Origin of the sequence: Marinomonas ostreistagni, from assembly GCF_016888445.1 — a bacterium.
In the GTDB taxonomy this organism is placed as follows: domain Bacteria; phylum Pseudomonadota; class Gammaproteobacteria; order Pseudomonadales; family Marinomonadaceae; genus Marinomonas; species Marinomonas ostreistagni.
On record NZ_JAFEKF010000002.1, the window covers coordinates 575,073 to 632,743 of the forward strand.

General features: G+C 47.1%; 47 protein-coding genes and 1 pseudogene (2 of these 48 cut by a window edge). 36 read left to right on the top strand and 12 right to left on the bottom strand.

Going from position 1 to position 57,671, the window contains the following annotated elements; translation table 11 throughout:
- From glmS to JQX58_RS08245, 26 genes and pseudogenes are all read left to right on the top strand, one after another.
- Positions 1-1,432: the 3' portion of a glutamine--fructose-6-phosphate transaminase (isomerizing) gene (gene glmS / locus JQX58_RS08125; protein ID WP_204146336.1), read on the top strand. Its footprint begins 398 nt before the window's first position; the window shows 1,432 of its 1,830 coding nt (coding positions 399-1,830); its start codon lies off the left edge, out of view; it ends in the stop codon at positions 1,430-1,432.
- Positions 1,433-1,733: 301 nt separating this feature from the next.
- Positions 1,734-2,405 (top strand): annotated as a pseudogene (locus JQX58_RS15605) (ESPR domain-containing protein); the annotation flags it as partial.
- Between the two features lie 264 nt (positions 2,406-2,669).
- Entirely contained in the window at positions 2,670-4,145 is a 1,476-nt protein-coding gene (locus JQX58_RS15300; protein WP_239090220.1) for an autotransporter outer membrane beta-barrel domain-containing protein, read from the top strand.
- Between the two features lie 64 nt (positions 4,146-4,209).
- Complete coding sequence (locus JQX58_RS08135; RefSeq protein WP_204146338.1) at positions 4,210-5,037, top strand: alpha/beta hydrolase; 828 nt, start codon at positions 4,210-4,212, stop codon at positions 5,035-5,037.
- Between the two features lie 154 nt (positions 5,038-5,191).
- Positions 5,192-5,341, top strand: a complete 150-nt coding sequence (locus tag JQX58_RS08140) for a hypothetical protein (protein ID WP_204146339.1) — start codon at positions 5,192-5,194, stop codon at positions 5,339-5,341.
- Entirely contained in the window at positions 5,335-5,697 is a 363-nt protein-coding gene (locus JQX58_RS08145) for a MarR family EPS-associated transcriptional regulator (RefSeq protein ID WP_204146340.1), read from the top strand. Before JQX58_RS08140 ends, JQX58_RS08145 begins: the two co-directional genes overlap by 7 nt.
- A complete protein-coding gene (locus JQX58_RS08150; protein ID WP_204146341.1) occupies positions 5,694-6,686 on the top strand; it encodes an NAD-dependent epimerase in 993 nt (330 codons plus the stop codon). Before JQX58_RS08145 ends, JQX58_RS08150 begins: the two co-directional genes overlap by 4 nt.
- Positions 6,687-6,714: 28 nt before the next feature.
- Entirely contained in the window at positions 6,715-7,881 is a 1,167-nt protein-coding gene (locus JQX58_RS08155; protein ID WP_204146662.1) for a nucleotide sugar dehydrogenase, read from the top strand.
- Positions 7,882-7,890: 9 nt separating this feature from the next.
- Positions 7,891-9,081: a UDP-N-acetylglucosamine 4,6-dehydratase gene (locus JQX58_RS08160; RefSeq protein ID WP_204146342.1), complete on the top strand. Its 1,191-nt coding sequence runs from the start codon at positions 7,891-7,893 to the stop codon at positions 9,079-9,081.
- Between the two features lie 12 nt (positions 9,082-9,093).
- Positions 9,094-10,266, top strand: coding sequence for a LegC family aminotransferase (locus tag JQX58_RS08165; protein ID WP_204146343.1), 1,173 nt, complete (start codon positions 9,094-9,096; stop codon positions 10,264-10,266).
- A complete protein-coding gene (locus JQX58_RS08170; RefSeq protein WP_204146344.1) occupies positions 10,256-11,098 on the top strand; it encodes a 3-hydroxyacyl-CoA dehydrogenase NAD-binding domain-containing protein in 843 nt (280 codons plus the stop codon). The genes JQX58_RS08165 and JQX58_RS08170 overlap by 11 nt, the downstream gene beginning before the upstream one ends.
- Positions 11,037-11,924 carry a GNAT family N-acetyltransferase gene (locus tag JQX58_RS08175; RefSeq protein ID WP_204146345.1) on the top strand — a complete coding sequence of 296 codons (888 nt, stop codon included), beginning with the start codon at positions 11,037-11,039 and terminating at the stop codon, positions 11,922-11,924. The genes JQX58_RS08170 and JQX58_RS08175 overlap by 62 nt, the downstream gene beginning before the upstream one ends.
- Positions 11,924-13,078 (top strand): UDP-N-acetylglucosamine 2-epimerase, encoded by a 1,155-nt coding sequence (gene neuC / locus JQX58_RS08180; RefSeq protein ID WP_204146346.1) that lies wholly within the window; start codon positions 11,924-11,926, stop codon positions 13,076-13,078. Before JQX58_RS08175 ends, neuC begins: the two co-directional genes overlap by 1 nt.
- Positions 13,068-13,745: a PIG-L deacetylase family protein gene (locus JQX58_RS08185; RefSeq protein ID WP_204146347.1), complete on the top strand. Its 678-nt coding sequence runs from the start codon at positions 13,068-13,070 to the stop codon at positions 13,743-13,745. The genes neuC and JQX58_RS08185 overlap by 11 nt, the downstream gene beginning before the upstream one ends.
- Entirely contained in the window at positions 13,742-14,815 is a 1,074-nt protein-coding gene (neuB, locus tag JQX58_RS08190) for an N-acetylneuraminate synthase (protein WP_204146348.1), read from the top strand. Before JQX58_RS08185 ends, neuB begins: the two co-directional genes overlap by 4 nt.
- Positions 14,808-15,470 carry a NeuD/PglB/VioB family sugar acetyltransferase gene (locus JQX58_RS08195; RefSeq protein ID WP_204146349.1) on the top strand — a complete coding sequence of 221 codons (663 nt, stop codon included), beginning with the start codon at positions 14,808-14,810 and terminating at the stop codon, positions 15,468-15,470. The genes neuB and JQX58_RS08195 overlap by 8 nt, the downstream gene beginning before the upstream one ends.
- Positions 15,471-15,472: 2 nt before the next feature.
- A complete protein-coding gene (locus JQX58_RS08200; RefSeq protein WP_204146350.1) occupies positions 15,473-16,531 on the top strand; it encodes a nucleotidyltransferase family protein in 1,059 nt (352 codons plus the stop codon).
- Positions 16,532-16,534: 3 nt separating this feature from the next.
- Positions 16,535-17,221, top strand: a complete 687-nt coding sequence (locus JQX58_RS08205; RefSeq protein ID WP_204146351.1) for an acylneuraminate cytidylyltransferase family protein — start codon at positions 16,535-16,537, stop codon at positions 17,219-17,221.
- A gap of 12 nt (positions 17,222-17,233) precedes the next feature.
- Positions 17,234-18,142: a hypothetical protein gene (locus tag JQX58_RS08210; RefSeq protein WP_204146352.1), complete on the top strand. Its 909-nt coding sequence runs from the start codon at positions 17,234-17,236 to the stop codon at positions 18,140-18,142.
- Positions 18,143-18,167: 25 nt separating this feature from the next.
- A complete protein-coding gene (locus JQX58_RS08215) occupies positions 18,168-18,944 on the top strand; it encodes a phytanoyl-CoA dioxygenase family protein (protein ID WP_204146353.1) in 777 nt (258 codons plus the stop codon).
- A 2-nt stretch (positions 18,945-18,946) separates the two neighbouring features.
- Entirely contained in the window at positions 18,947-19,420 is a 474-nt protein-coding gene (locus JQX58_RS08220; RefSeq protein ID WP_204146354.1) for an acyltransferase, read from the top strand.
- Entirely contained in the window at positions 19,417-20,595 is a 1,179-nt protein-coding gene (locus JQX58_RS08225; RefSeq protein WP_204146355.1) for a lipopolysaccharide biosynthesis protein, read from the top strand. Before JQX58_RS08220 ends, JQX58_RS08225 begins: the two co-directional genes overlap by 4 nt.
- Entirely contained in the window at positions 20,592-21,797 is a 1,206-nt protein-coding gene (locus tag JQX58_RS08230; RefSeq protein ID WP_204146356.1) for an O-antigen ligase family protein, read from the top strand. Before JQX58_RS08225 ends, JQX58_RS08230 begins: the two co-directional genes overlap by 4 nt.
- 6 nt (positions 21,798-21,803) lie before the next feature.
- A complete protein-coding gene (locus tag JQX58_RS08235; RefSeq protein ID WP_204146357.1) occupies positions 21,804-22,958 on the top strand; it encodes a glycosyltransferase in 1,155 nt (384 codons plus the stop codon).
- A gap of 3 nt (positions 22,959-22,961) precedes the next feature.
- On the top strand, positions 22,962-23,738 hold the full coding sequence (locus JQX58_RS08240; protein ID WP_204146358.1) for a glycosyltransferase family 2 protein: 777 nt from the start codon (positions 22,962-22,964) through the stop codon (positions 23,736-23,738).
- A gap of 60 nt (positions 23,739-23,798) precedes the next feature.
- On the top strand, positions 23,799-25,124 hold the full coding sequence (locus tag JQX58_RS08245; RefSeq protein WP_204146359.1) for an exopolysaccharide biosynthesis polyprenyl glycosylphosphotransferase: 1,326 nt from the start codon (positions 23,799-23,801) through the stop codon (positions 25,122-25,124).
- Between the two features lie 129 nt (positions 25,125-25,253).
- Here JQX58_RS08245 and JQX58_RS08250 read toward each other — a convergent pair whose 3' ends face one another.
- The 4 genes from JQX58_RS08250 to JQX58_RS08265 form a co-directional block, all read right to left on the bottom strand.
- Complete coding sequence (locus JQX58_RS08250) at positions 25,254-26,273, bottom strand: phospholipase effector Tle1 domain-containing protein (protein ID WP_204146360.1); 1,020 nt, start codon at positions 26,271-26,273, stop codon at positions 25,254-25,256.
- 594 nt (positions 26,274-26,867) lie between these two features.
- Entirely contained in the window at positions 26,868-28,010 is a 1,143-nt protein-coding gene (locus tag JQX58_RS08255) for a glycosyltransferase (protein ID WP_204146361.1), read from the bottom strand.
- A complete protein-coding gene (locus JQX58_RS08260; protein ID WP_204146362.1) occupies positions 27,998-29,320 on the bottom strand; it encodes an O-antigen ligase family protein in 1,323 nt (440 codons plus the stop codon). Before JQX58_RS08260 ends, JQX58_RS08255 begins: the two co-directional genes overlap by 13 nt.
- A gap of 280 nt (positions 29,321-29,600) precedes the next feature.
- Positions 29,601-30,050 (bottom strand): (R)-mandelonitrile lyase, encoded by a 450-nt coding sequence (locus tag JQX58_RS08265; RefSeq protein WP_204146363.1) that lies wholly within the window; start codon positions 30,048-30,050, stop codon positions 29,601-29,603.
- A gap of 271 nt (positions 30,051-30,321) precedes the next feature.
- Between JQX58_RS08265 and JQX58_RS08270 the strand changes: the two genes are divergently transcribed.
- Both JQX58_RS08270 and JQX58_RS15530 read left to right on the top strand, forming a co-directional pair.
- The gene (locus JQX58_RS08270) at positions 30,322-31,140 is read left to right on the top strand and encodes an OmpA family protein (protein WP_204146364.1); all 819 of its coding nucleotides are present in this window, start codon (positions 30,322-30,324) and stop codon (positions 31,138-31,140) included.
- Between the two features lie 181 nt (positions 31,141-31,321).
- A complete protein-coding gene (locus tag JQX58_RS15530) occupies positions 31,322-32,308 on the top strand; it encodes a peptidoglycan-binding protein (protein ID WP_204146365.1) in 987 nt (328 codons plus the stop codon).
- Between the two features lie 173 nt (positions 32,309-32,481).
- On the opposite strand, the gene JQX58_RS08280 is transcribed toward JQX58_RS15530, so the two are convergent.
- The gene (locus JQX58_RS08280) at positions 32,482-33,171 is read right to left on the bottom strand and encodes an FKBP-type peptidyl-prolyl cis-trans isomerase (protein ID WP_204146366.1); all 690 of its coding nucleotides are present in this window, start codon (positions 33,169-33,171) and stop codon (positions 32,482-32,484) included.
- Between the two features lie 386 nt (positions 33,172-33,557).
- Here JQX58_RS08280 and JQX58_RS08285 point away from each other — a divergent pair, with 386 nt between their 5' ends.
- The 5 genes from JQX58_RS08285 to ppk1 all read left to right on the top strand — a co-directional run bounded on the left by JQX58_RS08285 (position 33,558) and on the right by ppk1 (position 43,112).
- The gene (locus tag JQX58_RS08285) at positions 33,558-35,606 is read left to right on the top strand and encodes an EAL domain-containing protein (protein WP_204146367.1); all 2,049 of its coding nucleotides are present in this window, start codon (positions 33,558-33,560) and stop codon (positions 35,604-35,606) included.
- A 297-nt stretch (positions 35,607-35,903) separates the two neighbouring features.
- Positions 35,904-36,773 (top strand): Hsp33 family molecular chaperone HslO, encoded by an 870-nt coding sequence (hslO, locus tag JQX58_RS08290; RefSeq protein ID WP_204146368.1) that lies wholly within the window; start codon positions 35,904-35,906, stop codon positions 36,771-36,773.
- A 338-nt stretch (positions 36,774-37,111) separates the two neighbouring features.
- A complete protein-coding gene (locus JQX58_RS08295) occupies positions 37,112-39,040 on the top strand; it encodes an ABC-F family ATP-binding cassette domain-containing protein (protein WP_204146369.1) in 1,929 nt (642 codons plus the stop codon).
- 707 nt (positions 39,041-39,747) lie between these two features.
- Positions 39,748-40,737 (top strand): porphobilinogen synthase, encoded by a 990-nt coding sequence (hemB, locus tag JQX58_RS08300; RefSeq protein WP_204146370.1) that lies wholly within the window; start codon positions 39,748-39,750, stop codon positions 40,735-40,737.
- Positions 40,738-40,856: 119 nt separating this feature from the next.
- Positions 40,857-43,112: a polyphosphate kinase 1 gene (ppk1, locus tag JQX58_RS08305; RefSeq protein WP_204146371.1), complete on the top strand. Its 2,256-nt coding sequence runs from the start codon at positions 40,857-40,859 to the stop codon at positions 43,110-43,112.
- Between the two features lie 70 nt (positions 43,113-43,182).
- Here the strand turns inward: ppk1 and JQX58_RS08310 are convergent, their stop codons facing one another.
- From JQX58_RS08310 to rho, 6 genes are all read right to left on the bottom strand, one after another.
- Positions 43,183-45,978 (bottom strand): M16 family metallopeptidase, encoded by a 2,796-nt coding sequence (locus JQX58_RS08310; protein WP_204146372.1) that lies wholly within the window; start codon positions 45,976-45,978, stop codon positions 43,183-43,185.
- A 60-nt stretch (positions 45,979-46,038) separates the two neighbouring features.
- Entirely contained in the window at positions 46,039-48,771 is a 2,733-nt protein-coding gene (locus JQX58_RS08315) for a TonB-dependent receptor plug domain-containing protein (protein ID WP_204146373.1), read from the bottom strand.
- A 78-nt stretch (positions 48,772-48,849) separates the two neighbouring features.
- Positions 48,850-49,797: a DUF4880 domain-containing protein gene (locus JQX58_RS08320; RefSeq protein ID WP_204146374.1), complete on the bottom strand. Its 948-nt coding sequence runs from the start codon at positions 49,795-49,797 to the stop codon at positions 48,850-48,852.
- Entirely contained in the window at positions 49,784-50,305 is a 522-nt protein-coding gene (locus JQX58_RS08325; protein ID WP_204146375.1) for a sigma-70 family RNA polymerase sigma factor, read from the bottom strand. The genes JQX58_RS08320 and JQX58_RS08325 overlap by 14 nt, the downstream gene beginning before the upstream one ends.
- Before the next feature lie 68 nt (positions 50,306-50,373).
- Positions 50,374-51,090, bottom strand: a complete 717-nt coding sequence (locus JQX58_RS15445; RefSeq protein ID WP_204146376.1) for a ferredoxin reductase domain-containing protein — start codon at positions 51,088-51,090, stop codon at positions 50,374-50,376.
- Positions 51,091-51,266: 176 nt separating this feature from the next.
- The gene (gene rho / locus JQX58_RS08335) at positions 51,267-52,532 is read right to left on the bottom strand and encodes a transcription termination factor Rho (protein ID WP_204146377.1); all 1,266 of its coding nucleotides are present in this window, start codon (positions 52,530-52,532) and stop codon (positions 51,267-51,269) included.
- Positions 52,533-52,986: 454 nt separating this feature from the next.
- Between rho and ppx the strand changes: the two genes are divergently transcribed.
- The 3 genes from ppx (at position 52,987) to JQX58_RS08350 (ending at position 56,845) form a co-directional block, all read left to right on the top strand.
- Positions 52,987-54,507: an exopolyphosphatase gene (ppx, locus tag JQX58_RS08340; RefSeq protein ID WP_204146378.1), complete on the top strand. Its 1,521-nt coding sequence runs from the start codon at positions 52,987-52,989 to the stop codon at positions 54,505-54,507.
- 509 nt (positions 54,508-55,016) lie between these two features.
- Positions 55,017-56,513 (top strand): malate dehydrogenase (quinone), encoded by a 1,497-nt coding sequence (gene mqo / locus JQX58_RS08345; protein WP_204146379.1) that lies wholly within the window; start codon positions 55,017-55,019, stop codon positions 56,511-56,513.
- Between the two features lie 71 nt (positions 56,514-56,584).
- Positions 56,585-56,845 carry a YfcL family protein gene (locus JQX58_RS08350; protein WP_204146380.1) on the top strand — a complete coding sequence of 87 codons (261 nt, stop codon included), beginning with the start codon at positions 56,585-56,587 and terminating at the stop codon, positions 56,843-56,845.
- Positions 56,846-57,221: 376 nt separating this feature from the next.
- On the opposite strand, the gene JQX58_RS08355 is transcribed toward JQX58_RS08350, so the two are convergent.
- A protein-coding gene (locus tag JQX58_RS08355; RefSeq protein WP_204146381.1) for a LysO family transporter crosses the window boundary here: on the bottom strand, positions 57,222-57,671 show its final stretch. 462 nt of this gene lie beyond the right edge of the window; 450 of the gene's 912 nt are visible here — the last part of the coding sequence; its start codon lies beyond the right edge, outside the window; its stop codon occupies positions 57,222-57,224.

Here is a 57,671-nt window from a genome sequence, read left to right on the forward strand (position 1 = left end):
CGAAGCACTGAAGAGTGAGCCAAACTTCGTACAAGCGGTGAAAAACGCCCTAGAAAGCCTACACGGCGCCTTTGCCATTGCGGTCACGCTTAATGACGAAAACGAGCGTCTAGTGGTCGCGCGTCAAGGCAGTCCGCTAGTCGTGGGCGTGGGTATCGAAGAAAACTTCGTGGCGTCTGATCAGCTAGCGCTATTGCACGTCACAGACCAATTTATCTTCCTAGAAGAAGGCGATGTGGCCGAACTGACCCGTGATGGCGTCACCGTATGGGATAAGGATGACATCATCCAAGAGCGCCCGATCAGTGTCTTCAATCACAATGTGGATGCCACCGACAAAGGCGAATTCCGCCACTACATGCTGAAAGAAATCTACGAGCAACCGACGGTAGTTGCTGCGTGTCTAGAAGGTCGCCTTAGCCATGAGCGCGTACTTACCAGCTGCTTCGGTGCTAACTCTGAGTTCTTAAAGCAGGTAGAAAACGTCCATATCGTTGCCTGTGGTACCAGCTACCACGCCGGCATGGTAGCCAAATACTGGATCGAAGACATGGCTAATATCCCATGTACCGTCGAAGTCGCCAGTGAATACCGCTACCGCAAAGTGGCCGTGCCGAAAAACACGCTGTTTTTAACTCTGTCACAATCCGGCGAAACCGCAGACACCTTGGCCGCACTGCGCATGGCCAAAGAGCTAAACTACCTAACCACGCTGGCGATTTGTAACGTTCCCTCGTCGACGCTAGTACGCGAGTCTGGCCTAACGCTTCTGACCAAAGCCGGCGCCGAGATCGGTGTGGCTTCCACCAAAGCCTTCACCACTCAGCTAACCGCGCTATTGATCACCTCGATCGCCATCGCCGCCGAAAAAGGCGAGCTAAGCGATGCCAAGCAAGCAGAGCTGGTGCAAGCATTGCGCTCACTGCCGGCTTACCTAGACGCCGCCATCAAGCAAGACAGCACCATCCAAGTGGTAGCCGAGCAATTTGCCAACAAGCATCACGCGCTGTTCTTAGGTCGTGGCCCGATGTTCCCGATCGCCCTAGAAGGCGCATTGAAGCTAAAAGAAATCAGCTACATCCACGCCGAAGCCTACCCAGCGGGTGAGCTTAAGCACGGCCCATTGGCGCTGGTAGACGAAGACATGCCGATCATCACCATGGTGCCGCACAACGTCATGCTCGATAAACTCAAATCCAATTTACAAGAAGTCGCGGCTCGCGGCGGTGAGTTGTTTGTGTTTGCCGACAAAGACACGGATCTGCACAGTGAAGAGGGCGTCACTTTTACCGAAGTACCAAAAGTCGATGCCATCCTTGAGCCGATCGTACACACCATCCCGCTACAGCTATTGTCTTACCACGTCGCTGTGGTCAAAGGCACCGACGTCGACCAACCACGCAACTTGGCCAAGTCTGTCACAGTAGAATAACCCTGCCTCATAACAGGGCGGCGAAGCACTCGCTGCCCTGTTACTTACCACCTTTTCTCAGTCATCATTCCTTTTATTGATCTAGCGACTAGTTAGTTACATTTCGCTACATAAGGCTAATTTTTTTCTTGTTGATCGTTACGCAAGCTTACAAAAAAGCTAGTTGATTAGGTCATCTAGTAGCATGATATTCATTAATCTCTCTATATAATTCTTTCACTTTATAGACTAAATGTGCCTTTTTCTTGCGTCTTTCGGGCGAGAAGGGATGGATGGAGTTAGGAGAGCAGTAATGAATCGAATGTTTCGATTGGTATGGAATGCAACACAAGGAAGCTGGGTCGTCGCCAGCGAAATCGCCAAAGGCAAAACCAAAAGCAAAGCGCTAAAAGCAACTACCGGCGGAATACTGGCAGCAAGTTTGGTGGCATTTGCGCCAATATCTTTGGCTGCCCCAGCCGTAACTACTTGGATAGGGGGTGATGGCAATTGGTCTACTAATGGTAACTGGGATAACAACACATCACCCAATGGTGAGGTTAAAGTACCCGTTGTTGCGAGTAATGGCGATAGTATTGCGTTTTCAGATTCTTGGTTAACAATAACAACAGGTAGCATACTACTATCGGATTCAACCAGCCTGAATTTAGCTTCTACTAGTAGTTTATATGTTGGACAGCCTGAAGCAATCCTAACCCTTGCAACTGGGGCATCGATATCCTCGTCTAGGGCTTTATATAATAGTGGTATCATTAATATTGGTTCAGCCGAAGGTAGCGCCGCTGTTGGTGCAGGATCACTATTAGTAAGCACTATCAACTATGGTGGCACTTTTGTTTTTAATCATACTGATACCGACTATGAATTCTCTCCAAGTATAAGTGGAGGGGGGAATATTAAACTCCTGTCTGGTACAACATCTTTTAGTGGTTTAAGAAATTACACAGGTGCAATAACTATTAATGGTGGCACCTTGCGCATTGCTAATGGTGATTCTGTATCAGCATCTAGTATAGACAATGCTGGCACTATTAATATTGGCTCAGCTGAAGGTAGTGTCGCCGTTAGTGCAGGATCACTATCTATAAGCTCCATCAATTCAAATAAAGGCACTTTTGTTTTTAACCATACAGATACAGATTATGAGTTCTCCCCAAGCATAATGGGAAATGGCAACATTAAACTCATCTCTGGATCGACTGCTTTTACTGGAAATTTAAATAGCTACACTGGTGCGATGGCCGTCGATGGTGGCACCTTGCGCATCGCGGATGGCAATACATTAAGCTTAGGTGGAGACTATAGCCAAACTGTTGATGGCATCCTCCAAATCGGTGCATCCAGTTCTGCTAGCTACGGCCAGCTAAACGTAGCGGGCACTGCAGATTTTGCTGCTGATTCTAAGATCGACATCGATGTCGCCACGGTGAATACGCTTGCCAATGGCAATCTACTAGACAGTGTTATCTCTGCAGGCACATTGAATGCTTCCACATTCAACGTCACTGATAACTCAGCGTTATTTGATTTCGCAGCAGTGGTCAACAACGACAACACAGTCGATCTAACCACTCAACAAACTCGCACCGTCTCCACCTCCGTCCGCAATCGCCGCGCGACGCAAAACTACGGCGCAGCCAGCGTGCTAGATAGCTTTATGAGTGGCGGTACCAGCGGCTCAGATATGGACAATGTCGTCACGGCATTTGGTCGTTTGGCGACCGATGAAGAAGTCAGTGAAGCCGTGGCCGAAACGCTACCTTTGATGCAAGGCGCGACGACACAAGCGGCGGCCAACGTAATGCAAACCACAGGTCGTATCATTCGTACGCGCCAGGCAATGACCTCAGGTCTTGCGTCGGGTGATGGCTTTATCGCTGATAAGCACGGTTGGGTCAAACCGATCGGTAGCTGGGCGACGCAACATTCAATCGATGACAGTGCCGGCTTTACCGTCGACAGCTACGGCATCATCGGTGGTGTGGATGGCGACATCAGCGACAACGACACGGTCGGTATCGCTCTGTCATACGTGGACAGCTCCATGAAAGGTGAAAACAGCACCTCACGCAACTCCGCTGATATCGATGCTTACCAGATCGCCTTTTACGGCCAACACGATCTAGGCGCTGAGGCTTACGATCTATCGGTCAACTGGCAAGCAGATTGGGGCATTAACAAAACCGAAGGTAAGCGTCATATGTCATTTATCGGCCGTACCGCCGAATCCGACTACGATACTTACACCACGCACGTGGGCGTTGGCGTAGGTCGCACCTTTGCTGTAGCTGAGCGCACCACACTGACACCAAGCGTGCAGCTGGATTACTCACACATCGAAAACCGCCGTTACACCGAGACGGGTGCTGGCGCGTTGAACTTATCGGTGAGCGATGACCAGATCGATGCGTTCGTAGTGAGCTTGCAAGGCGACTTGATGCATGAGTTCAATGATCAATGGGCGCTACTGGCTAACGCCGGCGTGGGTTACGACCTAATCGACGATGACACCAGCGTCACCTCGACTTACGCCGGTGGCGGCACCGCCTTCACCACCCAAGGTCTCAACCAAGCCCCATGGCGCGTCACCGCCGGAGTCGGTGTTAACTACAACCTAGACGACACCACCACCCTAAGTGCCAACTACGATATGCAAGGCAAAGAAAACTTCTTAAGCCACACCGCCAGCGCCAAAGTACGTTGGATGTTCTAAGACTGAGAAGTGTTACACTCAAAGCCCTACACCTGTGTAGGGCTTTTTTGTGAGAGGAAAGGGTATGAAGCGGCTGTTACTGTGTATAAGTTTGATGGCGCTATTACAAGGGTGCGCCGGTGTTTCGGTAACTGAGCGCCAGCAATACGCCGCGATGCTGATCGAGCAAGCTGGCTGGCAGAGTGAAGTGCTCAAGACACCTGAATTTGCATTATTTAGCGCGCGCCCTCTAAAAGCCCCAGGGATAAACACTGCAACAGAGCCATTAATCATCTTTATCGAAGGCGATGGACTAGCATGGGTGAGTCGTAATCGACCGTCGTTAAATCCCACACCGATATCACCTCTAGCACTAGAGCTCGCGCTCAATATGAAAGACTCTGGCCCAGTCGCTTACCTTGCGCGCCCGTGTCAGTATGTAAAGGATGCACGCTGTGAAAAGCGCTATTGGACCTCCGCACGCTTTGCGCCAGAGGTGATCCGCGCCACCGATGCGGCAATTGATCGCTTAAAAGCCAATGCTCAGGCGCAGCAGGTAGTCTTAGTTGGCTATTCAGGCGGTGGCGCTGTGGCCGCGCTCGTCGCGGCAAGGCGCCATGATATCGCCAAATTGATTACCCTCGCTGGTAATCTTGATACCGATTATTGGGCACAGTTAAAGCAGATCACACCGCTATACGGCTCATTAAATCCAGCCGACGCTTGGCAAGCATTAGCATCGATCCCGCAGATACACTATGTCGGCGCTAAGGATACGATCGTCCCTCCAGCAGTCGCCGAAGCGTATCAAAAGCGCTTTCCTGCATCGCAGCAGCCTGAAGTGCAGGTAATGGAAGACTACGATCATCACTGCTGCTGGCATGAAATAGAGGCTAAAGAGCTGACTAAATAGTAGACAGAACTGTGCACTAAATCACTTAAAGGCGTAAATGTGTTGAGCGCTAGGATACAGCGTCAACTTTTCCTACGCGTTTTATTTACTCAAAAACACCCTTGCTTTATCATGTTCATCTCTTGAACGCACGCCCTAGGCAAGGAATCAGCACGTGGCCATTTCAACAGCACCTCGACCTCATCGTATCGAGCACTCGACTCGTGCCTGCGTCACACCTATTGCTGAGCTCTCTTTTAATCCTTTGCACTGTGCTGCATCCCTTTTATCGTCTGATTTACGTGAGCAAACCAACGTATGCTAAACGACGAATACCGCCTAAAAATCCTTAAAGCCGTCGAAGCCGACCCACAGATCAGCCAGCGTGAGCTCGCTAAGCAGCTTGGCATCAGCCTAGGCAAAACCAACTTTTGCCTAAAAGCCCTGATCGAAAAAGGTCAAATCAAAGCAGAAAACTTTAAAAACAACCCGAATAAAAGCGGCTATTGGTATCTGCTCACGCTCAGCGGTATTGAGGAAAAAGCCGCGCTAACGAAGCGTTTTTTAGCGCGCAAATTACAAGAACATGAAGAACTGACGGCCGAGATAGAAGTATTGAGGCGAGAAGTATTGGAAACGAGTTCGCACTCAGCGACACAACGAAACGATCAAAGTATATGAAGTATTTAGTTACCGGTGCGGCCGGATTTATTGGTATGCATACCTGTGAGCGTCTCTTAGAAGCAGGTCATGAAGTCGTAGGCTTAGACAGCTTAAATGCGTACTACTTGCCAGCGCTAAAGCAACATCGTCTCGAAAAGCTGCTGCCACAAGAAAATTTTCGTTTCGTACAGCTAGATCTGGCCGATCGCGAGGGCATGGCTGAGCTTTTCAAAACCGAGCAATTCCAGCGAGTCATTCACTTAGCGGCCCAAGCGGGTGTGCGCTACTCGCTAGAAGCACCGTTTGAATACGTCGACAGTAACCTCGTGGGTATGATGACGATTTTAGAAGGTTGTCGCCATAATCAGGTCGAGCATCTCGTCTATGCCTCTTCTAGTTCAGTTTATGGCATGAACACTAAGATTCCGTTCTCTGAGTCAGATGTGGTGGACCATCCAGTGTCGCTCTATGCGGCTACCAAAAAATCCAATGAGCTGATGGCGCATTCTTATTCGCACCTTTATGGCATCCCGACGACTGGTCTACGCTTCTTTACCGTCTACGGCCCAGGCGGGCGACCTGATATGGCCCCTTGGCTCTTTACCGAAGCCATCCTCAATGACAAACCAATCAAGGTTTTTAATCACGGCAAAATGATGCGTGACTTTACCTACATCGATGACATCGTTGAAGGGGTAGTGCGCATTCAAGATGTATTGCCCCAGGCAAATCAGAACCAAGGTACGACAGCGTCGTACGCGATCTACAACATTGGCAATAATCAGCCAATCCAGCTCTCAGAATTTATCGAAGCGATCGAGTCTGCCTGTGGCAAACAAGCTGAAAAGATCTATATGGATATGCAGCCAGGTGATGTGCCGAAAACCTATGCTGACACCGCACAGCTTGAGGCGGCGGTAGGGTACAAACCAGCTACCTCCATCCAAGAAGGCATGCTGAAATTTGTAGAATGGTACAAAGCCTTTCAAACAGAGCTGAAGGGCTAAAGGAATAGAGAATATGAGCAAGCAAAAACTGAATATTGCCATCGCCGGCACCGGCTATGTCGGCCTTTCGAACGCTATGTTGCTCGCGCAGCACAATGACGTGACAGCGGTCGATATCGTGGCAGAAAAAGTCCAACTTCTTAATGACAAGCAGTCACCGATCGTTGATGCTGAAATAGAAGACTTTTTAGCCAACAAAACGCTTAACTTCAGAGCGACCCTAGACAAACAGCAAGCCTACGAAAACGCCGACTTTGTCATCATCGCTACGCCGACGGATTACGATACGGAAACCAACTACTTTAATACCAACAGCGTTGAGGCGGTGATCCAAGATGTCATGGCGATCAACCCAAATACTGTGATGGTGATCAAATCGACAGTTCCGGTAGGTTACACCAAGAGCGTAAAAGAGAAGTTTAACTGCGACAATATTATCTTCTCGCCTGAGTTCTTACGTGAAGGCAAAGCGCTATACGACAACCTTTATCCCTCACGCATTATCGTCGGTGAGCGCACAGAGCGAGCGCAACAATTTGCTGACTTACTTAAGCAAGGCGCAATTAAACAGGACATCGAAGTACTACTAACCGACAGCACCGAAGCCGAAGCGGTTAAGTTGTTCTCAAATACTTACCTAGCACTGCGCGTAGCGTACTTCAATGAGCTGGATACTTATTGTGAATCTCACGGTTTAGATACCAAGCAGATCATTGATGGTGTATCACTCGATCCCCGCATAGGTAGCCATTACAACAACCCAAGCTTTGGTTATGGTGGCTATTGTCTACCAAAAGATACCAAACAGCTGCTGGCAAACTATCAAGATGTACCGAACAACCTAATCCGAGCGATTGTTGACTCCAATTCAACCCGCAAAGACTTTATTGCGGACTCGGTAATCAAGCGCAACCCGAAAGTGGTTGGCATCTATCGCTTAGTGATGAAAACCGGCAGTGATAACTTCCGCGCATCCGCTATCCAAGGCATCATGAAGCGCATCAAAGCCAAAGGCATTGAAGTTGTCATCTACGAGCCAGTTTTAGAGCAAGACGAATTCTTTCACTCACGTGTGGTAAAAGACTTAGCTGAATTTAAGAGAATGGCTGATGTGATCGTTGCTAACCGCCCAGCAGAAGAGCTTAGTGATGTGGCGAGTAAAGTTTATACACGTGATTTATTTGGGAATGATTAGAGATCTATTATGAGTGATATTTTAAGCTTGATCGGCAGAGATAAAGCCCTGTTCAGCGTTGATATTACAGGGAATGAAGAGAAACTTTCGCAGACTGTCTCAGAGTCTAAATTTTTGGTTTTAGGTGGCGCTGGCTCGATCGGTCAAGCTGTTACAAAAGAGATTTTTAAACGCAATCCTAAGAAGCTACATGTTGTTGATATCAGTGAAAATAACATGGTGGAGTTGGTGCGGGATATTCGTAGTTCTTTAGGCTATATCGAAGGCGATTTCCAAACCTTTGCTTTAGATATCGGATCGATAGAGTACGATGCTTTTATAGCGGCAGATGGCAACTACGATTATATATTGAACTTGTCAGCACTGAAGCATGTCCGTAGTGAAAAAGATCCGTTTACCTTGATGCGAATGATTGATGTGAATGTCTTCAACACCGACAAAACGATTCAGCAGGCAATTGATGCCGGAGCCAAGAAGTACTTCTGTGTGTCCACTGATAAAGCAGCGAACCCAGTAAATATGATGGGCGCTTCAAAGCGTATCATGGAGATGTTCTTGATGCGCAAAAGTGAACATATGGATATTTCTACGGCACGTTTTGCCAACGTGGCTTTTTCCGATGGTTCATTGTTACACGGCTTTAACCAGCGTATCCAAAAGCGTCAGCCTATCGTTGCTCCGAATGATATCAAGCGCTACTTTGTAACCCCGCAAGAGTCAGGCGAGCTATGCTTGATGTCGTGTATCTTTGGTGAAAATCGTGACATCTTTTTCCCTAAATTAAGCGAAGCCCTACATCTCATATCTTTCTCAGATATCGCGGTTAATTATCTCAAGCAGCGCGGTTACGAGCCGTATTTATGTTCTTCAGAAGAGGAGGCTCGTGAGTTAGTTCATACTCTGCCAGAGAAAGGCCAGTGGCCCTGTTTATTTACCGGTAGTGATACAACTGGGGAAAAGGATTTTGAGGAATTCTTTACAGATACCGAAACCCTTGATATGTCGCGCTTTGAAAACCTTGGCATCATCAAAAATACACCAGAGTACGATCAAGCTTTGCTGTCTTTATTTGAGAGCTGTATTACAGAGATGAAAGCGGCGCGCAGTTGGTCCAAAGAGCAGATTGTTGAACTATTCTTCAAGATGATTCCTGGCTTTGGGCATAAAGAAACAGGCAAATATCTTGATAGCAAAATGTAGGTGGTCGGACTTATGAAATCTGCATCAATCGTTGAGTTTATTAGAGGTACTTACCAAACGAATGAGTTTATTCCTCTACATGTGCCTAGGTTCGATGGTAACGAAAAAAACTACGTTATGGAGACACTTGAAAGTACTTTTGTCTCAAGCGTAGGTAAGTTTGTCGACAACTTCGAACATAAAATCGAAAGTTTCACCGGAACCGCCAAAGCGGTTGCGACGGTTAATGGTACGGCAGCGCTACACACGGCATTATATATGGCTGGTGTGCGACAAGGGGACTTGGTCATTACTCAGGCTCTAACATTTGTCGCGACGTGTAATGCGCTCCATCACATGGGCGCGGAGCCAGTCTTTGTGGATGTATCACCCGTAAGTTTAGGTCTATGTCCAAAAGCTGTAGACGCATTTTTATGTGAACAAGCAGAGGTGACAGAGACGGGGTGCATTCATAAACCGACCGGTAAGAGAATCCAAGCTGTAGTGCCTATGCATACTTTTGGCCACCCAGTGGAGCTAGATGAGCTATTAGCTATTTGTCAAAAGTGGAATATTGCCTTGGTTGAAGATGCGGCTGAGAGCTTGGGGTCCTTTTATAAAGGCAAGCATACAGGCACGATTGGTGATTTTGGTGCATTAAGTTTTAATGGCAACAAGATTATTACGACTGGAGGTGGTGGCATCGTGCTGTGTCAATCATCTGATGATGGAGTACATACCAAGCATCTGACAACTACCGCTAAGGTACCTCATGCTTATGAGTTTTTTCATGATGAGCCAGGTTTTAACTACCGTATGCCAAATATCAACGCTGCGTTAGGGTGTGCTCAAATGGAAGTACTAGACAGCTATCTGCAGCAAAAACGTCAGTTAGCAGGACGTTATCGTGATTTCTTCTCAGACTCTGAATATAAATTTGTCAGTGAGCCAAGTTACGCTCAATCGAACTATTGGCTCAATGCAATTATTTGCCCAGATCAAGAGGCTCGTGAGCGATTACTTAAAGAAACCAATGCTGCTGGCGTAATGACACGCCCTATTTGGAAACTGATGCATCGTTTACCTATGTTTGAGAATGCAATACGAGCAGATCTCAATAACTCAGAGTTTATTGAAGCTCATCTGGTTAATCTGCCAAGTACGCCTATAAAATTTGATGTTATAGAGGAACGAAATGAAAGTTAGTATTTTAGGAAGTGGTCAAATGGGGGCGGGTATTGTTTCTCTAATGTTGCAATCGCCATATGTTGATACCGTTATCTGGTGGGCTCGATCTGAATCTTCGTTGGATAAAGCCTTGTTGAAGGTAAAAAAAGAAGTTCGACGGTTCGCTAAAAACTCAGGCTTTGATAATGAAAAACTATTAAATAAGTTAGTTTTTTCAACTGATCTATCTAAAATATCTGGCAGTTCATTCTGTATAGAGGCTGTTTCTGAAGAAATGCGCCTTAAAGAACAGCTTCTTGAAAGTGTATCTGATTACCTTGATGAAGACGCTATTATAGCCACGAATACTTCTTCATTTTCTATTACTGCTTTATCTATTTCCACGCGATTTCCAGAGAAGGTAGTAGGAATGCATTTTTTTAATCCTACTTCAGTAATGCAGCTTGTTGAAGTTGTTAAGGGATTAAATACATCTGATTGCACTGTGAATAGAGCGATAGAGTTAGCTTCTAATTTGGGTAAGGAAGCAGTCTTAGTTAATGAGTCCCCAGGATTTATTGTGAATAGAATGCTTATTCCAATGATTAATGAGGCCATATCTATATATGCAGAAAGCGTAGCTTCTATAGATGATATTGATAAAGCAATGAAATTAGGTGCAAATCATCCACTGGGTCCGCTGGCATTAGCTGACTTAATTGGTACTGATGTTTGCCTTTCAATCATGGAAACTCTCCATTACGAAACGGGTGACCCTAAATACAGAGCACATCCTTTATTGAGACAGTATGTTCGTGCTGGCTATTTGGGAAGAAAGTCGGGAAGAGGTTTTCATGCTTATAGACGATAACATTCAGATTATTGATATAGATAATTCAGAGGATCTAATTAAATATATCGATGGGATCTCTGAATTATTTTTAGAAAGTTTTTCTAAACCATTAGATGTCGAGCTTTGGGAGTGGGCCTATGTTAATAATCCTTTTGGAGAGCCAATAGTTTCACTAGCTATCTCAAATGATAAAGTGATTGGACACTACGCTGTGATTCCTTGTACTTTAAGCTGCTCGAAAGGAGAGATTCAAGGTTATTTGTCCATGACGACGATGGTGGCGGCCGCTTATAGAAAGTATAAACTTTTTCAATTACTTGCAAACAGAGTTTACGATAAAATTGAGTCTAAAATCGAGCCGTCAGTTGTATTTGGTTTTCCGAATAATAATTCTGCGCCAGGCTTCAGGAAGCGTTTGGGGTGGACTATAGATTTAGATTACAAGGTTATTGAATTATCAAAGCAGGTTCAGGACTACTGGAGAAAAAGGACATCAGAAGAAAACTATAAAGAAAAATATACTTTATTTCTCAATGGTGACGTTAAAAATTGGAGAATGAAAAAACCTAAACAAGAATGGTCTATAAAAAAGGGGGTTGGCCTGAAAAGGGTGCACGACTCTTTAGATCTTATGTATGTTGAAGATCCTGTTTATATAGCTGATATAGCTGATATAGCTGAGCTGAGTAAAGTTTATACAATATTGCCTATACCGGACTCTAAAGAAGAAGAGTTAAATTGTAAAGTCGCTTTTTCATACCGATTTGGCTATCGATTCTTTAACTATAGTGGAAGGGATGATGTAAATTTCTTTGTGCAAATGTGTATGTCGGATGTATTTTAATGAAAATTTTAGCACTAACCTCAATTCGTTCTGAATATGATCTTGTCAGCTCTCTTTTCAAAAAACTCCACTTGGATCCAGAAATTGATTTACAGCTACTAGTTGGAGGAGCGCATAACTCTCCATCTTTTGGTTTAACTAGAAAATATATTGAAGCGGATGGCTTTAATATCTTGATGAGTATCGAAAGTTTGCTGGATGCAGATAGTAGTTCCTCTAGACTTAAGAGTGCTTCTATTTTGTTAATGTCATCAGTAGATATAGTAAAGAGGTATTCTCCAGATCTTATTATTTATGCTGGAGATAGAGAAGAGATTATGATAGGTGCTATGCTCGGGGGATATTTATCAATTCCAACATTACACTTATTTGGCGGTGATCATGCGTCGGATGGACATATTGATAATCCTATAAGACATGCAGTATCGAAATTATCGACTGTACATTTTGTAAGTAATGATGAGCATGCAAGGCGTTTATATGCTATTGGAGAACCTAGTCGGCGAGTTTTTAATATAGGTAGTGTTGCATTAGATAAATTCTATGATATTGATAAAAATCCAAGTGTTGTATCAAAAATTGCTTTTAAAGAAGTTACTAGACCTTTAGCTCTTTTTATCTATCATCCTGTTGAGGGGGAGTTAGATAATGTTGAGAGCATTGTTAGAGATGCAATTAATGTATTAATTGAAGAAGGCTATCATGTGTTCATAGGGAAGCCTAATACTGATTATGGTAATGCACGTATACGCAATGTGATTGAAAGTTTTGAAAATAATACAGATCATTTATCAGTCTATAGTAATTTGCCTAGAATTGATTTTGTTCAGTTGTTTAAGGCTTGCTCCCTTATTGCAGGTAATTCATCAGCAGGATTATTAGAAGCAGCTACTATTCCGATTGCATGTATAAATATTGGGGAGCGTCAAAAAAATCGTCTTTGTGCTGAAAATGTTGTTTTTGTAGAGGCTAATAAAGAATCCATATTGAGTGGCGTTAAAAAAATAAAAACTATTGAGTTCAAAGCTAAATTATCAAAAGTTATAAATCCTTATGGCGATGGTCAATCTTCTAAGCAAGCATATAATCTTATTAAAAGTATAAATTTTCAAAGTTTATTGTTAAAGACAGAGGATCCAATAAATGAAGAGTAATAGAAATATTTTAGTTGTTGCTCCTCATGCAGATGATGAAACTTTAGGGTGTGGTGGAACTATTTTGAAATTATCGAAACAAGGCTATAGTGTCCACTGGTTACTCGTGACAGGTATGACTTCCTCCTATGGCTTCACTGAAGCTCAGATAGATAAGAGACGCTCTGAAATTAAGACTGTAGCAGAGGCCTACGGATTCAAAGGGGTACATGAACTACAGCTTCCACCAGCGAAATTAGAAACTTTGCCAAAAAGTGAAATAATTGGCCCCATTTGCTCAGTAGTAGAGCAAATCAAGCCCTCAATAGTCTTAACGGTTTATCGAAATGATGCTCATAGTGATCACGAGATTGTTTATGATGCTGTAATGTCTGCATCTAAGTCATTTCGCTTTCCTTTTATTAAAAAAGTCTTAGCTTACGAGACAATGTCAGAAACCGATTTTGGTATGAAGCCGGAGGATGGTGGTTTTAGACCGAATGTTTATGTTGATATCAGCGAATATCTAGATAAAAAACTTGATATATTAGAAATATTTGAGTCAGAAGTGAGTGATTTTCCATTCCCCAGATCTAAGTTAGCTCTCGAGTCTCTTGCTCGAGTAAGAGGAGCTCAATGCAATGCTCAAGCTGCAGAAGCTTTCTTGTTAATAAAGGAGATATTATGACTATTATTATTGCTGAAGCTGGCGTAAATCATAATGGAAGTCGTAAGCTTGCCTTTGAGTTAATTGATGCTGCCAAAGAGGCAGGCGCTAATATCGTAAAATTTCAAACATTCAAAGCTAAAAATTTAGTAACAGAAGATGCAAAGCAAGCTGCATATCAAGTAGCTAATACTAAGAAAGAAGAGTCGCAGTTTGCGATGCTTAGCCGGCTAGAATTACCTTACGATACACATCATGAGTTGGTGAAATACTGTGACTCTTTGGGTATTGAGTTTTTATCAACAGCCTTTGATCTTGATAGCTTAGATTTTTTAGTGAATGACTTGGCACTCAAGCGATTAAAGTTACCATCAGGAGAGCTCACTAATGCGCCTTTAGTTTTGGCACATGCTCGATCTGGTTGCGATCTAATTGTTTCAACTGGTATGGCATCATTATCAGAAATTGAGACTGCTCTAGGCGTGATTGCATTTGGCTATACAGCGGATGCATCAACAGTACCTTCTTTACAAGCTTTTCAAGAGGCTTACGCCTCTGACAAAGGGCAGAAGGCCCTGAAAGAGAAAGTGACAATTCTTCATTGTACTACTGAGTATCCCGCACCAATGGAAGAGATTAATCTTCGCGCTATGGATACCTTGGGGCAAGCATTTGGACTGGCGGCTGGTTATTCGGATCATAGCGAGGGGATTACTATACCAGTAGCCGCTGTCGCTCGCGGGGCAGTATTGATTGAGAAGCACTTTACCCTCGATAAAGATATGGAAGGTCCCGATCATAAAGCATCGCTTGAGCCTCAGGAGCTGAAGGCAATGGTCGATGCAATACGTCAGGTTGAGCAAGCGCTAGGCTCTTATACTAAGAAGCCAACAGTCTCTGAAGTGAAGAATAAACTTGTCGCAAGGAAAAGTTTGGTAGCGGCCAAAGACATAGCAATTGGCGAGCAACTTACGGAAGCAAACCTAACGATTAAACGTCCAGGCTCTGGAGTGACTCCATACCGATACTGGCATTACATCGGGACTGAATCGAATCAGGATTATAAGGCGGGAGATCTAATTCGTGAGTAGATCATTAAAGCCCCCGATCGTTTTGATTGGTGGTGGTGGTCATGCGGCGGTTCTTGCCGAAATTTTGCTTATGCAAAATAGAGAAATTGTTGCTGTGCTAAGTCCTGAGGAAATTCAAGAGCGAGCGATATTTAGAGGAATGGTACACCTCAAAGAAGACAGTGATGTACTCACTTTCAATAAAGAGCAGGTAAGATTAGTGAACGGTATTGGCATGTTGCCAAAATCGATGTTAAGGAAAAGGGTAAATGAGTACTTTCTTGAGTTAGGTTACCAGTTTGATAGCGTGATTGCTGACAGTGCCTATGTGTCTCCTTCAGCGCTAATTGAAGAGGGGGCTCAGATTCTCCCGATGGCTATCGTGCATACAGGTGCTCATGTGGGCAAACACAGTATTGTAAATACAAGTGCGCTCATAGAACATGACTGTAAGATAGGTGAATATAATCACATTGCGCCAAAATCGGTGTTATGTGGTCAGGTTGAAACAGAGCGAGATGTATTTATAGGTGCAGGGTCTGTGTTGACCCAAAATGTCAAAGTGGGACAGAGCACTTTGATAGGAGCTGGCGCAATCGTTAACAAAATAATAGAGCCTAATAGTATTGTTTACCCTGCTAAAGGGACTCTTAAGCAACAAGAGCATGGATCATAGAGATGAGTCATAGTTGGCAAAAAGCCCTAGTTAGCGAGTCTAGTAGTATTAAAGAAGCGCTTAAGATAATTGACAGCGAAGCCTTGCGTGTGGCCTTAGCAGTGAGTCCCGATAGAAAGCTGTTAGGAGTCATTACTGACGGCGATATACGTCGGGCGCTATTACGTGGGTTATCACTAGAAGAGTCTGTTAGTAAGGTCATGAACACTAGCCCAATTATCGCTTTTAATCATGCGACAAAGGATGAGCTAGTAACTTTGATGGAAAAGCATCAGGTTTTATCAGTTCCGCTTGTCAGTGAAGAGGGTGTAGTAACAGGACTTGAAACGCTTCATAGTGCACTAAGCAAAAAACGTTATCAAAATCCGATATTTATCATGGCAGGTGGTTTTGGAACGCGTTTAAAACCATTAACTGATAATTGCCCCAAGCCAATGCTGAAAGTTGGTGATAAACCGATATTAGAAACAGTTATAAAGAGTTTTATAAAGGCGGGCTTTAGTAATTTCTATATTTCAACTCACTACATGCCTGAGCAGATTCATGGGCACTTCAAAGATGGTGAAGATCTTGGAGTTAGTATTACTTATGTGCATGAAGATAAACCTCTAGGGACAGGTGGGGCGCTTGGTCTGCTTCCAGGCAGTATGCCAAAGGATCTACCTCTCATTATGATCAATGGTGATGTGCTTACTAATGTTAACTTTGAAAGGTTATTGAAATTTCATGAAGATAACAATGCAGACGCAACAATGTGTGTTCGTGAATATGACTACCAAATCCCCTACGGCGTTATTAATGGAGAGGGTAATAAAATTACCAGCATGGTAGAGAAGCCTGTGCATCGCTTCTTTATTAATGCTGGTATATATGTGCTGTCGCCACAAGTCATAAACTCTGTTGCCAAAAATGAGAAAATTGATATGCCATCTCTTTTAGAGAAGCATATGAATGAGCGTCAAAATGTATTGATGTTTCCTATCCATGAGTATTGGCTAGATATTGGAAGAATGGATGATTTTAATCGAGCTCAAACTGATATATTAAACTTAGGCCTATGAAATATGATCAATAAAAAAAGAGTACTGGCAGTAATACCTGCAAGGGGGGGGAGTAAAAGATTACCAAGAAAGAATATTCTTCCTCTATCAGGAAAACCACTCATTTTATGGAGTATAGAAGCAGCCAAGAAGTCAATGTATATAGATAAGTATATTGTTACTAGTGACGATGACGAAATACTAAATATATCTAAGTCTATGCAAGCACCAACATTAAAAAGACCTGGTTACTTAGCTAGTGATAAGGTAGGTACTTTAGATGTGATACTTCATGCACTAGGTGAGCAAGAAAAAAAATATGATATCGTAGTCGTGTTACAGCCAACAAGCCCACTTAGAACAGAAAAGAATATTGATGAAGCTTTAGAGTTATTTATTGAAAAAGATGCTAATTCTATTATATCTGTATGTGAAACAGATCATCCTTTATTATGGTGTAATACATTACCTGAAGATAATAGTCTAGTTTCTTTTATAAAAGAGGGTGTTAAGGAAAAACGTAGTCAAGATTTAGAGAAGAGTTACAGGATAAACGGAGCTTTATATGTTTATAATACTAAAAGTCTCATATGTGATAAAAATATAGGGTTTGATGATAAATCATACGCTTATATAATGAAGAGAGAAGAATCGATTGATATAGATGAAGAAATTGATTTTAGGATTGCCGAAATGTTAAAGAATTTTTAGAAGATTTTGATCATGATAGCATATATTGAGTCGTCTTATCAGCTTAAAAATTTTATTAGATACTGTAATGAAATAAGTGGAAAGAAAAAAAATATAAAGGTCTATTTACGTATAAATGGTTCTAGTGAACAATGCAAGCAATATGATAATATTTTAATTGGTAGAGATGAGTTTTTAGTTAAGAGAGTTAACTTATCAGATGGCTTTTTTGAGAATTTTAAAGTATTTTTTTGTTTTATTTACGATATTATGCGCTGTAAAACTTTAGTTGTTGGTGATGCCAGAAGTTTTGTTTCTTCTAAAATCATTAAGAATTTTAGTTTTTTTAAAAAAATAGTGTTGGTCGATGACGGGTTGTACTTATACTCGTACTGGAGAAAAATAAAAAAATACAAAGTTACTTTGTATTCATCACTATATCAAATTGAATTTGATATTTCAAAAGATAAAAATAATTCCTTGTCGTTTCAATATATGCAGTTTGATAAGGTTAAAGTTAATTATGCCGAAGAGGTTGGCATATGTTTTATAGGTTCGAAGGTTGTAGAAATAGGGTATCTGAATGAGGAGTTTTATCTTTCAATTCTGAGAAGCAAGTATTGCAATAATATAAAATGTTTATATTTTGCTCATAGAGGAGAGGCTCCGGAAAAACTGAAAAAAGTTTCAGAGATAGGCTACATATTAATTAAGCCTGATCTACCATTAGAAGACTACTTTATTATTAATGGTGCACCGAAAGCGGAATATTTCTCATTGTATTCTACTGCTCTTTACAATTTATCTGTGATGATTCCTGATGTGAAATTCTCATGTATTGACCCTGGTCAGGCATCGTGGTTATTAGGTGATTTAGAGGCGATATATGAATGCTATGATCTTCTAGAAAAAAATGGAATCAGTCGAATATATCAGGATTAAATTCTAGCTAAGGGAGCCTATGACTATGATAAAATTTTTGGTAAAAGAGTTCTTCGAAAGTTTAATTAGAAATATCAGAAAATTAAGGTGCACTAGGAAGATTAAAGAGAGGTTAAATAAAGAATATAGTGCTATAAGTGAAAATGGATTTCATTCAATAGATGGATTTCTTTCTAGAGATGAATGTTCAGCACTCATAAAGGAAATAGATTCCTTAATTAATAAGAGTGATATTAATTTATGGGTTGACTCAAAAAACTCCGATCATAGGTTGTATTTCATTGATACGATAAATGAAAAATTTGCGGAGTTCTTAAAAAATGAATATTTCCTAAATGTTCTAAAGGTATATACAGGTATTGATAGTCCAGTTGGTATGTTGCTTGCTGGAAGAGTCGATGCTGTTGACGGCAATGTTGGGTCAGGGGGAGGGTGGCACAGAGACTCACCTATACAGCACCAAACAAAAGCTATTTGTTATCTAAGTGATGTCGACGAAAGTAACGGCCCCTTTCAATACATCCCGAAATCTCACAAGAAAATTAATATAATAAACATGTGCTTTAAAAAAGTTTTCAGACCTGGGCAATATAGGTTTTCAGAATCAGATATTAAAAAATATTGTGATGAAACTGGGCAAGAGGCAGTAAATATGACTGGTGAGGCTGGGAAACTAATGTTTGTAGATACAAAAGGTATTCATAGAGGCAAGCCAATCGAGACTGGGTCTCGATATGTGTTGTTTTGTTATTTTTGGAATAAAAAAATACCTAATCACTTCAATAAGTATAAGCAGGTGTGATTATGTTTTATAGGTTATTAAATTTGTTCTTTAAGATCTTTGTTTATAGTGGTTATCGAGTAAAGTATAACCTCCCAAGTGATTTTAGGTTTAACGGGTTTTTGATCAGATTTAATGTCAAAGGAGATGTTTTTTTTGGTTCTAGGTGCTATATAAGCTATTATTCATACTTAAATGTACCTAAAGGAACTAAGTTAGTAGTCGGTGATGATGTTTCAATTGGTCATAATGTAAAAATTTATACTTCTTCATTTGACATTGAGATGAAGATTAAGAATAAAATTTCTGAGCCTAAAAACTCTAGTGTATATATTGGTAATAATGTTTTAATCGGAGCAAATGTTTTCATATGTCCTGGAGTTTGCATTGGTGACAATGTAGTGATTGGAGCAAATAGTGTTGTCACACATGATATAGTCGACAGTTGTAGCGCAGCAGGTGCACCAGCTAAAGTAATAAGAAAATTCACTTTATGAAAGAAAAAATTAAATACTTAACACTTTCATATGGAACTGCAGCACTACAGTTTTTACTATTACCTCCTTTTGTATCCGCACTTGGAAAGAATGGTTATGGGCAGTATAGTTATTATCTATCTATAATTACTTGGTTCTGCTTTTTTTCAACATTAGGTAGTCCTACTAAGATTAGGAAAATTGCTGCAGCTATAATATATTCGGATGCAGATTATTTAAATTATAAAAAGAAAATAAGTGCGGCTGTTTTTTTTGTTTCTATTCTTTCATCATTTTCTTGTCTCGTCTTTTACTCATTATTCGATTCATTTATTGGCTCTGTCTATATAGTTCTATATAGTATTTTTATAATTTATTCTTCATATTTAATTTCTAATGATAAGGTTATTTATAGTGCATTTTTTTCACTATTAATAACAGTCTTGCCTATAGCTTCAGTTATTTTTCTTGATGCGCTATTTATTAATGCTGAGTGGAGCTTAAGGTTCTTTGCATCTTCAATCTTAATTTTTTTTATATTTATATCTTTCGATAAGGTTTTTTTTGACTTCTTTAAATTCTCTAATTTAAATGCATCAGATCTAGTAGAGACTGCAAAGGAGAATTTTAAATTAGCGCCAAACGGTATATATGATAAGATAGTTAGTCAAGGAGATAAGGTATATGTTGGTGCTTTTTTTGGAGTGGAAACTTTAGCAATATATGCTCTTGGTGCTCAGCTTTCTAATATTTTATATATTACCATGAAGGCATTTACTGTTTATATGGAGACAAAAATATACAGAAAAAAAATAAAAATCATGGAGGTTTGTATGCTTTTTGGGGGCGCGCTCCCTTTTGTTTTTGTTCTTTACTATATTATTTCAAAGTTGTTCCCTTTTTTATTTTCAGATGAGTTTTACGATGTTATTAGTATACTGATATTTCAGTTAATGGTGGTTCTTTTTAGGGTTTTTTCAAATGTTCTATTCTCCTATGATTACGCCAGTGAATACAGTTTTTCTGTTTTGAGAAATATGTTTGTTCAATATTTTTTCTTGTTTACATTTTGTATTCTTTTGTTTTTTAATGGCGTGGACACTATATATCAGTTTAGCTTTTATTTGATGATTTTTTGTTCTTTCGGTGTTCTTGTTAATTTTTGTTTTTGCTTTTATAGAGAGAGAATGAGATGAGGTTTTTGTTTTTTCTTTCAGCTGGTATGGCTTCATTTAATATTCCGATTTTTTTTGGGACCTTAAAAAGACTCAGTGCCTTTTTTTTGGTTTTTTACGTGATTTATATTTTTGTGTGTAGAGGGGTAGCTAAGTTAAATAAAGCTTTCTTAACTGTTATTTGTTTTTGGTTCTTATTCTTTTTGAGCACCCTTTTGGGTGTCGTTGATAATGGAATTATAAGCTCGGTTCCTTTTACTATATTTTTCACATTTTTTATAGTTTTTGTTTTTTCTATATCGGCCTCATCGAATAATAAAAGTTATTTTGTTTTTGGGGGGGATGATGCGTTTAGAGCTCTTTTTATTTTGAATTTTATTTGTTTTATTTATCTTTTTTCTATTGTTGATTATGATTTATCTAATGTTAATGTGTTGAGGTGGTATTTAGTTAATAAGGAAATACCTATAAATAGCACATTTAATCAGGTTTTTTTTCTGCTTGTTTTAAATGTTGTGGTCTTTTTTTATATTAAATCTATCTTTTTGAAGAAAGCATTTGTTGTGTGTTGTTGTGTGTTGTTGTGTATTTTTATTGTTTTTTCTTTGTCTAGGCAAAACCTTTTAGCTTTGGTTTTGTTTTTTGTTTTTTATGGGTTTTTTAGTTTTAAATTTTCTTGTTTTAAGGTTTTTAGAGTACTGTTTTTTTTGTTTGTTACTTTATTTTTTGTTGTTTTTTTGTATTACTTTTTTGATAGTGGAAGTTACTTTAATTATATTTTTAGTCGCTTAGAAAGGAGCGTTCAACAACTTAGTAGTCCAGATTATGTGAGGTTTAGGCAGTTTTTTGATTCCTTTTTAGTTGGGTTAGAGAATCCATTTTTTGGTTTGGGGGTGGGTGGTTTCTATGATTTTGCTATTATGAATAATTACAGTCCGCATTCAGCTTCCCCAGAAGCTGCCTTTAATCAATTATCCTCTGAGCATGGGATCTTTTTATTAATTTATTTTATTTTTATTTACTCTTTGATGGTGGCAAATCTTATTTATATGAAGAGGAAGGAGGAAGACTATAAAGCAGTTTTTTTCATTGATTTGAATTTAAGTCTTCTGTGTTCATGTTTCTTTTTGTCATTTTTTAATGAAATTCATATTCAGTCATCAATGTGGATTTTATATATTTTGTTAATGAAGATGACTTTTAGTTTTTCAAGTCAAGGGTGAGTGGAAATGGCATATGTTTTGGTCGAAAATAATGGTGTGGAAAAAGGTGTTCTAGTTTTTAAGCATTCAGAGTATCGTTTTCTATCTAGTGTTGGAGATGATCTAATTAAAAATCTTAAAAGTAATTATCATATAGGCTTGTATATTGGTTTTTTTTCAGTTTTTGAGTATGAGCCTGAATATGTGGATTTTTTCATAGCCGCCGATAATGTTCTTGAAATAAAAAAAGGCGATAAAAATAAACCAAGATTGCCCTTGAATGGCTTTAATTTTATAAATGAAGATCTGTTCAATAAAAATGAAGATATTAACAAGGTTAAGAAGTATGATTTCCTATTTGTCGGTAATTCTCAGACAAGAAAAAACTTACTTAAATTAGTTAAAGCTTTTAGGAAACTTTCTGAAAAGGGAGTTGATTTTAGTGCTTTTATAATTAATCGTTTTTCAGATGATTTTGAACAAAAGAGTTACTTGAAAAGAGTTAGAGACGAAATAAATAAAATACCTCATAATTATAGAAAAGGGATAAAGTATTTAGAGCTTAGCTATCAAGGTGATATGCTTCCCAAGGAAATGATGAGTCAGATCTACCAAGAGAGTAGATCATTGGTTTGTCCCTCTTTGTCTGAAGGTGCGGCACGAGTCGTAGCTGAGGCTGCTTTGAATGACCTAGTGATTATTAGTTACTCTAAAATGAAAGGAGGAACTAATAATCACCTTGATGAAGAGAGTGATTTTATTTTTTCTGATTTAGATTTGCTTAGTGAAACACTAGAAGAATTTATTTATAAAAAAAATAAATATAAATTTTATATTTCGAAAAATAAAAAGTGTTACTCTCAAGTGGAAAGCAAAAAAAGGCTTGTTGATTTTTTATTTGATAATGGTTTTTGTAAGGAGAGAAGGAAGCTGGAGGCAATACTAAAGAGCGATCTTTATAATGCTTTTAGTGGCCATAAAAATATTTTGCATGAAAGTATGTCTAACTCTATTTCTGATGAGGTATTGTCGCATAAAAAAATGTTATTTTTTGTCTCTTCAAAGCTTGAAAAGAGAGTTGATTGGGGAAGATTAAGTATTTCTTTTTTTAAGGATTTTATGGCTTTTTTTAGGAAGCCTATTGTTTTTATAAAAGGCCTTGTAAAGGCAATGGTGAGATAGGTTATGCCAGTTGTTTCAATAGTTACTCCATGCTACAACTCTAGTTTGTATATTTCTGAGGCTATAGAGTCTGTTATATCCCAAAAATATAAAGACTGGGAGATGATCATAGTAGATGATGCCTCTAGTGATAAATCTATAGATTTAATAGATTATTATATTAAACTTGATCCAAGAATTCGGCTGATTAAACTTCAAGAAAATTCTGGGGCTGCTGTTGCTCGTAATGCTGCTATGAAGGATGCTAAAGGGCGATATATTGCGTTTTTGGATAGTGATGATATATGGCATTCTGATAAGCTAGACACTCAAATAGCTTTTATGAAAGAAAATAATATGGCATTTTCTTATTCTTCTTATTATAAAATTGATGAAAATGGATCAGTCATTGATGAAGTTGGTGTGCCTGAGAAAGTAACTTACACAGATTTACTTAAAGTTTGCTCGATAGGCTGTTTGACTGCAATGTATGATACTAAGCTCGTTGGGAGAATAGATATGCCACTTATTCGAAAACGGCAAGATTTAGGTTTATGGTTAAGAGTTTTAAAGAAAACTGATTATGCATATGGTATCTCTGAGCCTTTAGCGAAGTATAGGATAAGGAGTGATTCTATTTCATCTAATAAAATAGTTGCCGCTAAATACACTTGGCGCTTATATAAAGAAGTTGAGTGTTTACCTTTCTTGAAGGCTGTTTTTTACTTTAGTCATTATGCTTTTAATGGTATTTTAAGGACAAAGTTCCCAAAGATTGCACGTATTTTAGGTTTGCTTTAATATTAATTAGTAACTTCTAAATAATGCTAGGAACTAAAAACACTTTATTTAGGATTAAGAATGAAATCAGCGCCACTTCAACGTTTTAGAACTCGTAGAGTCCCCGTACTTTATGCGCTTGTAGATTTGGTAATTCCCGCAGTACTACTTTTTATTATTCAGGTTCTAGTGAGCCAAAAGATGTGGACTGAAGCCCACTCTGGGATGGCTATGATCAGCGGAGTTCTGTTTGTTATTAGCACCGCCGCTCAAGGTGGCTACAGTCGCTATAGTCAGCGCTCCATTGCCAAAAAGCTTGAAATCACCTTTAAGACTTGGGTCTTCAATGTCTTTTTGCTACTAGTGCTGTCTTTCTTTTTCTTAGCAACGCTGGAGTTTTCTCGAGTTGTTATGAGCCTTTGGGTGTTTTTGACACCGATCCTAGTTCTAATACTCAAGCTTCAGGTTAACCGGTTTGCTGGGCAGTTCGCACAGGCTAAAATACAAGTGGCTGTGTTAGGGCGGCACTATGAGTTCAATGAATTTGAGTACTCAATGCTTGAGCAGCAGGGCGTCGAGCTTAGTTACTTTAGCTTGAGTGAGTCTGATGATATCGAAGAAAAGATTCTTTCTATCAACCCTGATTACTTGTTACTTAACTTGGAAGCGCCGGCAACCAATAAGCTTATCAAAGAGTTAACGCACTTGGATCTCAAGGGCGTTCGCCTGATTGTATTGCATCGATTTATGGAGGCTTTCCTTCGTAAGTGTTATATCCCCTATGAGAGCGGTGATCTTAGCTATCTTGAGAAGGTGCATAGCTATTCGTCTATCAATTACTTTTCGAAACGTGTGGTCGATTGGGTAGCAGTGATTTCTTTAGGTTTAGTATCATTGCCTGTTATGGCCCTATCTGTGTTTCGCATTAAGCGCCAGTCGCCAGGTAGTATCTTTTTTAAGCAGAGCCGGGTTGGGCTTGGCGGTGAAAACTTCATGGCGGTGAAATTTCGTAGCATGCATGAAAATGCGAAGTTCAACCCATACACTCAAGAAGAAGATCCGCGTATCTTTCCTTGGGGTAACTTTATGCGTAAGTCACGTGTAGATGAACTTCCACAGCTTTGGAATGTTGCGAAAGGTGATATGCATCTGCTTGGGCCGCGTACGGAATGGGATATCTTGGTCGAAGGTTATGAAAAAGAGATTCCCTACTATCATGAGCGTCATCTTGTTCGCCCTGGTATCTCTGGCTGGGCGCAGGTGCTTTATCCTTATGGGGCCAATACTGAAGATGCGCGACAGAAGCTTATGTATGACCTTTATTATATTAAGCATTGGAGTATTTGGTTGGAGCTCGAGACGTTGATACGTACGGTGGGTGTCGTGTTAGGTAAGAAAGGGCTTTAATTCTCAATCGTTTATCAAATTTTATAAAGCAGGCCTATGAATGTCATAGGCCTGCTTTTTTATGTCTGGTGATTTGCGAAATGTAGGATGCGATACATGAGAGTACTATTTCCCGCGCGCAGCGCAGTCCTACAGAGGGTGGGTTTTTGGTGGTATATGGCTGTAGGCAATCGGTTGGTAGTCAAGGTGGCTTTGGATGCGTTGTGCGACGCTTGGGTGCCAGAGTGGTGTGAGGGTTTGGCTGGGTTGGCCTTGCTCGAGGACGCAGCAGTGTCTGGGGGCGAGGGTGAGATTACGCCAAGTGGTGAGGGTGCGGTTTTGGTAATGGATTTTGCCGAGGTGTTTGGGCTCGATGGCGAGTAGGGCGCTCCAGCGGGTGTTGTTGCTTGTTGGTGTGTGGGTTTTAACGCTGTGGACGGTTTGGTAGTTGATCTGATTAGTGTGGGATTCGATCCAGTCAATGAGGGTTTGTAGGGCGATATCGCCGATGCCGTCTTTACTGTAGCCGCCGCCGACATCCGAGTGGACGCCGGCGAACCAGAGCTCGAGTACGCGGCCATCATGGTTGAGTAGCGTGGGCCGAAAGGCGAGGCGCTGCTCGTCCAGGGCGACGAGGTGTAGGGCTTTGTGGACGGCTTCGGGCAGTGTGTGGCCGTGTTCGAAGACCACGTCTGTGTGTGGGCGTTGGCTGCTGTCTAGATTGGGCCAGCCGATGGAGGCGACGGTGTCGATGATGGCTTCTAGGATGATGGGGCGGTCGAGTAGTGGTGTGATCAGGGCGGCGAAGCGGCGGGCGAGAGCGGCACCGCGGCTAAAGCCGATAAGGACGATATGCTTTATGGTGTGGTCGTAGTGTTGTTGGAAGTCTTGCATAGCGCGGTTGAGGATCTGGGCGATGTGGCCTGCTTCGACGGCAAAGGCGGCGTTGAAGGTTTGTTCGAGCCAGCTGCCGTAGGTACCGATGCCGGGGTAGTAGAAGGTTTTGTGGTCGAGGTGGCGTGGTGAGAGGCCTTGGTGGTGTTTGAGTTGGCCGCCTAGGAGTAGGTGGGATTTGAGGACGTTGGTGATGCTGGAGAGTTGATCGGGTGGTGTGAAGGCGTCTTGTGGGCTGTTGCCGGTGCCATCGAAATGGAAAAATAAAGTCGACATAGTGCGCTCCTTGCGTTGTCGGGATGTGGTTTGATTGTGGCCTGCCTTCCTGGCGGGCTTTTGATTAGAGTAGCATGGGTTTGTTTGATTTGCTGCCAAATCGCGGGCAATAGCCCCCTCGTACAGAGATCTTCGCATCTTGCGAGTTTTGTCGCGGGCAATGCTCGGTACGAGGGGATTGCATCCCCGATTGCAAGCGCAGCTTGCTTGGCTTGATCTTGGGCAGCTTTGCTGCCGATCGCGGGCAATAGCCCCCTCGTACAGAGGTCCTTGCAGCTTGTGAGTTTTGTCGCGGGCAATGCTTGGTACGAGGGGATTGCATCCCCGATTGCTAGCGCGAGCTTGCTTGGCTTGATCTTGGGCAGCTTCGCTGCCGATCGCGGGCAATAGCCCCCTCGTACAGAGGTCTTTGCAGCTTGTGAGTTTTGTCGCGGGCAATGCTCGGTACGAGGGGATTGCATCCCCGATTGCAAGCGCGAGCTTGCTTGGCTTGATCTTGGGCAGCTTTGCTGCCGATCGCGGGCAATAGCCCCCTCGTACAGGGCGTCGTAACTTGCGAATTTTATCGCGGGTAATTGCCCTGTCGGTCGGGGGTTATTTTAGGAAGGCGTTGACGACGTTCTCGGGTTTGAAGTCGTCGATCCAGGCTTCTTTGATGGGGTAGCTGCCTTGGGCGAGGGTTTGGTCGATTTTATCGGCGAGGGCTTGCGGGGTGCGTTCGCAGAGGAAGTTTTCCAGTTCGCCTTTGAAGATATCGCGCACGCCGCCTTGGCAGTCAACTGAGATAATAGGAGTGCCGCAGGCGAGGGCTTCGAACAGCACGATGCCTAGGCCTTCTACCCGTGAGCTCAGCACAAACAAGCTGGCGTGCTTCATCCACACATAAGGGTTGGCTTGGTTGCCGACGAAGTGCACTTTGTCGGCGATGCCGAGGGTCTTGGCTTGTTCTTTAAGTGTCTGCTCCAGTTTACCACTGCCGACGATCACCAGTGGTATAGTTTGCTGGCTCTTAGCGTAGGCTTCGAGGAGTAGGTCTTGGCCTTTTTGTGGCACCAGCCTAGCGACATTAAGAAGATAAGGGCCGTCTGGCATAGCGCTAGGTTTGGCCGCTAGGGCCTGCTCACGTATGCAATCAATCGGGCAAGGGTTGGTGATAACACTGAGGCTTTTAGGCGCTACGTGGTGTTGGCTTAGCTGCTCTTGCGCTTGTTGCTTCACGCCGCTAGAGACGGTCGCTAAGTGTTTGTTATGAAACAAGGCTTTAACGCGCTTGGCATACAAAGAAGCGGAAGCTTTGCTGGAGCGGTTGATCATGTTTTCGAGCACGTAGATGGCGCGTTCATGGTCAAACGACCAGACCATTTCATAGGTGCCTTCACCGCGAAGGATAATGCGATCAAATGCGCCGTAGGTCTGTTCAAGCTTGGCGATCTCGCGCTGCAGACGCTTGCCGCCGTGCCAACCAGAGAGCAGGAAGTAAGATTTACGCCAGACTAGATTACTCAGTCGTGCGCCGATCTCGGTCAGTAAACTCAAAGGCTCGGCCAAGGAGATATGGTTAACGTTAAATTGATGTAGTTTTACGCTTGGATGCGCTGGGTAAAAGGCATCGTCACGCTTTTTGTAAAACAGTAAGTGGCTCTCGTGGCCCTCTGCCGCAAAGGCATCGGCTAAGTTGATGGCGACACGCTCCATGCCGCCAGTCTTAAGGGCGCGGACGACTACTAGGGTGCGCATTGGCCGTCCTGTTTTAGCTCATTAGCTTCTGCGCGCCAGATAAGTGCCATCAGGCCAGCAAAGATGATTTGCATGCACAGTACCCCTGTCCAGAAGAATAAGTAAGATTCCGCCATACCGATGACGCTCCAAAAGGCCATGGCACCGAGCGCAAAGTAGCCGATATCTTGATTAAGGCGCTTTTGCGCGACCAGTTTTAATACACGAGAAAGCATCCAGCCGATGAAGACACCATAAAAGATAAAGCCGATCAGTCCGTATTGCACCAGTAGCGCGATATAGATGTTGTGCATATGGCCGAACCGTTCTTTAACCCAGTCTGGTAGCCACTCCGTACGCTTAATGGCAATCACTTGGCCTTGGCCGCCCCAGCCTGTGAGCGGGCGCTCGGCGAAGTGCTCGCCCGCAGCGATCCAAGTATTAGCACGGATGCCCCAGCTCGTGTAAGGAATATTATCTAAATCGCCATTTAGAATCTGCAATGCAACTTGATTATCTCGGGATTTAGATAAGCGCTGTTCGATTGTTGGCCAAAGAGTTTGCTGGAAGGCGACCGCGATAACCAGTACGGCCAGAAGTGCCACGCCAAGCCAGCGCTTATTAATGCTTTGCTTACCTTTGATTAAGGTGTAGCCAAAGTAAACTAGGGTCACCAAGATAGTGGCGGCTAAGGCTAACCATGAGGCGCGGGTCTGACTAGCAGCGATGGTAAATAAAGAAAACGCTAGCGCAGGCGTCCAGACTATTAGGCTAAGTTTATACCAGCGGTATAAACGCGGTAAAAAGGCCAGCAAGCCAATCGCCACAAAGCCAAAAAACAGCGCAGTATGCTGGGCATTACGCAGGTCATAGTCGATACGACCGCCATGCCAGCCGCGAGTGATTTCAGCCCAGCCGCCACCGCTTAACCAAGGGGAGAGCAACACCATCAGGGCGGCCACACTCCAGAAGATAAAGACGCGCTTGCCTGCGTCTTTCAAAAACCACGCCAAGGGCACAAAGATAAATAAGCGCGCCATCTTTTCCAGTTGTGGTGTGTCGTCGACCCAGCCAGGCTCGGCCCAGCGAGCTAATGACCAACTGATAAGCGGGATCAAAATAGAGGCTAGTAATAGCAGCATCGGTGTTTTGACTTTTACGCCTTTGCCATAGCGATAAATACAGTAAAAGCCCAATAGGATGACGATTTGTTCGGCTTTTTTACTGATGTCATCTAAATGAATTTCACCAAAAGCAAACAATAGGCAGAGGGCTAAGCCAAGAAAGGAAATGGCTTTAGGTTGGTCGAGAGGTGTTAAGCGCTTTAACATGACTTCCTTGGTGCGTGCGAGCGTATATATAAGAGGGCGCTGATTTTAGCGCAATGGAGCGCACGATAGAATGCACTTTGTGCATTAATTTTTCACATAGGTCAAGCTATGGCTATGTCATGAAAGAGAAAAATGTCTGTCAGGCAAAATAAATGTGCATATTTTGTTCAAGGTGGTTGGTGAGGGCTCATAAGGGGGAGGCAGGAGAAGCGTGGCGCTAGTTACAAGAAGATCGCCATGCAGAGGGTGCATGGCGATTTTTTAAGAGCTCATAATTGCTTTAATCTTTCTTCACTGGCCCAGCTAGGTAGTCTTCATCAGACACGGCTTCCATCCAAGTGACCGGCGAGCCGTCTTGGGCTTCGTTGATCGCCACGTGTTGCATGGCGGTGGTGTCGGTGGCGCCGTGCCAGTGGCGGCGGCCACAGTTACACCAGATGATGTCGCCAGGGCGGATTTCGGTTTTTGGGCCACCTTCACATTGGTGCCAGCCGACGCCATCGGTCACTAGTAGGATTTGGCCGAGAGGATGAGTGTGCCAGTTAGTACGCGCACCTGGGGCGAAGTTAACCACCGCCATGCCAGTGCGGCCTGGGCTTGGCGCTGAAAACATCTTGTCGATGCGCACATCGCCGGTGAAGTTTTCCGCAGGGCCTTGGATGGCTTCAGTGGAGCCGGCGCGGATGATCTGTGTGTCCTGATTTTGTGTGTCTTGGTTTGAATCACTCATCTTGCTCTCCTTATCAATTGCTTAGTGTGCTAGGTATATTTTTAGGTTAGACCTCTGTTCGGCGTCTGGGAAGGCATTGCATGCTTTTGCCGCAGTATTTGACGCGCTCGATCAAAGTGTCAGATTTCTTGCATGTAGGTCAGTCAATCGGGGCTTTTCGCCTGCAGATGGTGCATTAGTGCATAAGTTTTAGTAGTCTTAGCGGCATACAATAAATTGACAAAGACGCGCGAATTCAGAGGATCGAACTCTAGCGCTTAAGAGGGAAGCAATGTTGAAAAGCTTTGGTGCGTTCTCCTTTACAGTATTCGTTGGGCTGGCCTTGTCGTCGTTGCAAGCGTGGGCCGAACACCCAGCCGTGAAATACGATGATGCCATCGTGTCGGCGAGTCAGTTTGATCAAGACTTATTGCAGCAAAACAATGGCCAAGACATCGCCATGTTTATCCCCAATATCCAGATTGGCGATAGCCAGCGCGATATCAACTCATGGCTGGGCAAGCCTTACAGTGTCTCAAGCCTTGAAGACGGCAGCGTGTGGGATTACAACGTCAGTATTCCGCGCTCTTACGATAGCTTTATGGGCTGTCAGTACCGCATGGAGTTTGATGCCGAAGGCCGCTTACGCCAGGTCGATTGGCGTAAAAGTGTGTGTGATTTGCTGTATCAGCAATACATCGCTCAAGCCGGTGATATCGAGCCGCGCATGGAAGTGTTTAGCTTCACCAGTGATGTTTTGTTTCCGTTTAACGAATACCGCTTAAAACCATCGGGCCAAGCCATGCTTGATGAGTTCGTGGCTGAGTTGTTGGCCCGTTATGACGAGCCGATGATTACCGTGACGGGGCATACCGATCGTTTGGGCCCAGAAGAAGCCAATCAGCGCTTGTCTGAGCGCCGCGCCCGCGAGGTGGGTAAGCGTTTTCTTGAGCAAGGTCAAAAAGACTACAACTTATTGATCAAAGGTGTGGGTGAAAACATGCCGGTGGTGGAGTGTGTCGACGACCAGCGTGACGCTGAGTTGATCGAATGCTTGCAGCCCAACCGTCGTGTCGAAATAGAAATTTACGAAAAGCCCGCTGCATCTTGAGTTCTTGGCCCGAGGTGGCGATAATATCGCCACTTGAAAATTTCCTGACAGATTGTTGCAGTGATTAGACATTGTTTTAGACAGTGAAATGACGCTGCCGCTCAGGAGTCGCTACATTCATCACGTTGGCATGGAATGTCACAGCCAACCTGTATAGCAAAGATAACAGTAGGAAACGCCAGTGAGTACGAATAAAAACCGTTTGTTATTAGGCTCCGTGCTAACGGCGCTTGCGCTACACTTGCCCCACGCGATGGCTGAGACCATTTCGTATGACAGCAATATGAACCCTCAAGCGTCATCGCCCCCGCCACCGGCGATGGATATGGAAGTGAAGCCAGGCCAATGCTGGGTTTACGGCCAGATCAAACCGCGTAAAGTCGAAAAGACCGTATCGGTGACGGTAAAAGATTCCCACACCACGATCAACGTGACGCCGGCTGAGATCAAGCGCGGCTACAAAAAAGTCGTGACCCGTGAGGGCACGGTGACCTACCGCTTGCAGCCCGCTACGTACAAGCGTGTGACCGAGCGTGTGTTAGTGCGTGAAGAAACGACCCGCTATGTCAAAGTCCCTGCGGTCTACGAAGAGCGTGATAAGCGCGTCGTCGTGGAAGAAGCGCAAACTGTATTAGAGCAATGCTCGACGCCTGGTGCTGGCGTGGCCTTCTGTGCCCGCGAGATCCCGGCTAAAGAAGAAGTGGTCAAAGTCCAAGTCTTGGTGCAGCCAGAGCAAAGCAAAGTCGAAGTGGTACCAGCGAAGTTTGAAGAAGTGACCAAATGGGTTGTGGATCAACCTGCGCGCGTGGTTGAAGTCTCTCTTGCACCGCGTATGGAAGAAGTAGAAGTGGAAGAGATCGTCACGCCAGCCTCTGCTAACCCTTACCAAGTGCCAGCTCAGACGCGTAAGATCCAAACGCAAGTCTACGAAGGCAGCCCACGCATGGTGATGCGCCAAGCCGTGTGTAACAACGATCTGAACAGCGGCCTTGTTGCACAGCTGCAACAGCGTCTAAAAGAGAGCGGTTACGAAGCCGGCCCTGCAGACGGTCGCCTAGGTCAGAAAACCATGGAAGCTTTGGGCGCGTTCCAAGGTGACAACGGCCTAGCCGTCGGTTCGATTACCTTTGAAGCGTTGAATGCACTGGGTATTAACCCGAATAACTAAGTGTTTAGGTTATTAGTGTTTAAGTGATAAGTGTTGAAAAGCCAGCCGAGTGCTGGCTTTTTTGTGCCGGTTTACTTCTGAAGCGCGTGTGTAACTTAAGACGCGGACATAAAAAAGCCCTCGCTGCATTCACAGTGAGGGCTTCTTCAAGAGAGAAAACGATAACGCTAGGCTTACTCAGCGCTTTCGATATCGATCAATTCCACTTTAAATTGTAACGCTGCGTTGGGGCCGATTGGGCCTGTGCCGCCAGGGCCGTACGCCAATTCAGATGGGATGTAGAATTCGTACGTGGCGCCTTCAGACATCAATTGTACACCTTCGGTCCAGCCTGGGATGACTTGGTTCAGTGGGAAGGTAGTTGCTTCGCCACGCTCGTAAGAGCTGTCAAATACGGTGCCGTCGACAAGTTTGCCTTCGTAGTTAACCGTTACTGTGTCTTCAGCCGCTGGCTTATCGCCGTCACCTTCTTCGATCACTTTGTACATTAGGCCAGAGTCAGTCACTTTAACGCCGTCTTCGTCGGCTTTTTCTTCTAGCCATGCTTCAGACTGTGCTTTTGCTGCTTCAGCGACTTTGGCTTGCTCTGCTTGGGCTTCTTGCATTTGCTTCATTTGGAAGGCTTGTACGGTCGCTTGGATGTCTTCCATCGACATTTGTGGCTCTTCGCCTGCAAACGAGTCTTCGAAACCGGCTTTAAACGCTTCTAGGTCAAGGCCTTCAAAGTCGTTGGCCATGCGGCTGCCAAACATGGTGCCGATTGAGTAACCTAGCTTTTGCTCTTCGCTGTCTAGCGCTACATCAGCGGCTTGCGCCATAGAGACAGAAGAAAGGACGAGCGCTGCGACTAAAGTTTTTTTCATAATAGAACGTTCCGTTGGTTGTGGGTTCCAGATATAGAACTTGGTTGGGATGCGTCGAGTGAATTTCAAGCTTAGGCTGATGATGAAACAGAAAGTTCCGCAAATTGCATGAGGCTGATCAGTGTCGGCGCGATCCGGTGACGTTAATGTAGGGCGCTTGCTTGATCATGCTCAACGGCTTTTACGAAAGTTTGACGCTTTTTGGTTAAGACTTGAGCAAAAGCTTGCACTAGATGGTCGGTTCAGACATATATTTGCTGTTAAAGGGCATTCCGCTGCCTCGCAATGTCGGGTAAGGTTAATTGTTTTTTATAGGCGGCGTTAACATCGGATGTTACATTTTTGTTTTTTTGTTAACTTTCTTTGCGGAAAGTGAATAGGAACCCATGACGACTCAAAGTAAGCCACAGGTTTCACCAACAAATTACCGTACCTTTTTCATCACCATCGGTTTTATCAGTGCGCTGGTGTTTATCTGGGCACGCACGTCGTTTAACCATTACCAAGTCAACTTGCTCGATGTGAACAACGCACGGGTATTGCCGATTGGTTCGGCTCTATTGGAGTCGTATTCAGTAGGCAGCGACCGCTCGGATGTGATGGCCGCGTGTGTGGTCACCGAAGAGTCGTGGGTCAGCCGCTGTGGTTTGTCGTTGCTCTTGCCCCAAGACGAAGACGGCCAAGCCTTTTCTTTTAATAAAATCGATACCCTACACGCCACCTTCGACACCATGACGCCTGTGCCTGGCCTCGGCGATGGTTTGCGTCTGACGATCAAAACGCCGTTTGAAGGCACGACCGTGGAGCCCGTCAATGACGCTGGCTTTAAGCTGCACTCGGTGCGCCTAGAGAACGGTCAGTTTGATATTCCGCTGTCGCGTATTGATGTCGATACCGATTGGCAAGATGTGCACGATGTCTCGTTTGCTGACGCCGACAAAGATTTTAGCCAAGTTCACTCGCTGGATATTACCTTTAATGAAACGCCCTTGATCACGCCAGGGCGCTATGAGTTGGTGATTTCTGAGCTGATGGTCGATGGCCATCGGGTGGAGCTTGCCACGCTCAATAACTGGCTACTGACATTTTGGTTGTTTATCGGTGTGGGCGGCATATTGCATCTGGCGTGGCGCGACCAAGGCAGCTTGCAGCGCATGCGTCGGGTGGCGCTGTACGATGCCGATACGGATTTGCTCAACGAGCAAGGCATTAAGGATTATGTGAAGGGCTTGGCGCCCGAGGCAGATGGCTCGGTGTACTTGTTCCGCTTTGATAATGCCTCGATCTTAGAGCGTCACTTTGGCACCAAGATTTACACTCAATTGCTGAATAAAACCAAGCAGCGCCTGCAATCGGTGTTTCAATCGCACTCGGTGCGTTTGGTGCGCTTAAGTCACAATGAATTTATGATGCTGTGTCCGCAAGGGCGCTTGAGCAATGAGAGCTTGCTGGAGCGTATTTTCCGCGAAGGTGTGGAAGTGGTCGGTGTTGGTCACTTAAAACTCGATGCTAGCGCGAGCTTTGTGTTTCAGCCTGCCTTGTCTAAATTGATGCATTCGGCCATTGAAAAGGCGCGCTTTATGATCGATCAGCCACGCCATCCCAATAATTTTGTGCGTGTGTATTCTGATTCAGATCTGGCGCCGCTCAAACAAAAAGCCACGGTCGAAGAAGCCCTGCGCCGTGCCATCGCCAATGACGAGTTTTACCTGCAGTTTATGCCGCTTTACGATGCCCGTGCCCAGCGTGTGATCGGTGCTGAAGCACTGCTGCGCTCCACCTCAGACAGTCTAAGTAAGCTTTCGCCTGAGGTGTACATTCCGGTGGCAGAGAAGGCCAACCTGATCCAAGAAATCGATATGCTGGTGATCCAAAAAGCCTTGGCGGCGCTGACTCAGCATAACCTGCCGGACGATTTTGTATTGTCGATCAACATTTCCGCTCAGGAGCTGCTCGATAGTGAATTCGCCAAACGCATTCGTCGCGCATTAAATTACGCCAACGTCGCGCCAGAGCGCATTTGCTTGGAAGTGACCGAGACCTTCTTTGTGCATATGGACGATGCTAAAGTCGAAGTGCTGGAAGAGTTGCGTGAGCTCGGTTGTCGCGTGTCGCTGGATGACTTTGGCACGGGGTATACCTCTTTTGCCCACTTACAGCGCTTGTCGGTGGATGAGATCAAAATCGACCGCAGCTTTGTGAATCGCCTCGACGACCCCAAAGCCCGCGTGGTGGTCGAATCCATGGTCAACATCGCCCAAACCCTCGACTACAACCTTGTCGCCGAAGGCGTCGAAACCGCCGAGCAACTGGAATACCTCAAATGCTTAGGCTGTCGCTGCTTCCAAGGCTACTACTTCTCCAAACCCACCAGCCTTAAAGACGCGGCGCAAGCCTACCAACCTGCTGGCGGCAATGAGAATTACGTGATCTAAGGCTCATCACTGTCTTCCCTTGATCTAGCAAGCTGGCGCTTGCGATCGGGGATGCAATCTCTGTACGAGGGGGCTATTGCCCGCGATTGGCGGCGCAGCCGCCTTTTCTAGAGCTCAGCAAGCTATCGCTTGCGATCGGGGATGCAATCCCCTCGTACCGATCTGCGCCCGCGACTGGTGATGAAGGCGCCTTTTCTTCGCCTAAGGGTTTATTTCTGCCGTGCCATCCCCACATAAGGTGCAAAAATTCACCCCGCGTTTTAAACTACGCACATACATTATCTAACGGTGATCCTTGTGAACAACATCAACGAAATCCAACGCTTCTCCTTCGACCACACCAATGTTCGTGGTGAGCGCGTGTTATTAAATGATGCCTACCAAAACATCATTTCTCGTAAAGAATACCCTGAGGCCCTAGAGCGCTTGTTAGGCGAGTTCGTCGCGGCGATCGCGTTGCTGCGTGACATTGTCAAAATCGATGGCGTGTTATCACTACAGTGTAAAGGCGAAGGCCCACTGAAAGCCTTGATGACCGAGTGTGACGAGCACAAAAACCTACGTGGCATCGCCCAGTGGGACGATACTCAAGCATTCCCTGAGCAAGTATCGCTAAAAGAGTTACTGGCGAACGGTTACCTAGTTATCACCATCGCCCCGCGCAATGGCCGTCGTTATCAAGGTATCGTTGAGTTGGTTGGCGATACGCTAGCTGAGTGTCTGGAGCAATACTTCTACCAGTCAGAGCAGCTGCCAAGCCGTGTTTGGTTAGCCGCCAATGGCTCACAAGCCGCGGGCTTATTCTTACAGCGCCTGCCGGCTGAACAAGCACAAACTGGCGACGAAGATGCTTGGGATCGCTTCGTGCACTTGGCATCGACCGTGAAAGACGAAGAGCTTTTAGGTCTTGCCACAGAAGAGCTACTGCACCGCCTATACCACGAAGAAGAGCTACGCTTGTACGATGCTAAGCCAATGCAATTTGGCTGCTCATGCTCACGCGAGCGCACGTTGGATGCCATCGTCTCTATGGGCGCCGAAGAAATCCGCCACATTCTAAGCGAGCAAGGCGTGATCCAAGCCGACTGCCAATTCTGTGCTGAGAAATACCGCTTCCATAAAGAAGACCTAGACGACTTCTTAGGCGACCAAGCCCAGACACACTGATATCCCTTCAAAATTTCGCGTGGCAGAGGCCCGGTACGAGGGGATTGCATCCCCGATCGCAAGCGCAGCTTGCTTGGCTCAAGGAAAGGCGGCTAGCGCCGCCGGTCGCGGGCAATAGCCCCCTCGTACAGGGATTGCATCCCCGATCGCAAGCGCAGCTTGCTTGGCTCAAGAAAAGGCAGCTAGCGCCGCCGGTCGCAGGCAATAGCCCCCTCGTACAGGGATTGTATCCCCGATCACGGGCGCAGCCTTGCCAGACGATCTTACCTGCGGCGCTTCCCCGTGTTGCGCTTATCCTCTAAAATGCGCGTTTCGCTCAGTCAGCCAGAGAAGTAGCCATGATCCAGTTTAATGATGTCAGTTTGCAGCGCGGTACGCAGTTCTTGTTGGAGCATGCGGATCTGACGGTGTTTGAAGGCCAGAAGGTCGGTTTGATCGGTGCCAATGGCGCGGGTAAGTCGTCGCTGTTTGCCTTGGTGCGCGGCTTGTTGCATGCAGACACTGGTGAGGTGGTGTTGCCTGGGCAGCGTCGTATTGCGTTTATGGCGCAGGAGGTCGAAGAGGTTGATCGTTCGGCGCTGGAGTATTGTCTGGATGGCGATGATCGCTTGCGTCATATCGAAGCGAAGATCGCTGAGGCGCAGGCCAACGGCGATGATAATGCTCACGCCCATTGGTTGAGTGAGTATGAAAACGCTCATGGCTACACGGCGCAATCCCGTGGTGAGACCTTGCTACAGGGCTTGGGCTTCAAAATGGCCGACATGCATAAGAAGGTGGCTGACTTCTCCGGTGGTTGGCGCATTCGCTTAAACCTAGCCCGCGCGCTGATGTGTCCGTCGGATATTTTGCTGCTCGATGAGCCAACCAACCACTTGGATTTGGATGCGGTGATGTGGCTAGAAAACTGGCTACGCGGCTACCCTGGCACCTTGCTGCTGATCTCCCACGACCGTGATTTTATTGACGGCATCTGTAGCCATATCGTGCATCTGTACAACAAGCAGCTCAATCTCTACAAGGGTAACTACTCGGACTACGAGCGTCAGCGTGCCGAGCAGTTGGCGCAGCAGCAGGCCAATTATGAACGCCAGCAAGCTAAGCGCGCGCATTTGCAGCAGTACGTGGATCGCTTCCGTTATAAAGCGGATAAAGCCAAGCAGGCGCAAAGCCGCTTAAAAATGCTGGAGAAGATGGAAAGCATCGGCCCTGCGCACATTGATTCGCAGTTTGAGTTTTCGATTCCGCTGGCGGAAAAGACATCGCCGCAGTTGGTGAGTTTGATTCAGGCGGATTTGGGTTATGTGCTCGACGATGGTAGCCAAAAGGTTCAGTTGGGCGAGACCAATTTCTCAGTGCGCGATGGCCAGCGTATTGGCTTACTCGGCCCCAATGGCGCGGGTAAATCCACACTAATCAAATCGATCGTGCAGGAAATTGATCTGCTTGGCGGCGAACGTGTTTACGGTGACAACACCAAAGTCGGTTACTTCTCTCAGCATCAGTTAAGTGCGTTGGACTTAGAGGCCTCGCCAGTGCTGCACATTCAGCGTTTGACGCCGACGGCGCTTGAGGCGGATGTGCGTAAATACTTGGGTGGCTTTGGTTTTGTCGGCGATGACGCCTTGCGTGCGGTGAAAGGCTTCTCCGGTGGTGAAAAAGCGCGTTTAGCGCTGTCGTTGATCGCGTGGCAAAAGCCGAACCTGTTGGTGCTCGATGAGCCAACCAACCACTTGGATCTTGAAATGCGCCAAGCGCTGACCGAAGCGCTGCAGGCGTTTAACGGCGCGATTTTGGTCGTGTCCCACGATCGTCACTTGCTTAATAGTACTGTAGATGAGTTTTACCTGATCGCTGACCATAAGATCGAAGCGTTTGACGGCGATCTGCCAGCCTATCATCAGTGGCTGCAAGCGCGTCAGCAAGCTGCAACCCAAGCCGAGCGTGCGGCCAGTGGCGCTGAGGCCAAAGTCGAAAAAGTTGATCGCAAGGAAGAGCGCCGCAAAGCCGCCGAACTGCGTGAGAAACTGCGCCCGCTGCGCAAGTCAGTTGAAAAGCATGAAAAAGCCATGCAGAAGGCGCAAGCCGAGCTAGAGACCATCGGCGAAGCCATGCTGGATAACAGCCTTTACGAAGCGGCGAATAAAGACAAACTGCAAAGCCTGCTTGCTGAGCAAGCGAAATGGAAAAAAGCCTTAGACGACGCGGAAGAAGCTTGGTTTGAAGCCCAAGAAGAGCTTGAAGAAGCCGAAGCGGCGTTGGCTTAGCTCTAGAAAAGGCAGCTTCGCCGCCAGTAGCGGGTACAGAGATCTTCGCAAGCCTGCAATTTTTTCGTAGCAGAGGCCCGGTACGAGGGGATTGTATCCCCGATCGCAAGCGCAGCTTGCTTAGCTTTCGAGAAGGCAGCTAGCGCCGCCAATCGCGGGCAATAGCCCCCTCGTACAGAGATCTGCATAAGCCCGAAATTTTCGCGTGGCAGAGGCCCGGTACGAGGGGATTGCATCCCCGATCGCAAGCGCAGCTTGCTTAGCTCTCGAGAAGGCGCCTTTGCCGCCGGTCGCGGGCCCAGATCGGTAAGAGGGGGTTGCATCCCCGATCGCAAGCGCAGCTTGCTTAGCTTTCGAGAAGGCAGCTAGCGCCGCCAATCGCGGGCAATAGCCCCCTCGTACAGAGGTCGCATCCCCGATAGCAAGCGCAGCTTGCTCATCTCCAGAAAAGGCAGCTTCGCTGCCAATCGCGGGCAATAGCCCCCTCGTACAGAGATCGCATCTCCGATCGCAAGCGCTTTTCTATAAATTTGCTGAATGATATCAATACCTTCCTTTGACATTTGTTCTAAAATGTCGGTAATCATTTATAAGGGAGAGTCACCACTAACGTGCTTTCCCTTGTTTTATTGGGCAATTTTTCTGTTTGTAATCTAATTGTCACAAATAATTTATAGTTTACACCCCATAAAGTAAGGAGCTGGTACATGACCTTTCCGTTCGCTCGTATGCGCCGTATGCGTAAAGATGATTTTTCACGCCGTTTAATGCGTGAGCATCGCCTTAGCGCTGATGATTTGATCTACCCAATGTTTGTCATTGAGGGGGAGGGCATGCGTGAGGCGGTGCCGTCGATGCCAGGTGTGGAGCGTGTCAGTATTGATCTGTTGTTAGAAGAAGCAGCAGAGCTGGTTGAGTTGGGCATTCCTATGGTGGCCTTGTTCCCAGTCGTGGGCGACGATCAGAAGTCACTCGACGCTGAAGAAGCTTACAATCCGGATGGCTTAGCGCAGCGCGCGGTGCGTGCATTACGTGAGCATTTCCCTGAGCTTGGGGTGATGACCGATGTGGCGTTGGATCCGTTCACGACCCACGGTCAAGATGGCATCATCGATGAAGACGGTTATGTGCTCAACGATATCACCACGGAAGTGTTGGTCAAGCAGGCGCTATCTCATGCCGAAGCAGGCGCACAGGTGATCGCGCCGTCGGATATGATGGACGGTCGTATTGGTGCGATTCGCGAGGTGTTGGAGCTTGAAGGCTACATCAACACGCGCATCATGGCGTATTCGGCAAAATACGCATCGGCTTACTACGGGCCGTTCCGTGATGCAGTCGGTTCGTCGGGCAATCTTGGTAAAGGCAATAAGTTTACCTACCAAATGGACCCTGCCAACACCGATGAAGCGCTACGTGAAGTGGCGTTGGATTTGGATGAAGGTGCGGACATGGTGATGGTAAAGCCGGGCATGCCGTATTTGGATGTGGTGCGTCGCGTCAAATCTGAGCTAGGCGTGCCGACGTTTGCTTATCAAGTCAGCGGTGAATACGCGATGCAGATGGCAGCGTTTCAAAATGGTTGGTTAGACAAAGACCAAGTCATGATGGAGTCGTTGTTGGCGTTTAAACGCGCTGGTGCCGATGGCATCCTCACTTACTTCGCAAAAGACGCAGCACGCTTGCTAAAAGGCTAGTTCGTCTCGGAAAACACCGTGACGCGTACGCTGCGTTAGTGTAATTTTAAAGTGGCTCATGACTTAGTCTTTGAGCCACATGGAATCTATTGATGGCACGGTATTGGAGCTGACACATAATGTCTGAACAGCCTGAAAACGAAAAACAAGTTTCTCAATCTACCCAAGCGGCGACCGAGCAAAAATCGTCGGCTGAGGTGAAAAAGCAAATCGAGGCGGCGAAAGAAGAGTTGGTGCTAGAGCCGATTCCAGAACAGCCGATCGAGCCTGCGCGCATTGCGATTGAGGAGCGTTTGCCAGAAGACATTGATCTGGCTGATCCAGAGCTGTATTTCAACCGTGAGCTAAGCCATCTACAGTTTAACGCCCGTGTACTCGAGCAGGCGATGGACGAAAACCATCCGATTTTAAATCGCTTGATGTTTTTGTGTATCTTCAGCTCCAACATGGACGAATTCTTTGAGATCCGTGTCGCGGGTCTTAAGAGCCAGATCGAATACAGTCGTGAAAAGAACGGCCCAGATGGCATGCACCCAGCGAAGGTGTTGGATCTGATCAGTGATCACGCCCATCAGTTAGTGCGTCGCCAGTACCGTATCTTAAACGATATTATTTTCCCGAAACTTGCCGAAGAAAACATTCGCTTTATCCGCCGCTCGGTGTGGACGGAGCAGCAATCGGCTTGGGTCAAACGCTACTTCCGTGACAACGTGCTGCCGATCATTAGCCCAATTGGCTTGGACCCAGCGCACCCGTTCCCACGTTTGGCCAATAAAACTTTTAACTTCGTGGTCGAGCTCGAAGGTCGTGATGCCTTTGGCCGTGAAAACGGTTTGGCGATCGTGCCCGCGCCAAGCTCGTTGCCACGTTTGGTGAAATTACCGGATGATGTCTGTGATGGCGGCGACAATATGGTGTTCCTATCGTCAATCATTCACGCCCACGCGGATCAGTTGTTCCCTGGCATGACGGTGAAGGGCTGTTACCAATTCCGTTTGACTCGTAACGCCGACCTAGAAGTGGATTCAGACGACATCGGTTTGGACTTGGCCGGCGCTCTGCGTACCGAGCTGCAAAGCCGTCATTACGGTAGTTCTGTGCGTCTTGAGATCGCTGATAACTGTCCGTCGCACATTGTTGATTCGCTGTTGGCGCAGTTTGAGTTGTCGGATAAAGACTTGTACCGCATCGACGGTCCGGTGAACTTGAGCCGTCTATTAGCCGTGCTTGAGCTGGTCAATCGTCCGGATCTGACCTATGCGCCATTCTCCCCAGGCTTGCCTAATAAACTGGCCAAGTCGGGCAATATTTTTGAGGCGATTCGCCAGCGCGATTACCTTTTGATGCACCCGTTTGAGACCTTCTCACCGGTGATCGATATGCTAAGCGAAGCGGCCAAAGATCCAAATGTGATCGCGATTCGCCAAACGCTATACCGTACCGGCGCCCGTTCGCCGATCGCTAATGCCTTGGTCGAAGCGGCCCGTAACGGCAAAGAAGTGACCGTGGTTATCGAGCTGCGCGCGCGCTTTGACGAGGCGGAGAACTTGGCCTTGGCGAGCCGTCTGCAAGACGCCGGTGCGATCGTGGTCTACGGCGTAGTACGCCATAAAACCCACGCCAAAATGATTTTGATCGTGCGTCGTGAAGGCGCTGAGCTGACCCGTTATGTGCATTTGGGCACAGGGAACTACCACGCCGGTAACGCGCGCTTGTACACCGACTACAGTTTCTTAACCTGTGACAAAGAGATCGGTGACGATGTACACCGCGTGTTCCAGCAGTTAACCGGCATGAGTAAAGAGCTGAAAGTGAAGAAGCTGTTGCACGCGCCGTTTACCCTGCGTGATCGCTTGCTCGATATGATCGCCCAAGAAGCCGACAACGCGCGTAAAGGCGAGCCTGCGCGTATCATCATTAAGGTGAACTCCTTGACCGAGCAACGCTTAGTACAAGCCTTGTACAAAGCGTCGCAAGCGGGCGTGAAGATTGATCTGATCATCCGTGGTATTTGTACGCTGCGCCCAGGCATTAAGGGCGTGTCGTCTAATATTCGTGTGCGCAGTATCATCGGTCGCTTCTTGGAGCATACGCGGGTGTATTACTTCTACAACAATCGTTCGCCGCTGGTGTACTTATCAAGTGCCGACGGTATGGATCGTAACTTGAACAACCGTGTTGAGGTGGCGTTCCCGATCCAAGATTATAAGCTGGCGCGTCGCGTGAAAAAAGAGCTGGAATACTATCTAAAAGACAACACCCAGAGCTGGTTGCTGCAAAGCGATGGTTCGTACCAGTTGACCAAACCGCGTAAAGGCGAGTACCGCAGCGCGCAGCGCTCGTTGCTTAACGATTTGGCGGATAACGCTCGCTAAACGGCAGGTTTTGTCTACTACACAAAAAAGCACGCTTCGGCGTGCTTTTTGCGTTTTAAGTGTTTGCGGTTTACTGCTTAGTCGCTGCTGGAGTCAGTATGCCTAAGGTTTGGCTTGGCCAAGTGAGCGCCTGTAACAGGGCTTCCAAATTGTCGCTATTAAAGGCCTCAGGTAGCTCGTCTAGATGCGCTAAATAACGCGCATCGCCGTATTGTTGCAGGCTCAAACTGAGGCGATTAAAAATGGCTTCTGGCGCTTCCATACGCGCTCGATCGGCTTTAATAAAGTGCCCCTGCTGGGCCTTAATCCACGCCGGCGTGATCTGCTCTTGCCAATGCTCTAATACGTCATTCATGGCGGTACGCATGCGCTCAAGGCGCTCTGGGGCGGTGCTAAAGTCGACACTGAGCTCAACCCCTTGCTGGGCCAAGTCATAACGAATATCCGCACTTAGACTGTACACCCCTTGCTGTTGGCCACGCAGCTCTGCTTTAAGTTGGCGGTAAAGTTCGTCAGCCAAATGCGGAATCACGGCGGTGTAGTTGGGCTGCCAAGCCAGCGGTGTGAAGGCTTTTAATGTTAGCTGACTGCGCGGCACTTGGGCGGCGGCTAGCTCAAACTCACGTTTGCCAGACGCGGGCGTGGTGACCGAGCGACGGATAGCAGCGCTCGGTTCGCGCTTAATCGCACCAAGGTAGCGATTAAGCAGCGGCAGCAAGCGCTCCACCTGATCGGCGGCGACTAAGTACTGCACCGGGCGTTGTTGCAGGGTTCGGGCCTGTTTTAACAAGGTCAGCTGGTCGGTGTCTAGGAAGGTTTGCAGCCCTTGCTGACGCTCAAGTTTTGTGGAGCTTTGAGCGAAGTGCTGCTCATTAAATTGACGCTTAAACAGAGCGCTGGGGCGCTCGGCCACTGGGTTAAGCTGACGTGTCAGTGTGTCTTGAAAGCTTTTATAGGCGTCCGGCTGCCAGCGGGTGATGTGCTGTGATTGCTGGTAAAACGCCAGCAGTGCGGCGAGATCTTGTGCGCGCACCGTGGCATTAAACTGGCGCTCAGTTTGCGTCTGTGACCAGTGGCTTTGTACCTTGAAGGTTTTACGCCACAAGGCTTGTTCGTCGGCACTCCAAGTCGGCGTGGTCGAGGCCGCCATCAATTGCGCCAATAGCTGTGAGTAAGTGTCTGAAAACAGCGAATTGTGATAGCCAAAATCACTGATGGCGCGAAACTGTACCCTATCGGAGGCGGGCGCGGGCCAGTGACTTTGGTCCAACAGCCAGACTTGATCGCCATTGGCCAGTTGCCAGTGACTGACGCCAAGCTCAGGCTGGCTCGTCAAACGCTTGGCAGGTATCGCTTGGGTATCGGCCACGAGGCGCGGCAGCTTGGTTTCACTGGCCGGCTGTGGTGCTGCGAGCTTGTCCGGTACGGCATTTTGTAGCGCTTGCACTTGGGCGTTTTTGAGCGCTGGTGTGTGGCTGTTATTGCCCGCCAGTTGTTGATAGAGAATCTGATCAGGCGCACTGAACCAAGCCTGCATCCGTTGATTGACCTCATCGAGTGTTATCGTGTCGAGTAGTTTGAGGGTTTGCTGATTTTGCACCTTGGGATCGGGCAATGTTTGTTGTTTGGCGGCGGCTTCGATCAGCTTGGCGAGCCAAAAGATTCCGCGAGATTGTGCCGCCTCGATATTACGCTGGGCCGTTTGCTTGGTTCGCTCGCGGATGTGCTCAAAGTCACTGGTGTAAAAACCGTGCGCTTGGATGCGTGCGACTTCTTGGAATAACTGACCTAGCTGTTGGTCACGCTGACCCTCAGCGAAGGTATCGGCGATCGCCACCACATCGACGTTGGCGGACACTTCGGCTTTGGTAACACTTAAATGGCTATCATTGCGCTCTGCTTGGCGCTCGATTTGTTGAGACAGCAGCTTAAGGGTGAGGTAATTGATCAGGTTGTGGCGACGGGTATCGGGGTCGTCGCCGTGTACACTCGGTATGCGATGCAGCCACGCGATGCGATTAAGGCGGCTGGTCGGGTGTACGAGCTCGGCCAGCTTTAGTTGCGCTTTGAGCTCGGGATCTTTTTGCGCGCGTGCGGGCAGTGCTTGGTTTGGCACATCGGCAAACGTTTGCTTGATGAGCTTAGCGACCTGTTGGCGGTCCTGCGGCCCCATGACCACTAGGCTGATGTTGTTGGGCTGATACCAGGCGTCATAAAACGCTTTAATTGAGTCGCGTGGCATCTGCACGATGCTCGCTTGCGTGCCGATAATCGGGCGCTCGGTCACGTCTGAGCCATGATGAATGATGGCTTTTTTGGCTTGGTTAAGGGACTGACGATCACTGAGTTTGCTGCGCCATTCTTCCAGTACGATGGGCTTTTCCGTGGCGAAGTCTTGAGCGTTGAGTTGGGCCTTAAACACCATCTCTTTGAGTATGGTCAGTGCTTGGGTCAAGGTGTCAGGTTCGGCATCGGGCAAGGTCAGCATGTAGCGGGTGACGTCGGCATTGGTAACCGCATTGAAGCTGCCGCCTTGCTCTAAACCGAGATCATAGAGCGCTTGGCGGGCGCCATCTGGATACTGCTCGGTGGCGTGAAACACCATGTGCTCCAGCATGTGCGCGACGCCATGTTGTGCTGGGGCTTCATCACTGGCGCCAGCGTGGACGATCAGTTGTACGTGAGTGCGTTGCTGTTCGCTAAGCTCTGGGTCTTGGCGCGCATCAAAGCTTAGGTAGCGCAGGCCATTGCTGAGTTTCCCAGCTTGGATTTTGGGGTCCCAGCCCAAGCTATCTTGAGCGAGTATATGGGCGCTGAATGCGCTTAGACATAGGCTAGTCAAAGCGCTTAATAGGTAACGAGTCATAGGGTTATCTTTGGTCTAAGTGCGTGTGGTGAAATCAATGTGTGGCGTCCTTGGCAGGCGCTAGAAGCGCATGCCAACTTCAAAGGCAAAGGAGCGACCAACGGTGTAGCTGTAGTCGTCTTCGTTTAGGGCGACGTTGATGACTTCATCAAACACATTATTGATGCCGACCTGCAGGTAGCCGTCTACATCGGCCGTGAGCTGTGGGCGCCACGTGATTTTGGTGTCGACGGTGACGTAGTCATCAAAGCTGACGTCGTCGTAGATGTCATAGCTGTAACCATTGACATCAATGTCTTCACGGCTGTCGATGGCTACGTCACCGCCGGCGTGTAGGTGCAGGGCGTTGGCCCAAGTGAGATTCCAACTCGGGATGTCGGTGCGGGTGGCAAAGTTAAAGCGAAATGGCACATTAAAATCCCACGCGGGTAATTCTGAGCGATCGCTCACACGGCCATGGTAGTAGATGGCATCGTCGCCGTAATTTTCGTCGTAGTTGTCTTCGCTTTGGCTGTTACTAGTGGATTCTTGCCAAGCGATTGAGCTGGTAATGTAGGTTTTTGAATTACCCAGCTGGAAGCCTTCTAACGTCTCTAACGACAGGCTGATAGATTGATGATCTGAGCGACCTTCATTGGTGTAGTAGTACAGACCATCGTCGTTACGACGGCGCTGCACGCCATCTTCTGAGTCACGACGTACGCCTTCTAAGGTAACTTCGACTGGGCCCATGCGCTGGGCGACCGACAGCACTAATTCGTCTGAATAAGGCGTATTCAGGTCGTAGTCCTCTAAGGAGCGGTCTTCGTGGGTCGTGATGCGACGCAGGCTACCATCAGCATTGTAGCGCTCTTGCACGCGCCAGCTACGTAGGGTGTCATTGATGGCGTAACGGAAGAAACTACGGCCGTAGTAGCGGCTGGCGCCAGCGGTCAACACGGTACTGCGATCGCCAAAGGTATCCCATTCGACATTGGCTCGAGGTGACAGGTTGAGGTTGTCGAGCAGTGTTTCTTGGTCAGCACGTGCGCCCAGCGTTACTTGCCAGTTGTCGATGTTGATTTGATCTTCCACGTACAGGCCATAGCTTTGGTAATGCTCACTGGCGCGATTTTTCGCCGTGACCGCACGGTTAAATAGGTATTCGTCTGCGCTGTCACGTTCGCCATCACCATTGGCGTCGTCACAGCCATCGTTGGCGCTGCCCGAACGACAACGATAAATGCTGTTGATGATGTCGTCTTCTACTTGGTAGAAGGCTTCGTTGGCTTCTAGCTGTACCCCTGCATTCCAAGTGTGGCGCGTGTTGCCCCAGTCTTTGGCGTCTTGCTGCCAATCCAGAGCGAGGCTGTAGCGATCTTGTTGCTGGCGCACATCGCCGTAGCCGCCAGAATAGTTGGAGCGGTTATAGAAGCTCTCTGTCGGATGATATTCCGAGATCGCCGAGGCAGAGTCTAGGCTATCGTAGTTACGATCAAACCCTAAGGTGGTTTTGAGCTGACTGCTATCAAAGTAATAGGTGCTGTCGAGGCTGACGCCGTAGCCAGTGTGATCACGCTCAAACGGGTCGTCGAAGGAGTCTGAGGTGATGCCATTGTAGCGGCGCTGGGAATATTTCAGCGACGCGCCCAGGTCCATTCGATCGGTGGCGATGTAATCTAGGCGTGCCATGACATTGTCGATCTGATCTTTGTTGTCGATGTTGACCACTTCGCCACGGCCGGAGTTGTTGCGGTAATGCTGCTCAAATTCTGATTGCGCGCGCGACATAGTGAGCGAGCCGGATAAACGGTCGTTGATCTTTTGCACGCTGGTCAGCGATACGCGCTGCTTAAGGTAATCGGGAATGTAAGACCCTTCAAAGCTGTCCCCTTCGGCGAAGTCTTCTTGGTCGTCTTGGCTGCCATGAATCGAGTCATATTTGCTGTCTTCTAAACCGTATTTGATGCTGGTGAAGGACTCGCCCGCAAAACGACGTAACTTGGCATCCACCACGCCGCCGGTAAAGCCGCCAAATTGTGCTGGAATGTTGTTATCGTAGACGGTGACTTCTTCTAGCGCTTCTGGGTCGACGTAGTAGCCTTGGCTTGAGCTGCCGCCGAGCATGGATAAATTGGCTGGGTTGATCGGGTTGCTGAAGGTGTCTTGATTGTCCCCAGGGTTTAAGTCGTTGTTACTGCTGACGCCGTCGATTAAGTAGGCGTTTTGGTACGAGGCTTGGCCGTGGATGGCGATTTCTTCAGGGCGCAACGTAGCGGCATTGCCCGATAGTGAGGCCGAGCGACTGTAATTGACATTAGGGTTACTGCGAAACAGCGAGGTCATCGAGCCGGTGGTGCCAGCCATGGTTTCGATTTGCTCACTGGTAATGGTTTGTTGGCCACTGGTTTGTTGTTGGCGCTTGGCTTCAATCATCAGGGTCGATAGGGACAGACTGCCTTTTTGCTGCGTCGGCACAATGATCAAATGCCCTTGCGTGGTGCTTTGGTAGCTAAGCCCTGTACCTTGTAATAGCAGCTTAAGCGTGGCCAAACCCGATTGCGTGCCTTGATAGCCTTGGGTGATTCTGCCGTGCAAATTGGCGGCATCACTGCTGCTTAGATAAATGCCGGTTTGGTTAGCAAATTGATTAAGCGCCGCGGCAAGGTTGCCCGGCGCGATATCGTACTGGTGCGCTTCAGACAAGGAGCCGGACGCTTGCGCGGCGCTGCTGGCAAAACCTATAGCAGCGGTCAGCAGCAGTGCTTTGTGGTGTTTAATACATTGCGTGATCAAAGACGGTGTCAACAGCATGAAAATGTGCCCTGTAATTGGTTGTTATTCTTATTACCGTTTCAGGTAGATAAAAAGGGACAGGGCAAAGGAAAAAAATTACGCCATTTCTATAAAAGTCAGATAGGGCAAGGGTTGGTGTAGCTTAATTGGCGCCACTTGAGCCAAAAGTGCTAAGGCGTCATCAACGGGCTGCAGCGGAAAAGAGCCGCTGATCGGGTGCTCGGTTAAGCGCTCATCCAGCTGTATATGGCCAATGGTGTGGCGACTCAGTTCATGGATAAAGGTCGCCAGCGGCAGGTCGATGCTGTCTAAGCGGCCTTGGGTCCAACTGATGTGGTGTGGTTGGCTCGGGCGCACCGCTGAGATCACGCCCTGGTGTACGCGTACGGTTTGTGCGCCGTCTAAAATGCGCTGACCTTGTGGCGTAATCACTTGTGTGCGGCCGCTAAAATTGGCGATCAGTAATTGATCATCGTCTAGCTGGCGACAGCTGACTTGCCCCGCGTGACAGAGGATATCGGTATTGCCGCTATTGATGTGCACGCGTTGCGATGGCTTGGCGTAGAACGCCAGTTCGCCGCTGGTCAGGGTGCAGTGCACATGGCTTTGTCGGTCGCTTACATTGGCTGCGCTTAAGGTATTGAGCCACAAGGTGCCGCTTTGGGTAGCAAGTTGTTGGCGCTCGCCGACGCCCGTGTGAACGTCGCTGCTAAGATTGCTGGCTAACGTGGGTAATGGGCTTTGGCTGGTCAGCCAGCCAAGTCCGACACCTAAGACGCCAAGCGCGCCAAGACGGCGGATAAAGTCACGTCGCTCCAGCGTGCGCTCAGGCGCATTAAGTAATACACGAGTGGCGCGCGGGTCTTGCTCAAGACTATCAAAGCGGGCTTTAAGGCGTTGGATTTTATCCCAAGCGGCTTGATGTTCGGGGGCGGCTTGGCGCCAGCGTTCAAACGCGGCACAAGGTGGCTGCGTTTCCAGCTCGATCGACCACTCGGCGGCCTGCTGTAGCGCTTGTTGGGAAATAGAGTTAGAAGTGCTCATGGTGTTCGGTTTCATCCAATACTTGGCAGCACTGCACCAGTGCTTGGGCCACATAACGCTTAATGGTGCGTTCAGAGACGTTGAGCTGCTCTGCCAGTTCAAGATACGTAAAACCTTGTAGGTGAGCGCCGATAAAGGCCCGTACCACGGCTTTAGGCAGTTGGCTTAAGCATTGATCCAGCACGATTAAAGTGTCGAGAATGGCTTGTTCATCTTGGCCTAGCTCATCTTCTTGCGCCAGCGTCTGCTGCATGGCGAGACGCCATTCTTGCTCGATGCGCTTGCGTCGCCATTGGTCGACACATAAGCCTTTGGCGATGGTGACAAGTAATGCTCGTGCGTGGCCTAAATCGGTAAAGGTTCTGGGCTTGAGTAACAGTTTGACGAAGGTGTCTTGTGCGATATCGGCGGCTTCTTCGGAGCAATTGAGGCGCTTCTTAAGCCAGCCTGATAGCCACGAGTGGTGCGTTCGATAAACCTTGTCGATCGGATGATCGGGGGGATGCATGACAACCTCATTACTGGAAAATGAAATGAAATTTACCAGTAATGAGAATTGTTTTCAAATGTATCTTGTTAGCTTTTCGGGCGTGGCGCGTAAGCAAATACATCGGAGTGGCAGTGGCTTTCTTGGATGCCCTTGGCTTCAAGCTGATCCAGCGTGCCGTAGACCATGCCCACTGATCCACTGATAAAGGCATGAATGTCTTTGAGATCCGTGTGGTCTTCCAGCACGGCTTCGTATAGCCAACCGGTGCGGCCAACCCATGCAGCGCTGCCTTCATTGACGACCACGTGAACGTGGAAGTTTTCTGGTGACTCGTGGTTTTCGATCCAGTCCATGATAAAGGTATCAGCCGCCGTACGTAGCCCCCAGTAGAAGTGCACTGGGCCTTGGTATTGCTTGTGCATCAAGTCATCGTAGATGCTCTTCATCTGTGCGAAACCGGTGCCGCCAGCGATCAAAAGCAGTGGCGCCTCAGGGTTGAGCGTCACTTTATCAATGTTGGCATCGCCACCTGGGATCTTAAGCTCAACGCTGTCGTTTTGCTGTAGGTGCTCGACTACGCGTGCTGCCAAAGAGTTTTCTTCTGCCACGAGAATGTACAGTGTCAGCGTGGGTAGCTCGTGTGGCGCGCTGCCGATCGAGTAAGGTACTTTTTCACCACTTGGTAGGGCGATCATCAAGTACTGACCAGCGATAAACTGAACGTCGTTTACTTCAAGCTGTGCTCGGTAAACGGTGCTGTTGATTGACTCAACTTTGGTAACTTTGGCGCTAACGTCTTTCACCTAAATGACTCCGTTGTTCTCTCGTATCGGCTTCTTGGAACCGTTATTGTATCGTTGATAACGCCCGTTGGCGTGCCATTGGGCGCCATTATATCGGCGCTATTTGTAGAAAAAAAAGCCACTTTCGCACAAAAATGAGAAAGTGGCTTGTGTGTAGCGTTTAAGGCAACAATCGCTTACTTGTTTTTGCCTTTCATCGACTCGAAGAATTCATCGTTGGTCTTAGTGACTTTTAGACGATCAATCAAGAATTCAGTTGCCGCCACATCTTCCATTGGGTTCAGCAGTTTGCGCAAAATCCACATACGCTGTAGCTCGTCTTCTGTAGTCAGAAGGTCTTCACGGCGCGTGCCAGAGCGGCGGATGTTGATCGCAGGGAAGGTGCGTTTTTCGGCGATCTTACGATCTAGGTGTAGTTCCGAGTTACCGGTACCTTTAAATTCTTCGAAGATAACTTCGTCCATTTTCGAGCCAGTATCGACTAGCGCAGTGGCGATGATGGTCAAGCTGCCACCTTCTTCGACATTACGTGCGGCACCGAAGAAGCGCTTCGGACGCTCAAGAGCGTTGGCGTCAACACCACCGGTCAGTACTTTACCTGATGAAGGAATCACGGTGTTGTAGGCACGGGCAAGACGCGTGATCGAGTCTAGCAGGATAACTACGTCTTTTTTGTGCTCAACCAAGCGCTTGGCTTTTTCGATCACCATTTCGGCCACTTGTACGTGACGTGCTGGTGGCTCGTCGAAGGTAGAGGCTACCACTTCACCGCGAACGGTACGTGACATTTCGGTCACTTCCTCAGGACGCTCGTCGATTAGTAGCACGATCATGTGACATTCTGGGTTGTTGCGGGTGATCGAGTTAGCGATGTTTTGCAACATGAAGGTTTTACCGGCTTTTGGTGGAGAAACCACCAAGGCACGCTGACCTTTACCCATTGGCGCCACCAAGTCGATGATACGTGAGGTGACGTCTTCGGTAGAGCCGTTGCCCGCTTCCATGATCAAACGATCTTGAGCGAACAATGGGGTTAAGTTTTCAAACAGAATCTTGTGACGCACGCTGTCAGGTTTGTCGAAGTTAATCTCGTTAACTTTTAGCAGTGCGAAGTAGCGTTCGCCGTCTTTTGGTGGACGGATCTTGCCGGCAATGGTATCGCCAGTACGCAAGTTAAAGCGGCGAATCTGGCTTGGTGATACGTAAATATCATCAGGGCCTGCCAAGTATGAGCTATCAGGTGAGCGTAAGAAGCCAAAGCCGTCTTGCAGAATCTCAAGGATGCCGTCGCCGTAGATATCTTCACCACTTTTCGCGTGGCGCTTAAGGATTGCGAAGATAACGTCTTGTTTGCGTGAACGGGCAAGGTTGTCTAGCCCCATTTCCGCAGCGATATCTAGTAGTTCAGGGACTGATTTCTTTTTTAGTTCGGTAAGGTTCATAAACGAATTTGTATGTTGGCTCATAAGAGGAAAAATGACGGGACCATAGTGATGTAGTTACACCGCGATTCATGATCTGTGTCGGAAGTATTTATAAAACAAAAAATGCTTTTCGACACCGAAGACCGGCTAGGGCTTTATCCATGGCTGGAGTTCAATAGATCGCAATGGGCGAAGTCGAACAGCTTAATAATAACTGATTGGAGTCTTGTGATGGGCAATTCTATGTAGATCGTCACAAGACTGGTTAACTATAGTGCGACAAAATCCTGAGGTCTATAGTAAAAAAGGCTTAATAACGCCTTTTTTGTTAATTTTTTGACCGTTTTCCGTAAAAGTTTTTACTGTTAATGCTGCCCAAGGGCAATTGCTGGGGCAATTTGCTCATGACAGATGCGGTGAAACGGGTTAACCTTCAGCCATCTTTTGAATTAAGCAATATAGGCGTTAATGGATGCAGTCTCTTTTTGTGCAGCAGTCGCACGATTTTCCATTCGAAAAAATCGCGGCCATTGATCTTGGCTCCAACAGCTTCCACATGGTGGTGGCGCAGGTTACGCATGGTCAGTTGCGTATCACCGGTCAATACGGGGAAAAGGTTCAGCTGGCGGCTGGACTTCAAGAAGACGATACCCTAGATGAAGCGTCGCAACAGCGCGGCATTGATTGCATTGCGCAATTTGCCCAAGTGATCGACGACTTACCACTGGGGTCGGTGCGTATTGTCGGCACCAACGCATTGCGCGCTGCTAAAAACCGCTATGACTTTATCTCTAAAGCCATGGATGTGATCAGCCACCCAGTCGAAATCATCGCCGGTCGAGAAGAGGCCCGTCTGATTTATATGGGTGTGGCACGCACCATGGACCACGGCGATCAAAAGCGTATTGTGGTCGATATCGGTGGTGGCTCCACTGAGTTTATCATTGGTCAGCAACAAGAGCCGATCCTTACTGAAAGCCTGCATATGGGCTGTGTCAGCTACCGCCAACGCTTCTTCCCTGATGGCACTATTACTAAATCAAACTTCCAAAAAGCGGTGACCGCCGCGCGTCTTGAGCTGCTGAGTATTCAAGATGACTATTTAGATGAAGGCTGGGATGTGTCGATTGGCTCTTCCGGTACGATAAAAGCTGCTTATAACATCGCCATGGAAAATGGCTGGAGCAAAAAAGGCGTGACGCCAAAAGTGCTCAAGCAAATCCAAAAAGCCCTGTTTGACGCGGGTCATGCGGACAATATCGATTTACTTGGCTTGAAGCCTGAGCGCAAAACCACCATTGCCGCGGGCATTGCGATCCTGACGGCAGTGTTTGAGTGTTTTGGCATCAAGCAAATGGACTTTTCGGCGGGCGCCCTGCGTGAAGGTGTGCTGTACGACATCATGGGCCGTTACGAAGACACGGATATCCGTGAGCGTACCGTCAATTACATGATCAACCAGTACCACATCGATACTGAACAAGCCAAACTGGTGACGCATACTTCTCTGTCGATGTTAGAGCAGGTGAAAAACGATTGGACACTGGGCTCGCTGTCTTGTGAAGACATTTTGCGTTGGGCGAGCTTATTGCACGAGTGTGGCATGGGCATTTCTCACAGCCGTTACCACAAACATGGCGCTTACATTATCAGTGAGTCCGACATGCCTGGCTTCTCGCAACAAGAGCAGCAAGCGCTGGCAAGCTTAGTGTTGCGCCATCGCCGCAAGTTTACCCAGTCCTTAGACTTCCGCTTTACCAAAGGCGATCAGCAAGACTTAGATCGTTTGGCGATTTTATTGCGTTTGTCGATTCTACTGCACATCGACCGCAAAGAAGGCGATATGCCGATCTTTACTCTAAAGGCATCGGATAAGTCTCTGCACGCTGAGTTCTTACCTGGCTGGTTGGACGGCCGTCCGTTGACGCTGGCGAACCTGCAACGTGAAGCCGAGTACTTAAGCGTCTCTGGTTATCACTTCACTTTTAATTAAGTGTTTATCCCCCTAGCCGATGCTTGGCAAGGGGGATAAAATACCGCCCTAAGATAGACGTATCTTTGCTCTAGTTCCGAGCCTGCAAATAGTGGCTATTTCTAAGGCTTATAACGCCTGCGTTATAGTCAGCGCTAAGATCGGGTGTTTTTCAACGCCTCTGAAAATTCGTAATATAAAACAGACAGTTAAGTATCCACGGTTTTTGGCATTTGGTTGTGAATTTGCGAACTTAAGGTTGCTAAACTAAGACCAACGTCTCAAGACATTGGCGTCAAAATACGTATAATCTACGGCACACCTGCTCAAAACCCTAGCAAGGTTGAGCGCTTGGACTTATTTAACGCATGGTTAGGTAAGAGGCGTTCTCAGGGGAGTGATGAGACAGTGCAACTATCTTTATCCAGATAGCAGAGGAAACGTGCGAATGGGTCTTCACCATTTCGTATTCGCACCTTCCCTTATGGTCAAGAGCCCTATACCCCATCACTCTCAAACTACAACTGGCTATGACACGGCGAACTCATATGACCTCAAATATTGTAGATGTACTACTAGTCGGGGGCGGTGCGATGAGCACAACCCTTGGAATGCTGCTGAAACAGCTTGACCCTTCGTTCACGATTACTATGGTCGAGCGCCTTGAAAAAGTTGCACAAGAAAGTACCGACGGCTGGAACAACGCTGGTACAGGCCACGCTGCCTATTGCGAACTTAACTACACCTCACCGAACGCTGATGGCACCACCAATATCGACAAGGCAGTCAATATCAATGCAGCATTTGAAGTAAGCCTACAATACTGGTCTTACCTCGTAGAGCAGGGGCTGTTACCCGAACCTTCCGAATTCATTAATCGCGTGCCACACCAAAGCTTTGTTTGGGGCGCGGACAATGTGAAAAAACTAAAATCACGCTACGAAGCCATGAGTGCTCATCCAGCGTTTCGTGAAATGGAGTACACCGAAGATCGTGACACCATGAGCGAATGGATGCCGCTGATCATGCAAAATCGTAGCGGTGACGAGCCACTAGCGGCGACTCGCATCGGCCATGGTTCTGATGTGAACTTCGGTGCTATTGCGCGCAACATGGCTAACTACCTTGAGCAGCAAGACGGCTTTAACCTAGAGCTGAACGCACAGGTAGAAGATCTGACCCAACAGTCTGATGGCACATGGAAAGTCAGCATCACGCAAAATGGCCAGCGCCGTGATATTCATGCCAAATTCGTATTCCTAGGGGCTGGTGGCGGTGCGTTACCACTGCTACAAAAATCTGGTATCAAAGAAGGCAAAGGCTACGGCGGCTTCCCAGTAAGTGGTCAGTGGTTAGTATGCGACAAACCTGAATTGGTACAACAACACTTGGCTAAAGTGTACGGTGCTGCGCCGATCGGTGCGCCACCAATGTCAGTGCCGCATTTGGATACGCGTATTATCGATGGCAAAAAAGCCATCTTGTTTGGCCCGTTCGCTGGTTTTACGACTAAGTTCCTGAAGCAAGGTTCGGTGTTTGACCTGATTAAGAGCGTACGCGCTGATAACCTTGGCAACATGCTGAGCGTTGGCAAAAACAACATGGACCTGACCAAGTACTTGATCAGTGAAGTGCGTCAGTCGCATAAAGACCGTTGTGCCTCGTTGCGTAACTTCTTCCCCGATGCGCAAGACAAAGATTGGACTTTGGCGTACGCGGGTCAGCGTGTGCAAATCATCAAAGAAGGGCCTGATGGCGCCGGTAAGCTGGAGTTTGGTACCGAAGCGATCGTTGCCGAAGACGGCTCAATTGCCGCACTGCTTGGCGCTTCGCCGGGTGCATCGACGACGGTGAACACCATGATCGGTATCTTGGAACGCAGCTTCTCTGAGCGCGTACAATCGCCAGAGTGGCAAGCCAAGCTGAAAGAAATGGTACCGTCTTATGGCGAGTCATTGGTCGAAAATACCGACCTACTGCTCGAAGTACGTGCTCGTACACTTGAGACATTAAAGCTTAAGCCGTAAGCTTAGCCCACGTTTTCAAAGCCGACCTCACCGCAAGTGTGGTCGGCTTTCTTATATTTGAGGAAATCTACATGACCACCTTTGCTGAACGCGCCGACGCGCTATCAGATCAACTGCGCGATCTAGAACATCAAGCCGACGATGGCGACCAACTGTTTTACTGCGCTTACTTACTAGGCTTACTTGGCCTGCACAGTGCTGTGGAAGGCGAAGGCGCTGACACCTTTGATGCCTATTTTGAGCAAGAGCTAAAAGACACACTGGAAGCGGAAGGCGTCACCGAACAGGACCAAAGCCGCATCCTAGGCCTTTGGCAGCAAGTGACAGCTTAGTTGCTAACTTCTTGTACGAGGGGGCTATTGCCCGCGACTGGCGGCGCAGCCGCCTTGTCTTTAGCCGAGCAAGCTGCGCTTGCAATCGGGGATGCAATCCCCTCGTACCGAACTGTGCCCGCGACTGGCAGCGCTAGCTGCCTTTCCTTGAAATAAGCAAGATGCGCTTGCGATCGGGGATGCAATCTCTGTACGAGGGGGCTATTGCCCGCGACTGGCGGCGAAGGCGCCTTATCTTTAGCCGAGCAAGCTAGCGCTTGCGATCGGGGATGCGATCTCTGTACGAGGGGGCTATTGCCCGCGACTGGCGGCGCAGCCGCCCTATCTTTAGCCGAGCAAGCTGCGCTTGCGATCGGGGATACAATCCCCCTTGAACTTACATCCCCATAAACAGTGGGATCAAAATCGGTGTCAAAAGACTCATGATAAAGCCGCTGGCGATGCACACAGGAACAATGTCAGCACCGTGTACTTTGCCGAGCAAAGGCAGGGTGAAGTCCATGGCGGTGGCGCCGGAGTAGCCTACGGATAAGTGGCTATTAATGCGCGCAAACAGTGGAATCAGCATCAAGGCGACGATCTCACGCCCCAAGTCGAGTAAAAACGCCGTGGTGCCCAGCACGGGATCGCCCAAGCCGGTGATTAAGATGCCAGACAAGCTGTACCAGCCAAAGCCCGATACCACCGCCAGGCTTTTATTCCACTCAAGACCTAGCAAACTGCCAGCAACTAATCCTGCTAACAAGGTTGTCACGATGGTGGTGCAGGCAATCGCCATACCTTGGGTATTAAGAAACAACTTACGCAAACGAAAGTTACCTTGGCG

What these genes read in the sequence shown, in the direction of transcription:
- JQX58_RS08220 (WP_204146354.1), top strand. Translation starts at nt 18,947, where the DNA reads ATGTTTTATAGGTTATTAAATTTGTTCTTTAAGATCTTTGTTTATAGT.
- JQX58_RS08240 (WP_204146358.1), top strand. Translation starts at nt 22,962, where the DNA reads ATGCCAGTTGTTTCAATAGTTACTCCATGCTACAACTCTAGTTTGTAT.
- JQX58_RS08230 (WP_204146356.1), top strand. Translation starts at nt 20,592, where the DNA reads ATGAGGTTTTTGTTTTTTCTTTCAGCTGGTATGGCTTCATTTAATATT.
- JQX58_RS08350 (WP_204146380.1), top strand. Translation starts at nt 56,585, where the DNA reads ATGACCACCTTTGCTGAACGCGCCGACGCGCTATCAGATCAACTGCGC.
- JQX58_RS08260 (WP_204146362.1), bottom strand. Translation starts at nt 29,320, where the DNA reads ATGTTAAAGCGCTTAACACCTCTCGACCAACCTAAAGCCATTTCCTTT.
- JQX58_RS08285 (WP_204146367.1), top strand. Translation starts at nt 33,558, where the DNA reads ATGACGACTCAAAGTAAGCCACAGGTTTCACCAACAAATTACCGTACC.
- ppx (WP_204146378.1), top strand. Translation starts at nt 52,987, where the DNA reads ATGCAGTCTCTTTTTGTGCAGCAGTCGCACGATTTTCCATTCGAAAAA.
- JQX58_RS08325 (WP_204146375.1), bottom strand. Translation starts at nt 50,305, where the DNA reads ATGCATCCCCCCGATCATCCGATCGACAAGGTTTATCGAACGCACCAC.
- JQX58_RS08270 (WP_204146364.1), top strand. Translation starts at nt 30,322, where the DNA reads ATGTTGAAAAGCTTTGGTGCGTTCTCCTTTACAGTATTCGTTGGGCTG.
- neuB (WP_204146348.1), top strand. Translation starts at nt 13,742, where the DNA reads ATGACTATTATTATTGCTGAAGCTGGCGTAAATCATAATGGAAGTCGT.
- JQX58_RS08165 (WP_204146343.1), top strand. Translation starts at nt 9,094, where the DNA reads ATGAAATCTGCATCAATCGTTGAGTTTATTAGAGGTACTTACCAAACG.
- neuC (WP_204146346.1), top strand. Translation starts at nt 11,924, where the DNA reads ATGAAAATTTTAGCACTAACCTCAATTCGTTCTGAATATGATCTTGTC.
- JQX58_RS08255 (WP_204146361.1), bottom strand. Translation starts at nt 28,010, where the DNA reads ATGCGCACCCTAGTAGTCGTCCGCGCCCTTAAGACTGGCGGCATGGAG.
- JQX58_RS08320 (WP_204146374.1), bottom strand. Translation starts at nt 49,797, where the DNA reads ATGAGCACTTCTAACTCTATTTCCCAACAAGCGCTACAGCAGGCCGCC.
- JQX58_RS08225 (WP_204146355.1), top strand. Translation starts at nt 19,417, where the DNA reads ATGAAAGAAAAAATTAAATACTTAACACTTTCATATGGAACTGCAGCA.
- JQX58_RS08205 (WP_204146351.1), top strand. Translation starts at nt 16,535, where the DNA reads ATGATCAATAAAAAAAGAGTACTGGCAGTAATACCTGCAAGGGGGGGG.
- rho (WP_204146377.1), bottom strand. Translation starts at nt 52,532, where the DNA reads ATGAACCTTACCGAACTAAAAAAGAAATCAGTCCCTGAACTACTAGAT.
- hemB (WP_204146370.1), top strand. Translation starts at nt 39,748, where the DNA reads ATGACCTTTCCGTTCGCTCGTATGCGCCGTATGCGTAAAGATGATTTT.
- mqo (WP_204146379.1), top strand. Translation starts at nt 55,017, where the DNA reads ATGACACGGCGAACTCATATGACCTCAAATATTGTAGATGTACTACTA.
- ppk1 (WP_204146371.1), top strand. Translation starts at nt 40,857, where the DNA reads ATGTCTGAACAGCCTGAAAACGAAAAACAAGTTTCTCAATCTACCCAA.
- JQX58_RS08150 (WP_204146341.1), top strand. Translation starts at nt 5,694, where the DNA reads ATGAAGTATTTAGTTACCGGTGCGGCCGGATTTATTGGTATGCATACC.
- JQX58_RS08175 (WP_204146345.1), top strand. Translation starts at nt 11,037, where the DNA reads ATGTTCGTGCTGGCTATTTGGGAAGAAAGTCGGGAAGAGGTTTTCATG.
- JQX58_RS08200 (WP_204146350.1), top strand. Translation starts at nt 15,473, where the DNA reads ATGAGTCATAGTTGGCAAAAAGCCCTAGTTAGCGAGTCTAGTAGTATT.
- JQX58_RS08235 (WP_204146357.1), top strand. Translation starts at nt 21,804, where the DNA reads ATGGCATATGTTTTGGTCGAAAATAATGGTGTGGAAAAAGGTGTTCTA.
- JQX58_RS08215 (WP_204146353.1), top strand. Translation starts at nt 18,168, where the DNA reads ATGATAAAATTTTTGGTAAAAGAGTTCTTCGAAAGTTTAATTAGAAAT.
- JQX58_RS08295 (WP_204146369.1), top strand. Translation starts at nt 37,112, where the DNA reads ATGATCCAGTTTAATGATGTCAGTTTGCAGCGCGGTACGCAGTTCTTG.
- JQX58_RS08245 (WP_204146359.1), top strand. Translation starts at nt 23,799, where the DNA reads ATGAAATCAGCGCCACTTCAACGTTTTAGAACTCGTAGAGTCCCCGTA.
- JQX58_RS15300 (WP_239090220.1), top strand. Translation starts at nt 2,670, where the DNA reads ATGGCCGTCGATGGTGGCACCTTGCGCATCGCGGATGGCAATACATTA.
- JQX58_RS08145 (WP_204146340.1), top strand. Translation starts at nt 5,335, where the DNA reads ATGCTAAACGACGAATACCGCCTAAAAATCCTTAAAGCCGTCGAAGCC.
- JQX58_RS08250 (WP_204146360.1), bottom strand. Translation starts at nt 26,273, where the DNA reads ATGTCGACTTTATTTTTCCATTTCGATGGCACCGGCAACAGCCCACAA.
- JQX58_RS08315 (WP_204146373.1), bottom strand. Translation starts at nt 48,771, where the DNA reads ATGCTGTTGACACCGTCTTTGATCACGCAATGTATTAAACACCACAAA.
- JQX58_RS08170 (WP_204146344.1), top strand. Translation starts at nt 10,256, where the DNA reads ATGAAAGTTAGTATTTTAGGAAGTGGTCAAATGGGGGCGGGTATTGTT.
- JQX58_RS08135 (WP_204146338.1), top strand. Translation starts at nt 4,210, where the DNA reads ATGAAGCGGCTGTTACTGTGTATAAGTTTGATGGCGCTATTACAAGGG.
- JQX58_RS08210 (WP_204146352.1), top strand. Translation starts at nt 17,234, where the DNA reads ATGATAGCATATATTGAGTCGTCTTATCAGCTTAAAAATTTTATTAGA.
- JQX58_RS08160 (WP_204146342.1), top strand. Translation starts at nt 7,891, where the DNA reads ATGAGTGATATTTTAAGCTTGATCGGCAGAGATAAAGCCCTGTTCAGC.
- JQX58_RS08310 (WP_204146372.1), bottom strand. Translation starts at nt 45,978, where the DNA reads ATGACTCGTTACCTATTAAGCGCTTTGACTAGCCTATGTCTAAGCGCA.
- JQX58_RS08280 (WP_204146366.1), bottom strand. Translation starts at nt 33,171, where the DNA reads ATGAAAAAAACTTTAGTCGCAGCGCTCGTCCTTTCTTCTGTCTCTATG.
- JQX58_RS08185 (WP_204146347.1), top strand. Translation starts at nt 13,068, where the DNA reads ATGAAGAGTAATAGAAATATTTTAGTTGTTGCTCCTCATGCAGATGAT.
- JQX58_RS08265 (WP_204146363.1), bottom strand. Translation starts at nt 30,050, where the DNA reads ATGAGTGATTCAAACCAAGACACACAAAATCAGGACACACAGATCATC.